Here is a 57,671-nt window from a genome sequence, read left to right on the forward strand (position 1 = left end):
AGTATGTGTCTATATCAGGATTTCTAATTTTTCCGTTAGAAAGCCTAAAAGACTTTAGTATAGGATACAAAACAGGCGATCCTCGATCAGCTTTACGCTGCCCTCTCCACAAATTTACGTCTAAATTAAATTCGGAGTTAAAAAGTTAACCAAGTTCCCTCTTTTTAATGAAGAACTCTTCTTCCTTCTTGTTTTTTTCATGAATTCACTCCATTGAATATTTGAAATTGGTTTATTCTAACGCGTTAAATATGGGCATGTAGCGTGGGCACAAAGTGCTGAGACGGAGAACCAGTCGAAGCTGAATATGCCTTAACTTGGTACGCCCTGCATGAGTGTGAACTAATGAGGTGAAAGTCTCCTGCAGGAAGATCACCATTTAATAGCCCTATTAAATGCTAACCATTAGCGAATGGCAACTAAGACACATGAGGTTTTGTGAAGGGCGGTAGCTAGGAACTACTTGCTATCCGATTTAGCTATACTTCTTCAAACTCTGACTCCCCGCCAGGTGTCAGTTTAAAGTCTATATTCACATTGTCAGCAAAAGGCCATTTAATTGAAATTTGTTGTAAAAAACTTCCTGCGTCACAAAAAGCGATTACAGTTCCTTCAATGTTTTTTTCCCAAGACACGCCGTTCCAGTTTGCGAAATCATAACATCCCGCTGCCGGTCCCATTTTAACCGCTACAAAATATAAACCTTCTAGTGAAGGGTTTCCGTCCTTCCATTCGATTTCTTGCATAAAACCCTCCTAAAATCTTGATTTCCGCTAATAATGTAGCTCGGCGCTTCATTCAGGCCTAACTAGATCGCTGTGAATGGGACAATCTTAAAGTGCTGATCGGGCTATGGCGAGAGCGGTTAATGGATATTAGTTGGTTTATGCGCTGCCTAAACAAATCCATTGCTCGCCAAGCCAACGCAGAAGACCGCTGTACTGGCCGCTTCTGAGACGGCCGTTTCAAGTTTTAGGCGCTATTGGGTGAGAGAGCCTTGGCTGCCTGCATGGCCTATGTCGATCTCAATCCTATCCGGGCCGATATTGCGAAAACCCTGGAGGACTCCGATCACACGTCCATTCAGTAGCGTATTCGCGCTGTGATCTCAGGTGAGCAGCCTAAAGAGCTACTACCGTTTGTGGGCGGCGAGCGCCTTAATATGCCGAAAGGGTTGCCCTTTCAATTGGATCACTATTTGGCGTTAGTAGACTGGAGTGGCCGACATTTAGACTCCAAAAAGCGCGGTGCCATTTCTCAAAATGCGACCCCTATCCTTGAGCGGCTGGGAATCTCAGCAAAACACTGGCTCTATCTTAATCGGAACTTTGAAAGCCGCTTTAAAGGACTGGTGGGATCAGCAGAGGTTGTACGGCAAGCCTGTATTCAGCTCAATAAACGCTGGGTACATGGCATAGGCGATTGCCAACGTTTCCTTTCGGCAAACCCTTCCTAATTCCCACCCAGCCTTTCGAAGCTATTCCTTCCGGTTGGCCAAAATCACGCAATTTTCAAACCTAAGGCATAATTTTTCAGCATTTTACCTCGTCCGAATCAGGCCAGGAGAAATGACCGTTAAGGTGGGCGACCCGTACTATTTCCGGATCATATTTCAATCTGTGGGTGTCCTAATGTATGCTACGGTGCCATTTCTCAAAACGCGCCCCCTATCCTTGAGCGGCTGGGCATCCCAGCAAAACACTGGCTCTATCTTAATCGGAACTTTGAAAGCCGCTTTAAAGGCCTGGTGGGATCAGCAGAGGCCGTACGGCAAGCCTGTAATCAGCTCAATAAACGCTGGGTACACGGTATAGGCGACTGCCAACGTTTCCTATCTGCAATGCCCCATTAATTCCCGCCCAACCTTTCAATACTATTCCTTCTGGTTTTTGGCCAAAATCACAAAACTTTAAAGCTCAAACATAATTTTTCTGTATTTAACCTCTTTCAGCTCCAGGCAGGAGAAATGGCCGTTAAAGTGGAAGGCCCGTACTACTTCCGGTGTCATCTTTCAATCTGTGGGTGTCCTGATGTTGTTGTCAAGGTTAATGCCTCAAACACCGGCTTGGTGAAGTTGGCGATTTTTTTGGAAAAAAGTGACAGCTTTACCAAGCCCGAGCGCCTTAACTTGCTATAAGGTTTTTAGAATTTTGCACAGTTAAAACCTTGAAGCATTTTATATGTATCTGGATTTAATTTTGTGCTTCTGACGCCTTTTTTGCGCACGAATGTAGGGTATTTCATATCTACGCGATTTACTGGGCTACCAAAAACTACTCGTACATCACCACCTGTAGGTGAGGCAATCTTATCAGCAAACTCGGTTGATTCGTCTAACTTAATACCATCCACTACCTTAGTGACTTTATAGTGCAGCACAACATTGAGGTTTTTATTTATGACGTAGACTGAATCACCAATCTCTACTGAAGAAAATTCGTTCCAGCCATGTTGGGACGGGGAAAGATCAAAAATTGCTCCTTCACCCAAATCTTTGTAGATTACTTTGTGTTGCCTGTCGGCAATATTGGAAACTAAAAAACTATTCATTACTGATTCTCAGATACGTATAACGTTGCCACCAAGGGCAGCTCCGAAGGGGTTAAGCGATCTTGCCTGGCCTGGTTATAGCTGGCGCGTCCAGAACCGTCTACTAGCACTTTGCCAACCACAGCTTGGCTGGCTGCTGTCCAATACTTAAGAGGAAATAATACCGCACTTTCCCCAACCAATCCCTATCTCACTGGTATCCCGCGAAATTACAGCTGGCTGCCCATTTCTCCAGTACCTGAGCGAACACTCTAGGAGCGAAACTACCTAAATATCAACTAGCAAAAATGGCTCAATACAGGGTGCTATTTAGTGGCACTAAACCTTCAGTTAGTATGAAAAATCACTAAAACCGACCGTCACAATTACTCTCAGCTAACCGGCAGCCAGTGCGAAGCACGCTTTTGGCTGTCCGACAGAGGCCGCTTGGCCGGGGTGTAGTTGAGCGTTTTGGTACGCTCTGTATGGGCGTGAACTAATGGGGTGAAAGTCCCCTATAGGGATATCAACATTTAATGGATTCCATTAAATGTTAACTACTAGCGAATGACAACTACAACACCACGAGGTCTTGTGGGAGGAAGCCGCTAGTAAAACTGCGAGCTGACAAAAAGAAACATCCTATAAGGCTTAGCCTGGAGGCGAGGTGGCCAAGCATGCCGTAGCTATGTGGCTAATGGGCCGAGCTAATGATGTAGTCGTGTATTGAAAGATCACGTTCTTATCTGGAGAGATCTGCTTAGCTTGCTGCTGTCTGCGTGACCTTGAAATCATATAGGGCCCAACCCGCTAGCCTTGATTCAGGAGGCCTACTTTATAGCCTATGTAGGTCTCAAGCCGATCGGTGCCATTTCTCAAAATGCGCCCCGTATCCTTGAGCGGCTGGGCATCTCAGCAAAACACTGGCTCTATCTTAATCGGAACTTTGAAAGCCGCTTTAAAGGCCTGGTGGGAACGGCAGAGGCTGTACGGCAAGCCTGTATTCAGCTCAATAAACGTTGGGTACATGGCATAAGCGATTGCCACCGTTTCCTATCTGCAACGCCCCACTAATTTCCTCCTAACCTTTCGATACTATTCCTTCCGGTTGGCCAAAATCGCGCAATTTTCAAACCTAAAGCATAATTTTTCAGTATTTCACTTTGCCCTATACCTGATCAGGAGAAATGGCCGTCAAGATGGAAGGCCTGTACTTTTTCCTGTGTCATATTTCAATCTGTGGGTGTCCTAGTGTTGATCCCAATTTTCAAAACTAAAGCATAATTTTTCAGTATTTCACCTTGCCGTATACCTGATCAGAAGAAATGGCCGTCAAGGTGGAAGGCCTGTACTATTTCCAGAGTCATCTTTCAATCTGTGGGTGTCCTAATGTTGCCGTTATGTAGGGGCCGGCAGCTAAAAACTACTGACCTGATTTAGGCTATTCTAGGCTTACTAGTTATTAATGTATCTATATCTCCGTTTTCTTTCACCACTAGATTTGCTTTAGACATAAGCCAGTCTAGTGGAAATTGATTATCAACCCTGCAATGCTGGCACTCAATTAACTGGGAAACAAATAGTCTCGGTCTCTTTTTCTTGGTAAGTCTAATTTTTTCTCCACAAAACATACAGTGAAGAAAATCCTTAAAAAAAGTGCGTAATAAAACTGCTATATGCGATTTTCCGGTGAGACACAGAGCTTCATAGACCCCTACAGTAGAAATAATGAACCTACCTACTACTTTTTTATCCACCTCGCATGTTTTCGACAAACTTTTCATCGCTACCTGGACAAGAAAAATCAGCAAATATGGTAATTTTTCATATAGAAGTTCGAAGTAGTAATCGTCAGATCTGTCCTCGAATGCAAAATTCAACGAATATCTTTTTGTTTTTATAATTCCTTGAGATGTTACTAAGTGAGTTGCCATCTGCCAGACGGGCTCAAATCCACCACTAAAATTTTTATCAAATATGTAAGACCATAAAACATTCGAGTCAAACATATTCGTCAACTCGATCCATTCAATGGAAGTATCAAAAATTTCTATGCGCTTTTCTTTACTCAAATTATTAAGAGTTTTATATACATCTCCCTCAAAACGATTTATAAAATCTGTCTCGTCAGCGACAATCCAGCAAAGAAAAACCAAATGCTCTTTGAGCACCTTACGAAGAAGAGAAAAGCCAACTGAGAACTTACGTCGTTCAAATGCTTCAAGAGACGAATATAGAAATTGATGCATATCACTTAATAGCGCTAAGACCGTATGGCCTACTATATGCTGCCGGTATGCTTCATCTAGCTCATTGTCTTTAAGTAGCTCGATCAAATCAAACTCTTCTATATTAGGGTGATGCTCCGTAATGATTTCCTGAACTATATCTTCGATTACTAGATGAGAACCGCTGAGTTCATAGGTGCTAGCGGCCTCCATGAGACTATCGTGCAAGTAAAAGCAGAACTCATGTAAAGACCAGTATTTCTCAGGAACCAAAGATAGTCTATCGATATCAAGATAATTCAAGGGTCCCATCTGTTTTGACTCCATTGTCAATTAAAAAGCTGCTTCGAATTCAAATTGCTTAACACCGTAATAACTGCCAGGTGAAGCGGAGGTCCGGCGGAATCTACGCAGAGGCTTGAGCGAAGTTAATTGCCTTGGTATGCCCACCATTTGCGTGAACTAATGGGGTGAAAGTCCCCTGTAGGAAGATCACCGTCTAATGGGTTCCATTAAATGCTAACTACTAGCGAATGGCAACTGCAACACCAGGAGTTCTTGTGGGGAGGAAGCCGCTAGCAAGACTACGAGCTGACAAACAGAAATATCCTATAAGGCTTAGCCTGGAGGTGAAGTGGCCAAGGATGGCGAAGCCATTTGCTCTAACGGTAGAGTAAATGATGCAGCTGTGTAGTAAAAGTTCACGCTATATCTGGGGATATCTGTTTAACCTTTTTAGTTATGCTATCAGCGTGGTCGCTTGATTTCATTGCGTCATCGTTGGGTGGAGATTCATTGCGAATAGGGAGGCAACCATTACGGACTCACTCAGTGGATTGTGTGAGGGCCGGTAGCTAGAAACTACCGGCTAACCGATTCAGGCGTCATCGCTCTCAAGCTCAGCAAACTTTGCCGCCATTGTTGGATTCTTTTTTGTCAATTTTTTAACTGTTAGATCGTCTGCCTTTTTATTCGCGAGACGAAGGTTATTCTCAGAGCCAAGCAGTGCATCCTTGGTTTTCTGAAGATGAGTGATGGTCTTGTCAATTTCATCAATAGCTGTTTTAAATTTCCTGGATGCCAGATCGTAGTTCCTTGCGAAGCCTGACTTAAATGCATCAAGCTCATCTTCGAAGTTGGTAATGTCAATATTCTGAGCTCTTACTACAGCCAGCTCAGCTTTATATTTCAGTGAGTTCTGAGCAGCATTTCTCAAAAGAGTGATTATGGGAATGAAAAATTGGGGGCGGATAACATACATCTTAGGGAAACGGTGGGAGACATCGACGATACCGGAATTATAAAGCTCGCTATCTGCTTCTAACAGCGATACCAGAACTGCGTACTCGCAGCCTTTTTCATTGCGGTCTTTGTCGAGTTCTTTAAGGAAATCTTCATTCTTCTTTTTTGTTGCTGTTTCATCACGTTCATTTTTCATTTCAAACATGATGGATACTGATTCAGTGCCAGAATCATCTAAGTCTCGAAAAATGTAATCCCCTTTACTTCCTCCTTTCGCATCGTTGTCTTTTTCAAAATACGCCTTCGGAAAAGCAGTTGCTCTTATTCGGTTAAATTCAGTCTCACAATGTTGTTCAAGGGTTTCACCAATCATTTTAGTGGATAAACGGGCTTTCATATCCTTAAGCCGCTCGATTGCATCGTCCCGATCCTTAATCTGAGTCTCATACTTCTCTTTTAGAGATGTCTCCGACAGCTGTTTCTCAAGCTTCGCTCTTTCAAGTTCACTCTTGAGTTCTTCGCGCTCCTTCTCTGTTGCATGTACGGCCTCTGTAACTGCTTGCTTCTGGATTGCTTGTTGGGCGCTTAAGTTTGATTCAAGTTCCTGTATTTTAAAATCTTTTCTCGCAGAAGCTTCATTGAGTTTGGATATGTGTTCAGCCTTTGCTAGCTCGGAAGAAGACTCATAGTCTTTCTTGGCTTGTTGTAACTCAGAGGCAAGTGAGTCTCGCTCCCTCTCAATATTTTTAAGGGCCTCTGTCACAGCTAGCTTCTGAGAGACTTCGGCAGCTTTAATCCTTGCCTTCAATTCTAGTATCTCAGTATCTTTTACTGCGGAGGCCTTCAGCATTTCATTTGTCACTTTTTCCTTCGCAAGCTCTAAGGCAGCTCTCTTTTCTTTTTCCGCAAGCTCAAGCCTCTCATGCAACTCCTGATCAAATTCATTATCCCGAACTTGTTTCATTATGTCCGCATATCCAGCCTCATCAATTTTGAATGCTTTTTGACAATGAGGGCATTTGATTTCATTCATAACTCTTTATCCTTTAGTTTTGCCACTTGTTCTCAATGACGGATAAGGCCTTGCTAAACGGCAGCAGGAGGCAGTGTAGGCCCTCCGGTGGAGGGTGCGATCATTGCGCCCGAAATAAATTTAAGAAATTTGGTGCGCCCAGCGTGGGCGTGAGCTAATGTCCCCTAAGGGAAGATTACTGTTAAATGGCCCTATTAAATGCTAACTACTAGTGAATGGCAACTGCAATACCGTGAGATTTTGTGAAGATGAGGCTATTCGCAAAACTATGAGCTGACGATCATAAGCATCCTATAAGGCTAAGGCTGGAGACGCGTTAGTCAGGGACATCGAAGCCATCTGATCTTAACGGGTAAAATAGATGATGCAGTTATGTAATGAAATTTTTACGCTCTTATCTGAGTTGGTCTGTTTAACCTGCCACGATGAATCTTCCATTGGGGGCGCTGACTCATAAGGAGATCCAACCCACTAGCCACCATTGTGGGGGTTGAAAAAAAGTGGTGGGGCATAACAGTACCTCGGTCAGTAATGATCAAGGTGATTAAGCGTAGATCAGCGGATGGTATAGTAACCTAATGCCAAGATTAATAGCTTGTATATGGCGAAGGCCAGAACTTAACTCTGCAAATTAAAAGACAGGGCTAGCCTACCGATATGTGTCCAGCCAAATATCACGTAGAGGTAGCGTATGGTCATGGCGCTCAATTCAAATGAATAGTTGCTCGATACTACCGTTGAATAGAGATTTATTACGGATAGGGAACCACCCATTGCGGACCCGCACGATGGGTGGTGGGGGGAGCTAGAAACTACTGGCTAGCCGATTTAAGGGGCCTCTCGAAGATGGTCTAAATATGGACTGCATAAGGTGATAAAAGTAGACTTCCAGTCATTGGGTAAATCAATAAATTCATCACCCCAATTGTTCTGTATATGCAGGTGGGCCATGTATGGTTTTTCGCTACTTGGTGCATCATAGCCCAGTAGATCCTCAATGCATTCCTCAATCATAATTCGACGATCTTGACCTGTTTGGGCCAGAATTGGGGCGTTCATCGCTTCAGCGCGTTCTGTCCCTTCATCGCGATCGTGCATAAATATGTAGTTTATATTTAGCGCATTCAAATATTTTGCAATCGATATAAGAACTGCTTTTCCTCTGGCTCTGAGAAACTCACAGTTTCCTATTACCTTTGCCTTGTCTTCATGAGATAGCCTCTTAATCGTTTCACGCACAACAACTTCTTCTGTATCTCCTTCAACAAACACACATTTCTTGGAAAAGAACATTCTTGATATGTAATCATCAACTTTCAAGAGCATCTTCAAGTTTTGCTTTTCGTCTTCAGCGAGTTCAACGAAAGCTTCTTCTAGATTGAATGAGTTGGCTGTTGAGAAATTGTCTTCAGTAAAGTTAAATTTCGCAAGGCTCATGCTTTTTTCTGAGCCGAGATTGATCATGTAAGGCGAGTGAGTAGTCGCTATGATTTGGCAGTTTGGTCCCGCCAGATCATATAATGAATCCCGCATTTGGTTAGCAGCTGAAGGATGCAAATAGATTTCTGGCTCCTCAAAGCAAAAAATTGTTGCTCTAGGGGTGTCAGTATTTCTGTTTATAAAGTCTTGCACGAATCTTAAAAGCTGGAATGCGGTTGCCCTGATCATTCCATGACCTTGATAGTTAACAGCAGTTTTTACATTGCTTTCCATTTCCACTTTAAATTGAGGCTTTATGGATTTTTCAGGCACGTCAAGTGTCGCACTAACATGTACAGCCGAATCAGGAAAAAGCGTATCAACCATTCCATTAAGGTCACTAATTAGTTGGCCAAAATCAGTTTCCTGGTCATTTGGGTTGAGCTCAGCTGCAAGGTTATTTAGAAAAGCCTGTGCTTGAACGTAATTTTCAGAGTTACTCCTGACCTGATCAAATAGTCCCCCTAATAGGGTAAATAGTGCCCCTCCGGGGCTTGTCAGCTCAGAAATGCAAGATTCTGCTGGTATTACAACAATTATGGGAAGTTTTGATAATACATTACCGGGAATTCCACCGGGGTTTTCAACCCAGGTAGCTTCTTCGTCTGTTTGAATATCCCAGCATTCTGGCAGATCCAATAGTTTTGATTTTGTTGCTGTTACAGTTAACTTTTTTTCAAAGTTAGATTCGCCAAAATGCTCTTTCAAGAATGTTTCCGAGTAATGCTCTCCTACGAGGTCTGATACTATTCTACATTCAGCATACAATGCGCTCCTCCTTCGCGGATATTCCTTCATGAATATCTTTGGTTTGCTTTGGTTAAGGGACCAAACTTTCTTATAAATGATGGAGTTTCCGGTTTCTCCATCTAGCTGATCTTGAGATGATATAACCCTGCCTTTAAATCCTACCCAGCTGTGAGCGGCAGACGGTAAATTGTGATACTCTGCCACAATCTCAACTTCATCTTCATAGGTATAGCTCTCTTCCTCTTCGTTATACTCTTTTGAATAATCTTCTCTATCCAAATTTGAATTCTTATGGAAGTAGTCTATCGCAGAAAAAACGCTTGATTTTCCTGCATTATTTGGGCCGATAAGAAAGGTTGTATCCCTAAAATTTATTTTGCAATTCTTGAGTTTTCTAAAATTATTTATTTGAAGCTCATGCAGTCTCATTTAAATATCCTTATTCTGGTTTCAGGCGCGCAGCCCCTTAACTGCGTATTCAAAAGAAGCTGCATTATATCGCTAGTCAATATACCTAAAGTGCAACAAACCCTCTAGCTGAAAAAACAAATAAATCAGTATGCTGGTCAACACTGGCGGGAGATTTCTCAAGTGGATATATTGTGGCTGGATTACATCCTGATGTTTTGCTGCTTTTGATCATGGATATAATTGGTTAAAAATCAACAAGCTGACACTCTTTTTGCATGGTATATGTTTGGTTGTTTTTGATGTTCGAAATGGAGAGTACAGGAAAAAAATAGAATATATTTAATCAGTAAAATGAAGCTGCTATGGATGATCTATTGTTTCTGGATTTTAAAGTGAAAGGCGGGGGAGAGCACCTGTCTTAACGGCCATTCTCAAACGTGACAGACATTTTGCAAATCTTGAGCAACAAAAAATTTAGGCACAAAAATAATCTTATTAGATTTTATTAGGATTGTTTTAGTGTCAAAGCCACGTAAAATCGATAGATATTTATTGATATTTTGACGGCGGTTAAGAAGCCATCTAAAGGCAACAATCAAAGCAGCTCGGTTCGAAGAGCCTATAGAATAATGAACCCAAGAATCTTCTAAAAACCAACCCCTCAAAGGAGAACGGTAGCGTGAAGTAAGAATAAGTAAAAGGCGCTGACCCAAGGTGCTGGAACACCTGGGGCCAGCTGACCAAATTGATACATACACTATCAAGATGGCTATATGCATAGTACGCTAGAAACCCGCTCGTCTTCAATAAAGTGGAGCACAATCAGCGGCTTGGAGAGATTCCCCAGGCCCTGGGGGCGTTGCGTCTGCCTTTTTTTATTCTATGCCTACCGTTCTCGCGCACCTCCTCGCAGTTACTCAAAACAGTTCTATCCAAACTTTCCCATTGTGGAAGGTCAATCCATGGTTTGAGTATCAGTAGGAAACAAATATGTTGATCTTAAAGCGCCGCACAGGCGAGAACTTACGGATTGGAGCGAATGTCTCAATCACCGTATTGGAAGTTAAGGGCAATCAGGTAAAGGTAGGAATAATTGCTCCAAAATCCCTGCCCGTACACCGCGAGGAGATTTATAGGCGGATCAAAAGGGAAGGAAATATGGGCAGTGGAAATCGTTGAGAATCTGATTGGGATTGTGGCGTGTCGCCATGAACGGGTGGTGTTGCTATGAAAGCGCTAACTGCTGATAGTTAGCGCTTTCAGTCGAGCCTTTCGCTGCGGATAGAGCCACAGGTTAAGCTCGGAAGTGATCTGTATTAGTGATGTTTATGCTTAAATCCAGCAGCAAATTTGTCTGCTAATTTAAAGTAGTGATTCAGATCCTTGCGGGTTTTTTCTGGGCGGTTGTTTTCGGAGTTAATGTGGATGTTTTCCACAACAACGGCGATGTCTTTTGCCAGCTGCTTCCTTTCACCCTTCAGGTTCTCAGCGAAATACTCAACACTTTTTTCGAGTCTGTAGGTGATGACATGAATCTCGTGGAGCTCAGCAGGATTAAGCTTTTTCTTTCCCTTAATTTCTTCTGTTGTCTCAACAAAAATCTTTCTCGCATCCTTCAAGGAAGTAACTTTCGCTACTTTAAAGTGCTGGATGGGCTTTTCTCCGGCAGCAGGGCTAGCTTGAGCAGTGGTAGCAAAAGTAACAGCAAAAAGTAATGCAATTAAAGTTCTCATTTTTCCTCTCTAACGCCCAAACTTTAAGGGTTGGTAAGGCATTGATCGGGCGAGGTGAATGCCTAACATTTTTCAGTGATCATTTTGACCACTTTGATCGCTATCCTAAATGAGGATAACTATCATTAACATTCATGATACAGGAATTTTTAGGTGCTCAAAACACTTCTCGAAAAAATTGCGATCAAGTTGATCAAAATTTGAAAGGATTAAGAAAATGGAATCTGAGAGAGGCGCGTTCGGGAGGGGTAAACGGAGGCCTTTAGCCTGGAAGAGGCGACCCCCGTGTTAAGAAAAGTAATCAGCTAACCCACTATTTGCTGTAACAACGCCGCTGGTTTTTACAGAAAGAGCTGATTTATCCGGAATTATTGAGACCGGCTTCACAAATTAATTGGTACTGACGCTATTGGATCTCTCCCAGAACATTGACCATTGCCGAAGTTAATTGGCTAAGGTCTTCTTTCGAAATCACATAGGGCGGCATGGCGTAGACCAGCTTGCCGAAGGGGCGCAGCCAAACTCCACGTTCGATTAAAGCTTCCTGCACCTTGGCCGTATTTACCGGCTCGCGCATTTCCACCACGCCAATCGCCCCAAGGGCTCGAACATCAGCGACACCCGGTGCGGATTTTAATGGGGCCAGCTGTTCAGCCAGCTGCTGTTCGATTGCGGTTACTCGTTCCTGCCAGGGGCTGTTGAGTAGCAGTTGAATACTGGCGTTAGCGACGGAACAAGCCAGGGGGTTACCCATAAAAGTGGGGCCGTGCATAAACACACCGGCTTCTCCGCTGCAAATACCTTCGGCTACTTTATCGGTACAGAGGGCGGCGGCGAGGGTCATGGTGCCGCCGGTGAGGGCTTTGCCCAGTGTGAGGATATCGGGGGTGATATCGGCGTGCTCACAGGCAAACATTTTACCGCTGCGGCCAAAGCCGGTGGCGATTTCATCGGCGATAAGCAGTACATTGTTCTCGTCGCAGAGCTCGCGCACCCGGCGCAAATAATCGGCAGAATAAAAACGCATGCCGCCGGCGCCCTGGACAATGGGCTCTAAAATAATCGCAGCGAGTTGATCGCGGTTCTCTTCCACTTGCTGGCGCAGTTCGGCGATATCGCTGTCACTACAGCTGCTGCCAAAGGGGGTTTGTGGTGAGGGGGCAAACTGGTGCTGGTTCAGATGCTCGGAGAACAAATGATGCATTCCGGTGACTGGGTCACAGGTGGCCATGGCCCCGAAAGTATCACCGTGGTAACCGTTGCGCAGGGCCAGCAGGCGGTTCTTTTCGGGCTTGCCATGGGAGTGCCAGTATTGGACGGCCATCTTGATAGCCACTTCCACAGACACTGAACCGGAGTCAGCAAGAAATACCCGGTTGAGGCCGGCTGGAGTGATTTTTACCAGTTTCTTGCACAGCTCGATCGCCGGTTCGTGAGTTAAACCCCCGAACATCACATGGGACATTTTGTCCATCTGATCGCGCATGGCCTGGTTTAGCTCGGGCACATTGTAGCCGTGCAGGGCGCTCCACCAGGAGGACATACCGTCGATCAGGCCGCGCCCGTCTTCCAGGTAAATACGTACCCCTTCGGCCCGCGTCACCGGGTATACCGGCGGCGGGTCGATCAGGGAGGAGTAGGGGTGCCAAATATGTTTGCGATCGAAATCCAGGTCCATAAAAACTACATCTTTATTCTTAAGAGCCGACAATCATCCGTTAGGCCAGTTCGCGCAGTACTTTGAGCGGGGGCTGGCTGATCGAGCTGTAACAGGCCAGGGTACCGGCAGTGCCAACCAGTACAGCACCGGTGAGTGGTCCGGTTAGCCAAAGGACTGGGTGCAATATCACCGGCAGTTCAAAGACCCAATAAGACAGCACGGCCAAGGTGGCTTCCGCACCGATAGCCGCGAGCAAACCGGCGGCAAAACCCAGTAGGCCAAATTCCAGTATCAGGCTTCTCAGCAACAAGCGCCTGCGGCCTCCCAGTGTGCGGATAATTGCCGCTTCCTGCAATCGCTCGGCGATACTGGCGCGGACCCCGGCGATTAATACCAGGACCCCGGCAACCAGCATCAGGGCCATAACCGATTCGATAGCGAAGGACACCTGGTTAATGGTGTCGCGGATACGCTGGATGATCTTATCCAGCTCTATCACGCTGACGCTGGGGAAGGCGCGAACCAGGTCGTTGACCAGCAACTTGTCCTCCAGTGGGAGGTAAAAACTGGTGATATAGGTAGCCGGGAAATCATCGATAGTGCCTGGCGCAAATATCATATAGAAGTTGGGGCGCATGCTGTTCCAGTCCAGCGAGCGGAAGCTGGCTACCGGGGCTTCTACTTCCAGTCCGCCGATGGAAAAGCGCAACTGATCTCCCAGTGACAGTTCCAGCTGGGCTGCCAGCTCCACTTCTACGGAAACACCTTCGCTGGCCTTGTCCCACCACTTGCCTTCCAAGATACGGTTGTCCGGCGCCAGGGTATCGGTGTAGCTCAGGTTTAATTCCCGGCGAACACCGCCGGGACGATCTTTTTCTCTTTAATCGAGACGCCGTTAATCGCTACCAAACGGCCGCGCACCATGGGGTAAAACTCGGTGCTGCTTACCTCGCCCTCTGCCAGCATGTTTTCCATGGTTGGAACGTCGTGGGGGGCGATATTCAGGAGGAAGTGGTTGGGGGCTTTTTCCGGCAATTGCATCCGCCATTCGTCCACCAGGGCCGTGCGGGCAAAGACCATGGCCAGCATGGCCAATAATCCGGTGCCAAAAGCGGCAATCAATAGGGTGTTGAATGCAGCGCGGCGTTGCAGGCTGCCCAGGGCAATGCGCCAGGCGCCGCCCAGGGAGGCCAGCTTTCCGCGCACCAAAAGTCGGTTAACCAGGGCGCTGCCGGCTACCAACAGGAGCATGCCGACAAACAAGGCGAGCGTCATGAGCAGACTGCCGGACAGCCACCAGATCAGAAGCAGCATGGCGCTGGGGCCGAGGATCAGGCCGAGCCATTCGCGTCTGTCCGGATTACTCCAGTCGTGCCGCAGGGTTTGCATCGGATCTGTGCGCGCCAAACGGAACAGCGGCGGCAGGGCGAAGCCCAGGGCGCAGGCGATGCCGGTAGCGAGCCCGATCAGCAGTGGGCTCCAGCTGGTAGCCGGGGTTGAACTGGGAAGAACCCCTCCATCAGGTTGACCGCCTGGCTCTGGATAAAGGTGCCCAGTGCCAGCCCGATAGCGGTGGCAATCAGGGTGAGGGCGGCCAGCTGTCCCAGGTAGATACCGAGAATTTTGTTGCGCCCTGCACCGAGGCTTTTCATTACGGCTACGTAGGCGCCGTGGCGCAATCCGTAGCGTCTGGCTGCCAGGCCTACGGCGACACTGGCGAGGAGAACGGCAAGGCTGGCGGCGAGAAACAGGAAGGACTCGGCTCTATCCAGGGCTGAGGCAACACGGGGCTGGCCTTCGCGCAGGTCCAAGATCCGCTGGTGTTCAGTTAGTTGAGGTTTGAGCCAGTCAAAGTAATCCTTTAGGACTTGGTCATCACCGGCAAACAGGTAGCGGTAGCGCACTCGGCTGCCGGGCTGGATCACACCTGCGGCGGGCAGGTCGGCGGTATTGGCTAGCAGTCGCGCGCCCATATCAAACAGGCTGGTGCCCCGGTCGGGTTCCCGCTCCAGTATGGCTGTCACTTTTAATTGGGTGTCGCCGAGGGCGATAGGATCGCCGAGCTGGATTCCCATCAAAGGTAGAAGGCGGGACTCCACCCAGGCTTCTCCCGGGGAGGTCCTTGCGGTGCCACTTCCCCTGGGCCTTCCGGGGACTTGCTGATTTCCAGTTGCCCCACCAATGGATAGCCTTTGTCGACGGCTTTGACCGAGACAAACTGGAACTGGTCGTTGGCGGAAATCATGGATGAAAACTGGACTATCTGGGCCTGTTCCAATCCCTTTTTGTCGGCTTCCTCCAGCCATGCGCTATCCACAGGCTTACTGCTGCGCAGCACCCGCTCTGCGGCCAGGAAGGTGAGGGATTGCTGCTCCATGGCGCGGGTAAGGCGGTCGGTGAAATGGGCGATCGCAGTGACACAGGTAACAGCCAAAACCAGGGCCGAGGCAATCAGCGCCAACTCGCCACCGCGCCAGTCCCTGAACAGCAGTCTGAGTGGCAGCATCAGGCGGACACCTCCGACAGGTTGTCTCCGTCGATAAGGGGAGCGTAAGAATCTACAGCGCCTGCCGACATATGCAGGTGGGAGGCACAGCGCTCTGCCAGTCGCTGTTCGTGAGTCACCAGCACCAGGGTGGTGTCAGATTCTTCGTTGAGTTTAAACAGTAGGTCGATAATTTTGGCGCCGTTGCCGGCGTCGAGGCTGCCGGTGGGTTCGTCGGCAAACAGGATGGCATCTTTGCTGCTAAAGCTGGCAAAGGCCCGGGCAATGGCCACCCGCTGTTGCTCACCGCCGGATAACTGGCGCGGGTAGTGGCGCAGTCGCTGTTCCAGACCCACACGGGAGAGAAACTCTTCCGCCCGCTTGGCGGCGCCTCGCTCACCGCGCAATTCGCTCGGTAGCATCACATTTTCCAGGGCGGTAAGGCCGGGCAGTAGTTGGAAAGTCTGGAATACAAAGCCCACGCAGCGGGCGCGCACCGCTGCGCGCTGCTCTTCGTCCATGGCGGTGATCTCGTCGCCCGCCAGCCAGATTTTGCCCTCGGTAGGTTTGTCCAATCCCGCCAATAGGCCGAGCAGGGTGGACTTGCCGGAACCTGAGGCCCCTGTCACAGCGAGGCTCTCGCCACGGGCGACTTTCAGGGAGATATTGTTTAATAGGGTCAGTGGCCCTTCGCTGGTGGAGACCCTGTGATAGAGGTTTTCTGCCGTGAGAATGGCGGACATACTGTATTCCCTTTGCGGATACGCGAGATTTTTGGAGAGTATGACATGACAACAGCCTTTTTTCGGCAGTTACTGACTCGGTTCGGCTTGGTGCTGATGCTGTCGGTCCCCAATCTGGCACTGAGTGCAAACAAGCCCGGCACTCTGCTCGTATTAGGGGATAGCATAAGTGCGGCCTACGGTATCGATGAGGAGTTGGGCTGGGTCAACTTGTTGCAAGAGCGCTTGCAGGAGAAGGGGCGCCCGGTGAAGGTGGTCAATGCCAGCATCAGTGGGGAGACCTCCGCAGGCGGCCTGACCCGGCTGCCGCGCCTGATGGAAGAGCACAATCCCCAGTGGCTGATTGTCGAGTTGGGGGGTAACGACGGTTTGCGCGGCTATCCACCCCAGAGCTTGCAGCGCAATTTGCAGCAGATGGTCAAGCTGGCAAAAGATTCCGGGGCTGAAGTTCTGCTGCTGGGGATGCGTATCCCGCCGAACTACGGCCGCGCTTATACCGAGGCTTTTGCCGCTGTATTCCCCAAAGTAGCTAAGGCCGAAGAGGTCGCCCTGGTGCCCTTCCTGTTGGAAACCGTGGCCCTGGAGCAGGGCGCTATGCAATCCGACGGTATCCACCCCACCGCTAAGGCGCAGCCGGCCCTGCTGGATCATGTCTGGCCCTGCGTGAAGTCCCTGTTGGGGGAGAAGGCGGCTGGTGAGTCGTGTACTCCGTGATCGAAATGCGTACAATCGCGCCCCCAGGAACAGGAAAGCCTGGCTCTGGTCCCAAAGTTTAAGGTTTTGTGCCGGTACTCTGGGCCCGGTCACTGGTCGCGAATGAGTTAGAGAGACACCATGCCCGAATTGGAAAACCGCCGCGAGCGGCTCGAGTTTAATAAGCTGCAAAAGCGCCTGCGCCGCCATGTGGGCCGCGCCATCGCCGACTTCAATATGATTGAAGAGGGCGACAAGATTATGGTCTGTTTGTCCGGCGGTAAGGATTCCTACGCCATGCTGGACGTGCTGCTGAATTTGCAGAAGACAGCGCCGGTCAACTTTGAACTGGTGGCGGTCAATATGGACCAGAAACAGCCGGGTTTCCCTGAACATATCCTGCCGGAATACCTGCAATCCCTGGGTGTTCCCCACCATATTGTTGAGAAGGATACCTACTCGGTCGTGAAGGAAGTGGTGCCCGAGGGCAAAACCACTTGCGGGCTCTGCTCCCGTCTGCGCCGTGGCACCTTGTATGGCTTTGCTGAAGAAATTGGCGCCACCAAGGTGGCACTGGGCCATCACAAAGACGATATCGTCGAGACCCTGTTCCTGAATATGTTTTACGGTGGTCGCCTCAAGGCGATGCCGCCCAAACTGCGCGCCGACGATGGCCGCAATATCGTGATCCGTCCGCTCGCCTATTGCCGCGAAGAGGACATCGCCCAGTACGCCGAGTACAAGCAGTTTCCGATTATTCCGTGCAACCTGTGCGGCAGCCAGGAGAACCTTCAGCGCCAGGCGATCAAGCAGATGGTGCGGGAGTGGGATAAGAAATTCCCAGGCCGCAGCGAGAATATTTTCGCCGCGATTACCCGGGTGTCCCCGTCACAATTGGCGGACAGGGACCTCTACGATTTTGAGAGTCTGGAACTGGATCGCTCTACGCCGTCGGCTGTCGAGCGTCCTGACCATTCAATCCAGCGCCAGGTGAATTCTTGGGAGCCTGAGGATGCTCAGGAAGTGGAGCCCCAGTATATCGAGGCGCTGAATCTGTAGGATCCGCACCGCTGACCAGTTGCGCGTAACTGCATTCAAAGTCCCGGGGACTGGCACTGGGCCCGTGGTGAAAGTGCTGATGCCAGAGGCGCGCCATATTGGCCACGTCTGAGGTTTCCTCGTCCTGGATCTTGTGGACTTCGGCCGACCTGTAAATCAGCCAGGCAATGGCTGTGGCATAGCGCAGGTTGGTGGTCAGTTCGCTGTGGGGGTGATCGAGAAAATCCCGCTGGCTCGCCAGCCCTCGCACTTTTGAGGCGAGGCTCGGGTGATCGATCAGGTATTGATCCCAGATTTCCCGGTGGGTGTGGGGCTGGATTTGGTAAATACCCAGCCCGTGGCGCCGTCCCTGTTTGAGGTGGAAGCCCAATTGCGACTCCTGGGCAGCGGTTCCCAGAAGGAGATTCTCCATGCCCTGGCTCCAGGCTCTCAAGTGCTTGAGGGTTGGACGGATAACCTGGAGTCGGAGCTCGTCCAGACAAATGCCCATAGTGTTGTCTTTTTTTCTGTAGTTGTATCCAACATATATGTAGTTTGCTGATTGAGTCGGCGCCACCTTATGGGTAGATTTACGCGCAATAAACATAACAATTTTTAGGTGGTGCTCTTTCCATAGCTCAATGCGCTGAAAAATTGAGCAGGAAAACGCAGACTATTCCCGCGCCAAGTACCACCCCACTTTGATCAGAAGGAATCCCTTATGGCCGCCGAGTGGCTGATCGCCCTTACTTTTGTCGCCTATTTGGCGTTGATTGTTGTTATCGGTATTTACGCCTACATGCGTACAAAAAATGCCAGCGACTATTTCCTCGGCGGCCGCTCCCTGCCGCCGGCTGTGGCGGCCCTGTCTGCCGGGGCCTCGGATATGAGTGGCTGGCTGCTACTGGGACTGCCTGGCGCGGCCTATGCGGCGGGGCTCTCTGCCGGTTGGATCGCAATCGGTCTTTTCTCCGGCATCGTTCTGAGCTGGGTGACAATGGGCCGGCGTCTGCGCATCTACACCTATGAGCTGGACGATTCCCTGACGGTGCCAGCTTATCTAGATCGTCGGTTTAAGATGGGGCACCCCTATCTGCGCACAGTCTGCGCGATATTCATTCTGTTATTTTTCCTTTTCTATGTGGCTTCGGGCCTGATTGCCGGCGGCAAACTGTTTGAAACGGTGTTTGGCTGGGATTATCGCTGGGCGGTGATTATCGGTGCGGTTGCCGTTATTTCTTACACCCTGTTTGGCGGGTTTTTGGCTGTGTCCTGGACCGATGTGTTCCAGGGGCTGCTGATGAGTGCAGCGCTGATTGCGGTGCCTCTCGTTGTTATTTCTGACCAGGGTGGTTTTTCTGCCAGCTGGACTCGCCTGCAAACGGAGATGCCACAGCTGACCCACTGGATGACTGATAACACCGGGCAAACATTAAGCCTGGTGGCGATACTCAGTTCCCTGGCCTGGGGATTGGGCTACTTCGGTCAGCCGCATATCTTGGCGCGATTTATGGCGGTGCGCAGCCCTAACGATATTCCGGTTGCGGCGACAGTAGCGGCGGTTTGGTCCCTAGCCGGTTTCTTGGGTGCAATGGCGGTAGGCCTGTTTGCCCACCTGGAAATCCAGCAGAGCCTGCCGGATGGCGAGACTGTGTTTATGGAAATGGTGCAGGTGCTGTTCCACCCGCTAGTTGCCGGTGTTCTTTTGGCGGCGATTCTATCTGCCATTATGAGTACGGCAGATTCCCAGCTGTTGGTGTCCTCGGCTGCACTGGCAGAGGATATTTACCACGTTTGGTTTGGGCGTGAGACCACTCCGGAAGCCATGGTGAAAGTGGGGCGCTGGGCGGTGGTTGCTTTATCACTGGTCGCTGTGTGGATTGCGATGGACCCGGATTCCAAGGTTCTGGATGTGGTGAGTTACGCCTGGGCTGGCCTGGGCGCTGCCTTTGGCCCGGCGTTGCTGATCAGTCTCTACTGGTCCCGTATGACGGGCAGTGGCGCTATTGCCGGTGTTATCGTTGGCGGCCTCACCGTTGTAGTGTGGGAGCAACTCTCCGGTGGCATTTTTGATGTTTATGAGCTGTTGCCGGGTTTTGTTTTCTCTTCAGCTGCTATCGTGTTAGTGAGCGCGCTGACGAAGTGCCCGGAAGCCGTTGCCTCACAGCACCGCAAGTTGCTTGGTTGAGGGGGTAGGGCAGGACTTGAGCCCGAGCGACTCGCTCGGGCCGAGACAGACCAGCCGCGCTAGGGGCGCACCTCTGGCAAAGGTGCGACTGTTGTGAAGTGAAATGGATTTCCATCCGCAGCAATTATTCAAATAGCGGTTGGAGATGCTGAGTGATCAAAGTTCATCTCGGTGATATCACTCGATTGCACGTCGATGTAATCGTCAATGCTGCCAACAGCCGTCTCTTGGGAGGCGGTGGTGTCGATGGGGCCATACACCGCGCAGCGGGGCCCAATCTACTGGAAGCCTGCCGCAGTCTGGGCGGCTGTCCTGTTGGTGAAGTGCGCGCCACTGGCGCTTATTCCATTCCCGTAAAACGTATCTACCACACGGTTGGGCCTGTTTGGCGCGGCGGCAGTTTGGGTGAGCCCGAGCTGCTCTCCAGCTGTTATCGGCACTGCCTGGCATTGGCTCGGCGCGAAAATATGCGCTCGATTGCTTTTCCGGCGATCAGTTGTGGCGTTTACGACTACCCCCGGAGCTGGCCGTAGAGGTGGCTGTAGAGCAGGTGCAGCAATTTCAGGAGAAGGAGGGGGCGCCGCAGCAGGTTGTATTCTGTTGTTTCGATAAATCGATGGCGGATCTCTATCTATCCCAGTTGGATGCCTACGTTAGGCGCTAAAAGCCACGTTTTGTAGGCCTCGTGGTATTTTCGGCCATTGATTGATATCCATGGGTTGGGGATTATTATTGCTCTGACAATAACAATATAAGAATGAGGAGATTGTCATGCGCAGTGCCCAGCAGTGGTTTTCCGAGTATGGTGAGAGTCATCAGAATCCGATCAACAAATCCATTCATTGGATTGCTGTTCCCGTAATTTATGCAACTGTGGCCGGACTTTTGTGGGCAGTTCCGCAGCCGGAATTTATGGCGACAATTCCCTGGCTGAACTGGGCTGTCGTGGTGACAATCCCGATTCTTCTGTTTTATTTCGCGATGTCGTTTCCCATTGCCCTGGGAATGACGGGATTAACGGTTCTGTGTTTGTGGGCTTGGTCGGTATTGGAGCGGCTGGGGGTGCCCATCTGGCAGACGGCACTGGCCCTATTTGTGATCATGTGGGTGTTCCAATTCATTGGCCACCATATCGAAGGCAAGAAACCCTCTTTCTTTAAGGACTTACAATTCCTGTTGATCGGCCCTGCCTGGGTGATCGGGTTTATTTACCGGAAACTGGGCATTCAATACTGATTGCCGGTTTATGCAGATGAGTGGCTGTGGCCACTCATCGATCTATCCCCCTATCGGTTGTAGTGAACCGGTACTTCCAATGTCTCTTTGACTTCTTCCATCACCACATAGCTGGTGCACTCCTGCACTTCCGGCAGTGTCAAAAGTGTTTCGCCGTAGAACTTGCGGTAGGCACTCATATCCGCAACCCGGGCTTTGATCAGGTAATCGAAATTCCCGGATACCAGGTAACACTCCTGCACTTCCGGCAGGGCGGCCACGGCGTTGCGAAATTCCTCGAAGGCATCCTGTGCGGATCGATTCAGTCTGATCTGCACAAAAACGACCAGGGCAGCATCGAGGTACTCCGGGTTGATCAGGGCGGTGTAGCCCTGAATGACGTTGTCACTTTCCAGGCGTTTGACCCGTTCGACGCAGGGGGTCGCGGTCAGACCTACCTGCCGGGCCAGCTCTGCATAGCTGGTTCGTCCATTCTTTTGTAGAACACGCAATATGTTCCGGTCGATAGTGCTTAGCTCTCCCGCACGTTTGCGCATAACTGCTGACTCCGAATTGGTCGACATGGTCAAAAAGTAGACTTGGCGACAGGTTGTATAGTGGATTCCACTAGTTTTATCAAAAATCTACTAAATATCCACTTCTTAACTGTTCTTATACTGGGGAAAACATAGAAATTAGGTACTCCTATTTGATTAAGGCAGTACCGAGCGCACAGAGCGAGGAGAAGGAAAATGTTGATTGGCGTCCCTAAAGAGATTAAGAACCACGAGTATCGTATTGGCCTGACGCCGTCGAGTGTTCGCGAACTGGTTGGCCACGGCCACGAAGTGATCGTACAGAAGGATGGTGGTGCCGCTATTGGTTTCCCCGATGAGATGTACGTTCAAGCCGGCGCCAAGATTATCGATACTCCGGAAGAGATTTTTGCCACTGCCGATATGATCGTCAAGGTAAAAGAGCCCCAGCCCCACGAGTGCGAAATGCTGCGTCCTGGGCAGGTTCTGTACACCTATCTGCACCTGGCTCCAGACCCCAAACAAACTGAGTTGCTGGTGAAATCCGGCGCTACCTGCATCGCTTATGAAACTGTAACCGACCGTTTCGGTGGCCTGCCTCTGCTGGCGCCTATGTCTGAAGTTGCCGGTCGTATGTCTGTACAGTGCGGTGCCCACCACCTGGAAAAAGCCCAGGGTGGTCTCGGCGTACTGCTCGGCGGTGTTCCCGGTGTCGCTCCCGCTAAAGTCCTGATTATCGGTGGCGGTGTTGTTGGTACTAACGCAGCGAAGATGGCCCTGGGTATGGGTGCTGACGTTACTATCCTCGACCGCTCCCTGCCGCGTCTGCGTCAGCTGGACGATATTTTCGGTGGTGCGGTTCGCACTGAGTACTCCACTAACGATGCTATTGAAAAGCACGCACTGGAAGCTGACCTGGTTGTTGGTGCGGTTCTGATTCCTGGCGCGGCAGCCCCCAAACTGCTGACCCGCGACATTATCAGCCGCATGAAAAAAGGCGCAGTTGTAGCTGACGTTGCTATTGACCAGGGCGGTTGTTTCGAGACTTCCAAGGCGACTACTCACCAAGAGCCTACTTACGTAGTTGATGGTGTGGTTCACTACTGTGTAGCCAACATGCCCGGCGGTGTAGCTCGCACCTCTACTATGGCCCTGAACAATGCCACCCTGCCTTACGCGGTAGCCCTGGCAAATAAAGGCGCCAAGCAGGCACTGTTGGACGATTCCAACCTGCTGGAAGGCCTGAATGTTCACGCTGGCATGGTGACCTACCAAGCCGTAGCCGACGTATTGGGTTACGAGTTTGTAGATCCCAAACTGGCTCTGCAAAAACAAGCAGTAGCGGAAGACGCTGTAGCTTAATTGCCCCGGTGGCCGCCTGCGGGCGGCCGCATTGTAAATAAGCGGTAACGCGCTTGTTGTTGGGAAGTTTCCCCCGGAGCGCTCTTTGCGTTCCTCTCTGTGAGACCTGGTGGCATAGCCACTAATTGATAGCCGCGTATTTACGCGGCTTTTTTATGCGCGTTATTTATGATTTAGAAAAGCTGGATGTGTTGTTTAGAGAAAAGACCAGAGAAGGGGAGAAGGAAAAAGAGAAAGGATGCTGAGGGACTTCCTTGTCGCCTCACGGGGGAGAGGGGTTTAGGGCTAGTGTTAAATAACCCAGATTTCTACCCGGCGATTTTTTATCTTTGAGCTGGAGCTGTTGGAGGCTATCGGCAGATAGGCACCAAAGCCCTGAACCGGTGCTGTATTAATCTGGTGATCCCTGAGTGCGGAGCGAACAGTAACTGCGCGTAGTTTTGATAAAACGATTGAACGCCCCTCACTGACTTTTTCATCGCCAAACCCGATCAATAGCAGTCGCTTGTGGCTATTCTCAGGCTTTTGCATAAAGCGGACAAGTCGCTGTATATCCTGTTTTGCCTTGTTATCTAAAGAAGCGCTGCCTTCGGAGAAACGGAAGTTAATGCTTAGGCGCTCTGCATTTTCCGTTAATTTCAGGTACTCGCTGGGGCCTTCCCGGTTGGCTTCAGGTTTTACACCGATCGGCGTCTGCGCGACAAACCCAGTGGCCTTTACCTGCTCCTGCCCCTGCTCACTCTGTACAAAGTGCAGGAACTCTTCAGCGGCGGGCTTTAAACCATAAGCAGCGGTATAGAGAAAAAGGCGGCGGGAGAGGGGGTAGTCTTCAGTTGCAATTGTCAGATGCTCTGGAGCTTGTGGTTCGGTGTTCTGATCGGATACTGACACTGCCTTGGCCCGTCGAATAGATGCCAAGCCCACAAATCCAATACTGTTGGGGTTTGCCGAAACACGGTCCGACAATTGATCATTCGATTCGAAGCGTTTTGCATTGGCAATAAGGGAGTGCTTTTTTCCAAGTACCAAGCTTTTAAACGTATCCCAGGTACCGGACTGATTATCTCTCGCGAGAACTTTGATGCGACCTTTCTGCCCGCCCACTTCAGACCAGTCGGTAATTTTTCCGGAAAATATTGCTGCTATTTGTTGCAGGGTTAATTGGCTGATGGGGTTTTGAGGGTGAACAATAATTGCCAGGCCGTCGATGGCAATAACATGTTCTGCACTTTGGCCGCGCATATCCCCAAAGCGACTCAGGGCTGCGTGCTCAGTATCTTTTATTGGTCGCGAAGCCATGGCGATATTGGCCTGGGAACGTTCAAGGCCTTTAAATCCGGTGCTCGAACCGTGTGCCGCAATATCGACATATATTTTTTTGCCACCGAGATCCCCTTGCACTCGAACCTCATTTTCTGTCCCTAAAGGAATAATCTCCAGATTACTGCCACCACGGGCTTCGAGGTAATCGCTCACCAGGTTGGGCGCCAGCTTTGCGCCGACAGTGTTGGAGCCATGTAAAGTAAAAAGCAGGCCCGATGTGTCGGGAGGGAAGCGGGTTTGGGCTGTGGAAGTTGCAGCAGCCAGGGCCATCCCAAGAAGAAAGAGGGAAAGGGTTTGCTTTAGCCGGCTTAAGAATACGCTCATAGTAATTCGACCGTAAGGTGGTAAAACGAGGGCGCAAAATATGACTTAATTGTGACAAATTGATGAAATATTGATTGCTAAATTGTGCAAATGTCTCATCGCAAGAGATAGGTAACTTTACTGGGGGTTATTTGAACAATTGAAGTATGGGTAGTTAAGCTTTCGTAAATACTTAAAAAGCAATACGTCGGGTAAGTACTCAGAGGCTCCTGTGGATATGCAGCAGAGCCTCGTAAAGTCCGATAATTTAAAACGCGGGAAATAACCGGCTAATTAGCACTGGCAGTGCAGTTTCTACCCGTAAAATACGTGGCCCCAGGTGAACGGATTGAAAACCTGCTTCCTGGAGTTTCTCGACTTCATAGCTGATAAAGCCGCCTTCAGGGCCAATGGCTAAAGTGGTCGGTTGCTTTATGTCCACAGGGCAAGCCGTTCCCCCTACTGGATGAGCCACCAGTTTACGGGAGTCACTGGAGAGGGAAGGGAGTTCGTCTTCGACAAACGGTTTAAAGCGTTTGCGCAACAGAATTTCCGGCATTTGCGTATCGACAGCCTGCTCTAGTCCGAGCAGGCATTGCTCAAAGAGTTTGTCTTCCTGCAACCAGGGAGTTTGCCAGTAAGATTTTTCGACCCGGTAACTATTAATTAAAACCAGTTTTTTGACTCCGAGTGCAGTCAAATGCTGGATAACCCGCTTGAGCATTTTGGGGCGAGGCAGGGCCAAAATAAGTGTGAGAGGTAATGGCTGGGGCGGATCGATTGCGAGTGCCACTTCAAGCTCAACGCACTTCTCGTCGAGCGTAACAATCTCGCCACTACCTATTTGCCCGTCGAGCAGTCCGACACGAAGTTGTTGTCCCGGCGCTGCTCTGTGAACCTTGGTGATATGCTCCAATTGGCGTCCACTAAGGCGGACGCGATTGGGACTAATAAAGTCGTGCTTTTGTAAAACAATCAGGTTCAAAGTCGGGCGCCTTGGTACTTCAATTTATAACGGTGTCGGTGCTATGGGGCTGGGCTAGCTGGTTTGAGCTGAAGCAATCGCGCCTTTGCCAATACCTTCGTAGGCTCTTACGGTAATCGCTTTCCCAGGCTCTTTAGCCGCCAGGGTGTTGGCGATATATTGGGCCAACTGCTCCACCGTGGTATCACAGTCAAGAATTTCACAAACTTTGGCAGGGATGGACAGGGTGAAGTTTCCCTGTTGTGCACTGTAAGCAAAGTTATGGATATCCTCACCGCGATCATCGGCAGTTGTTGAAACCAGATCCTCGCGAGTGCCCAGGTAGATATCTTCCCAGCGCTCAGCCCAGTACTTTTCCAGCTCTGTATCGCGTTGGCCACCCGTCATGACCTGAATACGTGAACGGTGTCCATGGGCGATACGCTGGCAGTTGCCAAGGTGTTTTTTCAGGCCATGGCTGTAGTGGTAGAAAGCATCTTCAATGACTTCACAGTGGAAGCTGAGCTTGAGCTTCTCCACGCTATCGGGGAAGTGGCTGGCCAGCTGCTGGACACACCAGACGGCGACGCTCTCAGGAGTAATTACCTCGGCGTCCACTAAGGCAAAAGCTTGTTCCGGACCTGACACTTTAATAGAGGCCCCGTTTTCCAGTAGCCAGGTCAGGTTAACCTGGTCTCCACTGTGCTCCAGGGTCAGTTGGGGTGAGCGGGTAGGTACCAAGAGGCGGTGGTCGACTTGATCATCCAGCCAATGCCTCAGGGTCTTTTTCACTATGCCAAAGTCGCAAACCATCCCCTGTTCATCCAAGGCGCCATCGAGGGCTGCGTTTGCCAGCCAGGTCTCGCCTACGATGCCTCGTTTTGAGTCGAGGTAGCTGAAGTCAACGTTGGTTAAATTATCGACAAACAAGTGCATGAGTAACTCTTTGCAGGGGGTGAGATAGTAGTCGTTTATTATAACCTGTTAATAGGGCTGGATCTTATTCGTTTATGCCTCTATAATCGCGCCCTCTTCGGATGCACTGGCACCGAAGATCGTTGTGGCGGCCCTCCCGGTCCCCTCGCAATGAGCAGCTGTGAACTCCGCCAGGCCCGGAAGGGAGCAACGGTAGCAGTGGTATCATGTGCCGAGGGTGTTGCTGGTTGGGCTGCCTCCAATCTCTCCCTTCTTTGTTTCAAAAATCATCCCCTGAAAAATCCCCGTTGAGAGTGTTTTGCTCGACCGTGTCCTGGGTTTTTGCTCTTTCCCTCACCAAATTTTTTCCCGCAAAGACGATATAAAAGGGGATTTTGTGTCGATCTGGCTCGATCTTCGGCCTTGCCGTCGCTGATCGTGTGGGGCTTATGCTATAAACGGCGTCAACTATAAGCAGATCTAAAAATGATTCTTGAGGAGAAAATGAAAAAAGTTGCTCTCTCGATAGCGGTTGCCGTTGCACTGTCTGCCTGTGACAGTGGGCAGCAAGCGGTAAAACCGGTTGGTGTAGCCCAGGCGACTGCGGAAAGCCCAGCTGATAATTCCCAGCTGACAGTCAAAGATGCGCAAGCTTTCTTAAAAGATGCCCAGGCTCGCATGGAAAAAATGGGACAAGAGGCAAGCCATGCCGCTTGGCTTGCTTCTACCTATATCAATATTGATTCCCAATACGTAGAAGCTTTGGCTTCAGAGCGATACACCACCCTGGCCGTGGAGCTGGCTTCAGAGGCCGCCAAATTTAACGACTTGGACCTGGACCCGGATACCCGTCGCCAGTTGACCATGTTGAAGCAGGGGTTGGTATTCCCGGCGCCGAAAGATCCGGCACTAACTTCTGAGTTGGCGCAAATTGGCTCAAAAATGCAGGGCATGTACGGTGCCGGTAAATACTGCCGCGAAGATGGCGGTGAAGAAAAGTGCTACACCCTGACCGAGATGGGGCAGGTGATGGCAACCAATCGCGATCCTGAATTACTCAAGGATCTGTGGGTTGGATGGCGTAAAGTTTCTCCTCCTATGAAGCCTCTGTATGAGCGCCAGGTGGAGATCGGTAATGCGGGTACCAAAGAGCTGGGTTATGACAACCTGAGTGTTTTCTGGCGCTCCAAATATGATATGGCCCCGGATGCCTTTGCTGAGGATATGGATACCCAGTGGGGTAAAGTGAAGCCGTTGTACGAAGCTTTGCACTGCCATGTTCGCGCCAAGTTGAATGAGCATTATGGCGATGACGTAGTGCCGGCTCAGGGTAAGATTCCTGCACACTTGCTGGGTAATATGTGGGCCCAGGAGTGGGGTAACGTCTACGACATCGTCAAAGACGACGACATGCAGGCCCCCTATGATCTGACTCAGCTGGTGGTTGATTCCGGCATGAGTGAAAAAGACATGGTTAAAGTCGGGGAGAAGTTCTTCACCTCCCTGGGCTTTAAGCCTCTACCGGAAACTTTCTGGGAGCGCTCCCAGTTCACCCAGCCTCGCGATCGCGATGTGGTTTGTCATGCCAGCGCCTGGAATATGGACGGGCAGGACGACCTTCGCATCAAGATGTGTATCAATAAAACGGGTGAAGACCTGGTTACCATCCACCACGAGTTGGGCCACAACTTCTACCAGCGCATCTATAAAGATCAGCCTTTCCTCTATAAAAATGGCGCTAACGACGGTTTCCACGAAGCTGTTGGCGATACCATCGCGCTTTCCATCACACCGAAGTACCTGAAGGAAATCGGTTTGATGAATGAGGTGCCGGATGAGAGTAAAGATATCGGTTACCTGATGCAGCAGGCGCTGGATAAGATTGCCTTCCTGCCATTTGGTCTGCTCGTTGATAAGTGGCGCTGGCAAGTATTCAACGGTGAGGTGAAGCCGGAAGACTACAACAAGGCCTGGTGGAAGCTGCGTGAAGATTACCAGGGCATTGCCGCTCCGGTAGAGCGCTCCGAAGAGAACTTCGATCCGGGTGCCAAGTACCATATCCCCGGTAATACGCCTTACGCTCGCTACTTCCTGGCGCGTATCCAGCAGTTCCAATTCCACCGCGCGCTGTGTGAAGCCGCTGGTGAAACCGGACCGCTGCACCGCTGCTCCATCTACCAGAATGATGAGGCTGGTAAGAAGCTGCGCGCTATGTTGGCAATGGGTGCAAGCAAGCCCTGGCCGGATGCTATGGAAGCGCTCACTGGTCAGCGCGACCTGGATGCTTCCGCCATTATCGATTACTTCCAGCCGCTGATGGCGTACCTGGAAGAGCAGAACCAAGGGCGTCAGTGCGGTTGGTAATCTGAGCTTTCAATTTTGTCGGTATTAGAAAAAGGGGCTTTGCCCCTTTTTCTGTTTTATGCGCACGTGAAATATGAATCTTGGGAATTAGTTGTGAGGCTCAGTTATTAGTGGACAGGGGGTTGCTCTTCCTCAGAATTTAGAAAGCTGGCAGCAGCATTTAAAAATGCTTCCAGCGGGGGTGGAGAGACCCAGTGCCGACTTGATAACGGTTCATGCTTTTGTGGGCCAAGCCAGAATTAATTGTTGGTGTTGTACCGGTCCTGATAATTTTAAGTAGGTCGAATCCAAGAGGGGCGCCTCTCCCCTCGATGCCCGGAGTAACGACAAAGTCACTTTCCGAGTGACAGATATCGTACATTTTCAGTATGTTGTCGATGTTATCTTGGTATGTTCCTGAGAATATTTTGTGGGTGCCGCCAAAACCCATAGTCTCTGTGATGGCGCTGTCTCCCATATCTCGATTGACATCTGCAGGAGTGATGCCCGGCATTAATAATCCATGGCCAACCCCAGCCAAACCGGTAAACCAGGCCTTGTCCAGCCCTGAAACTTGAATACCAAATTCCGTCCCATTGCGAGCCATGGTTGTGATAATACTGCTGTGAGGAATACCGCTGCCTGCATCGGAAACAAGTTTGCAGGTGGCCATGATTGGGTTCAACGGGAATGTCTCATCCTTGTAAATTTGGTTAGCAATCTTTTCAATATCTTTTCGCTTTTTACTAGCCCGAATAACTCCCGGCATTAAAATTCTGGAGAAAATCAGTGTTGCGGCATTAGTCATGACATGGCAGTCGTCCCCCATAAGGAGGCTGCGGCCAATGATCGGTATAAAATCAATCCCGCCTTCATCTAGAATTGCTTGATTTAATACGGGAGCAATTTCGTCCTCTATCCAGCGAAGGTAATTGATTGCTGATTTATCGTAGACACCAAAGCGGATAGAGCTGCCGCGGTAATCGGCACGATCATCACTGAGATTGGAGTAAGCGCGATTACCAGATAGCTTATCTTCGACAATATACACAGACATTGAATAGGTAATAATACCTGCCATTGGCCCGACGGCACTGTGGTTATGGCAGGGCTCAAGATCAACTTGGCCTTCCTCCATAACCTGTTCAGCTTCCGCTTTATCTTTAGCGAACCCCTCATAAATTAGACCGGCAATTATTGCGCCCTTTAACGGGCCTGATGCCCGCTGCCAGGTTATCGGAGGGCCGGCATGCAAAATTAAATTTTTCCGCATTCCGGGGATGTTGTCGCTAGCTTTACCTATCCCGATCAAGATCGGGACAGCCTGCTTCATGCGCTTAATGGATTCGTCATTCGCTTGCTGATTGAGAGCTTGGAACTCAGGGGTTGCCAGTTTATGGAGGATTTCTTCGGTGCTGGGCCTGAATTCAATGTCTGTTCTCATTCCTACTCCCCTGAATTTAACAACTCAGCATATTGTTCAGTAACGATGTTCATATTGCGTAGCATCAGATCAGTGGTGCCGGTGATTACCTGAATCTGGCGCTTTTCAGATATTTTCATATCTCCCTCAAACCCCCGGCTAGCATAACTCAGGTGATCTTTTGCCTTGCGCAGGTTGTCATTGATCTCTGGTGTATTGAGGGGGCTCTCCAATAGTTGGTTCAGTCGGTTGGAGTACTCGGAGAGATCTTCCTGCAACCCGGTTTCGGCATCATCCAAGGATACTTCCCAAAGTTTAGCAGCGTAGTTCTTGGCGATTCTCTGGGAGAGCATACGCTGGCGGCCGGCGATATTAATGAGTTCGGCGCTGTTGTGATTGGCGACTTGTTGGAGTTGGACTACATAGGTGTGGGCAGCAGAAAGAAGGGAGTTGCTGCGCTGAAATAATTCGCTGGCGCTTTGTTTATTGACGGGTTGTAAGGCGACAGACTCAAACGCTTTCCATTCTCTTTCAACTTTAACAAGTTGATCCCTGATCTTTTCTGCGCCATGAAAATTATTTAGTTTCTCGTGATTCTTTTTAAATTCGTGAATTGATCGGGCAAATACCTTTTCGTGGCGCTCTGCATCCGGTTGAATGCCACGCAAGATGTAAGTCTGGGTGATGCGTTGGGATAGCATTCTTTGTCGACCAGCCGTATTGATGGCGTCTCCCATAGAGAAGGCTGCGACATCCAGGCTTAAAATTAACAAGATAAATACTGCTGACAACTTCATGATTTTACTCTTGTAGTTTGACTTACTTCACAATTTAAGTGGGTTTGATGTTTGCAATGCATGCGTGATCCCTCTCAGTTAATGAGAGGTCGCAGAGGTATTACGGGGTTATTCAGAGATCCTTGAGTAATAGTGGTGTGAGCTTATGGGGCCTGCTTTCTGAATAAGGCGATTTTGAACAATATTGATAAGTTAAACAAATAAGCTCCAGATTCCATTAAATGAGCAAAAATAAATAATTTAAATGCGTTGTTAAGATATATGATTTTGCAAACTCATCTGGTTTTAGGATTTGACGTTCCTTATATCAAATTTAAGGATGGAGATATCTAACCCTTTTTTTCGGTGTTAACGCTTTGGTGGTATTTGGGTAAGGGGGTGGGGAGAGCTTTCTGAGGGGCGGATTGTTGTGAGGTTGGAAGTTTAGATGAGGGCTTGATAATAGCCCAAAATAAAAAAGGCCCTACCAGAGATAGAGCCTTCTTTCATCAGGTCTAAGGTGACTTAGAACTGGTAATTCAGAGCCAAGCTGAACAGGTAAGCTTCGGTCTTGGTGGTGCCACCATCGAAGTAGGTGATCAGGGTATCGCTAATGTTGTTAGCTTCCTGAATAACCTCGTCGTCACCCCAGATATAGGCGAAAGATCCGTCAACAGTGAGCTTTTCGCTTAGTGAGTAGGTACCGCCAACAGTCAGCCACTGGCGATCAGTGTCAGGAATAGACAGGGTACGCCAGGTAATTGGGAGATCTTCGTCTACCAGCTCTGAAAGCTCTTCGGTTTCATGGCGATTCAAACCGTCGCGGGCTGCGCCTTGGTCGTAGGCGTAACCAAAGCGGAAGGTCCATTCATCATTGCGGTAGTATTCACCGCCGATACTGAAGCGAGAACCGCTCTGGAAGTTTTCTTCTTTCAGCAGAAGCGGGTTGTAGTCTTCACCTGCGGAGGGGATAAAGGCTTCGAGGCGCTCGAAGCGGTCCCAGTTGGTCCACATGTAGCCTACTGCCACACCCCAGTTATTGTTGAAGCGGTGGTAGAAGCCCAGCTCCAAGGTGTCAGGCAGGTTCAGGGTCAGGTTACCGGAAGTATCGTCAAATGAATCCAGCGGGCTCGGAGCGATGTCGGAGCTTACTTCACCCTTGATTTTGGGGTCGTACTTAGCGTGGTAAGAAATACCTGCGCGAGTGTTGTCGCTGATGCGCCACAGGCCGCCGATGGTCCAGCTCAGGTCCCAGGCATCGCCTTTAACGTCAAGTACGGTGGCACCGGCAGGATTAAATCCTAAAACGGGTTCTACAACATCACCTATCAGGAAATCGTCGGGGAAGGTAGTGTTCAGTTCTGCGTCGACGTAGAAAATATTTGCTGCCAGGCCAATGCTGAATTGATTGTTAAAGTCATAAGCAACAGATGGCTGGATGTTTACAGTCAGCAGAGAGGTTTTGTTGGCGATCGTAGTTGCAGGGAAGTTATCCGGGAAATCAGTTTCCAGGCCAAAATCGGTGTACATAGCCAGACCCCAGGACCACTCATCATTGATGGGGGCTGCCAGATAGCCATTGGGGATTACTGCGCTGGTGGCGTAGTCATCGGCGCTAGCTGGAGTTTCGAATCCCAGGTAGCCAGTTTCCGCACTGCCGACATAATAAGTAACGTCACCATCTACATCGATCTCGGGGTCAACGTAAGTGGCACCAAGAGAAATGGTGTAGGTATTGAACAGTGCTGAACCGGCTGGGTTACGTGCCAGAATCGCAGCGTTGTCGCCGATAGTGTTTTCGGCAGCAAATGCGCGGCCAAGGCCTGTTGCACTGGTTTCCTGCAAGTAGAAACCTGCAGCCATAGCGCCTTGGGAAACGGAGCTGATAGCTGCGGCCAGAACTGCGTGTCGCAGGTATTTTTTATTCATGAGAACCCATCTCTAAGTCTGCTGATTACTGAAAGCCATAAACAGGTTGGAATAAACTCTGCCATGGCAGGAAGGCCTTTAGACTTATATAAGTACCTTCCACTTCCGTAGCAAATCCCTTACTAAAAAGTCTAGCAATACGTCATTGCCCTAGTGAGGGAGAGGAGTGACTTTATAAAGACAATGGGGACAAAAATCTATCCAAGTCGACGGATTTTTTTTCATTAGTCGAAAATGTGGCCATTTATTGGCTGGCAGCGACTTTTTCGCCGTTGATGGATAAATTTGTCAGGTTGATTTGATACCTTTTGCCATTTTCTTCTCTTTGGATAAGTTTCACCAAAGCGTAGTTCCATTGCGGTGCGATCCAGACAGTTGTCTCTCTTCCAGAGTCTTTATCTCTCACTCGAGCGACTTTAATTGTCTCCACCGGACCCAGAGGTGTTTTTAGGGTTTCAGTGCCAACTTGACTGAATTTGTAATCGCGAATTTTTTTGCCGTCGGCAACTTTGTATTGAAGGTCTGTTTTTCCAGCGGCGACATCGAGTGCCAGTTGGATTTGATAGCTCACCTTGTCAAGAATATTGGGTGGGGCGTCTTTGAGATCCCGCTCCGGATTATGGACGTTAAAGATCATACCTTTTGACGGTTCGAAATTAAGCACCGTGGCGCGATTTCGACCAAGGCCTTTGCGGCGATATTCGTAATGTTGGGGGGTGATATGGCCATCCTGGCTGGTAAAGCGAGAGTACTCTTTAATGCTGGCAAAAAGGGCGCTGCTATCGAAGTCCAGGCGCCAGTTGCCGTCCTGTCCGGACAATTCCCGAGTGGCGGTAATGCTGATCCCATTAAATCGGGCGGCGTAGGTGGCTTTGAAAGGTTCCAGCTCAGCAGCAATTGCCTGGCCGGTAATTAAAAAAAGAAACAGAGAGGTAGCAAAAAGGCGCACTGTGATATCCCACAAAAAACTGAACCCTTTTGAATACTAGCTGGCGAGGCGCGCAAAGTACATTGAAGGACTTTCACCCCGCCAGCTATCAAGGGCTGGTTTTATGCGGAAACCTGAACCCCATGGTGAGGTAGTAATTCACCATCCAGCTGAACTCGATCATCCGCCATTTGCAGGCGCTGTTGAGCAAACCAGGTAACCGCCATGGGGTAAATGATGTGCTCTTGAACCTGCACTCGCTTTGCCAGTAGCTCAGGAGTGTCTCCCTCCTTAATAGGAACAATGGCCTGGACGATAGGTGGCCCGCCATCGAGTTCCTCGGTGACAAAATGCACGGTTACGCCGTGTTCTTTATCCTCGGCTTCCAGTGCCCGCTTATGGGTATGCAGGCCCTGGTACTTCGGCAGTAAGGAGGGGTGAATGTTGATTAGGCGGCCGTTGTAGTGGCGCACAAAGTCGGGTGTCAAAATACGCATAAACCCAGCCAGTACAACCAAATCTGGTTTGCACTTGTCGATCTCTTCGATCAAGGCGTGATCGAAGGTTTCTCTGCTGGAGAAATCCCGGTGATCCACCACAGAGGTGGGAACGCCTGCCTGTTCTGCGCGAGTCAGACCATAGGCATCTGCCTTATTGCTGACAACTGCAGTCACGGAAAAAGGCGCGCCCTCTTGTGCGGCGGCATCCAGCAGAGCCTGCAGGTTGCTGCCACTACCGGAGATTAATACGGCAACTCTACAAGACATTACAGCCCCGCCAGCTCTACTGCTTCCGCCCCTTCTTTGGCATCTTCGATAGTGCCAACGACAAAGGCGTCTTCGCCCATTTGCTTGAGAGCGGATAGTGCCGACTCGGATTGCTCTGCAGGCACGCAAATAACCATGCCAACACCGCAGTTAAACGTGCGGTACATTTCGCGGCTATCGATATTGCCTGCATCACGCAGCCAATTAAATACAGGAGGCATTTCCCAGCTGGTGACATCAATACGCGCGCTGCAGCCTTCGGGCAGTACGCGGGGCAGGTTTTCCAGTAAGCCGCCGCCAGTGATATGGCTTAGCGCATTCACCTGGAAGGTCTTCATTAATTGCAGCAGGTTTTTAACGTAAATACGGGTCGGGGCCATCAACGCTTTGGCCAGGGTTTCACCGCCGATGTCCTGCTGGAGATCGGCACCGCTGACTTCTAGAACCTTGCGGATCAGGGAGTAGCCATTGGAGTGGGGGCCACTGGAGGCCAGGCCGATCAATACGTCGCCAGCTTTAACTTTGCTGCCGTCGATGATTTCAGATTTTTCTACGACACCGGTGCAGAAGCCTGCCAGGTCATAATCGTCGCCTTCGTACATGCCGGGCATTTCGGCGGTCTCGCCGCCGACCAGTGCGCAGCCTGACAGCTCACAGCCTTTGCCAATGCCGGTAACTACTTCTGCAGCAATATCGACATTGAGTTTGCCGGTTGCGTAATAGTCGAGGAAGAAGAGGGGTTCAGCTCCTGCTACGATCAAGTCATTCACACACATGGCGACAAGATCGATACCGATGCTGTCGTGAATGCCCAAGTCCATTGCCAGGCGTAACTTGGTACCTACACCGTCGGTGCCGGAAACCAAAACCGGCTCTTTATAGCCGCTTGGAAGTTCACACAGGGCGCCGAATCCGCCCAGTCCGCCCATTACCTCGGGGCGGGATGTGCGTTTGGCGACATTTTTGATGCGCTCTACCAGTGCATTACCTGCGTCGATATCGACACCGGCATCTTTATAAGAGAGGGATGTTTGCGTAGATTGCGGCTTGGAATCGCTCATGATTCTTCCTGCGGTGGGTATTCGAAGGGCGCGTATTCTATCTGGGTCTTGCCTCGGGAGCCACGCCCAGACGGCATCTCGAAGGGGGATTTCGGCATTTTCTCACCATTTGAACTGTGAAATCACTCCGATAGTGAGAACTCGGGGCTGAGAGAAACGTCTGACGCTGATACAATAGCCGCAATTTTTAGTCCGCCCTAAAATCTGGCGTCTTGCACATCGATAATAATTTCTGCAAGCTCAGGGGCGGAAAATAAGAGGTTTGGAGAGAAGTCCTATGCACAAGCTGCTCCGGCAGGGATTGGTGTTGCAGTTGCTGGCTCTGATCATCAGTGTTCTAGCCCTACCGGTCCAAGCTCGAGTCATCTCGGATTTGTACGAAGTTGTCGAGGCTGTGTCGAGTCGCGGAGCCACGGATCGTGCAGCAGCCGGAAGTCGCGGCCTGGAACGGGTGTTCGTACGTGTTACGGGAGATGCCGCTGTCGGTAGTAACCCAAATGTGCAGCCGATATTAAAAAATGCACAGCAGTTTGTTCAGGGGTATCGCTATACCCGCGAGGACAATCAGCTCTACTTGCACCTTTCCTTTGATCCTCAAGCGATCTCCCGGCAAGTTAATCAAATGAACTTGCCCATGTGGCCTAACAATCGCCCCGGCACTTTGGTGTGGCTTGCAGTAGATACCTTGCAAGAGGGCCGCAGTGCTTTGAGTGAAGAGGCGACCCCGGAGCTCTTCTCTGTACTCGAGGCAATGGCTATCGAGCGCGGTGTCCCCCTGGATTTCCCTGTAATGGATCTCAATGACCAGCGCAATATGCCCCTGGGAGCTCTCTGGGCCCAGGATGAGCAAGCAGCTGAGAAGGCGGGTTTTCGCTATAGCCCCGATGCCACTTTGATGGGCCGGGTGCTTCAAGCTTCAGGCCATCGCTGGCAGGCAGATTGGTTGCTAATCCACGGTGGTCGTAGCTATGCCTTCGATACTGCCGGAGGTTCGCTGGAAGAGGTCGCTCTGCGCGGTGTTAACCAACTGGCCAATATTCTTGCACAGCGCTATGCGGTGTCCCCGAATGGCCAGGACAATCAGTTGGGTGCGGTGATTGTTGAGTTGTCTGGTATCGACAGTTTTGCTGATTATGCCAAGGCATCTGGTTATCTACAGGGGTTGGCACAGGTCAGCAGTGCTAACCTGCTCTCTGTTGAAGGGGACCGAATGCGCCTGGCACTGGTCACTTCGGCAGGGTTGAGCAATTTGCGTGATACCCTGGCTCTAAACCATAAATTGCGAGCACAAGCGGACGGAGACGCCATTAACCTGAATGGATACCGTTCACCCTTGGGCAGCGCTGAGAATCCGTTGCGCTATCACTGGGATTGAGATGAGTATTCCGCAACAATTGCCGCTGGGGGTATCCCTGCGGGATGACGCCACTTTTGATAACTTCTACCTGTCGGATTCAGATCCAAATCGACAGGTAGTTGCCCTGCTGCAGTCTTTTGCCAGTGGCGAGAATCCCGAGTCTGTAATTTACATTTGGGGTGAGGCGGGTAGTGGTATTAGCCACTTGCTTCAGTCTGCTTGTCAGTGCGCAGAGGCCAATGGTCGCTCTTTCCATTATCTCCCTCTCGCAGACCTAATGAACATGGACCCGGCTGTTATTCTCGACGGACTCGAACGACTGGACCTTGTCTGTATAGATGACGTTCATTTGTTGGAGGGGCAGCCCGAGTGGCAGACTGCTATTTTCCACCTCTATAACCGAGTTAAGGATGGCGGCAGGCAGTTATTAATGGGGGCTCGCAAGTCACCCCGCGGTATGGATATTGCCCTGGCTGATTTGCAGTCACGCCTACACTGGTCCCTGGTGTTCCAGCTCAAAACCCTGAATGACAGCGATAAAGTTGCCGCCCTGCGCCGTCGCAGCCGTCTGCGCGGTTTTGACCTGCCGGAAGATGTGGCCCAGTACATATTGCACCGCGCCCCGAGGGATACTCGAGCACTCTTTCTGTGTCTGGAGGAGCTGGACCGGGCTTCACTTATGGCTAAGCGTAAAATTACCATTCCTTTTGTTAAGCAGGTTTTGGATATCTGACCCCAGAATTGGGTCCTGGCCGACCTGCTTTAGCTCCCTGAGCTCATTTGGGCTCCTCTATCTTGTGTTTTAGCGGCACTAGACGCTTTTTCCGCCTACTATGGTTGGTGTTTACTCACTTCACCTCCCCCTATCTACTCCTGCTCCATCTCCTTCACCTGTGTATTTCCGTGTGAAATCTGCTCTGCTCACGATACCAATTTGAGGCAGCGAGTGGGTTTATGGTGAGTCTTGCCCCTGTTTGCTCCCAAATGTCTCTGGTTGAGGGCAGCGTTATGCCAAACATTCATAAAATCCTGTATGTCAGCCATGCTGCTGAGGATGAAAGCAGTGGGCTCATGCAGGCTTTTGCAGTGGCGCGCAATCATCAGGCGGAGATAAAGGTTTTACTGGTCTGTCCGAAGGTGCCGGAAGGGTTTGAGGAGTTTAGTCGGCTCTGTGTGAGGACAATGCTTGATAGGGTCAGGAGTGAAATTGAGTCGGCCCGCTTACATATGGAGTTATCGGCGGAAAGGACCAATTTGGAGATTGAGTCAGATTGTGGTGCCCGACCTGCCGAGCGGGTGATCCGCCGGGTATTGGCTGAGGGCTATGACCTGGTGATCAAGAATGTTGAGGGTCGTAGCCAGCTTAAGGGCTTCAAGGCAATGGATATGGATCTGCTGCGAAAGTGTCCCTGCCCGGTATGGCTGTGCCGCCCAATCAAGGAGCATCGCAACAAGATACAAGTGGCTGTAGCTCTCGACCCTGAATGCGAGGATGGCAGCACTTATGACTTGGCGATCCGGTTGCTGCGCTGGTCGCGAGTACTCGCTGACAGTTGCAGTGGGGTGTTGAATGTTATTTCCTGTTGGGACTTCGATATCGATGAATACTTGCGGCGTCATTTTCCCTTGAGCGCCTCTGAGGAAGAGTTGGATGAGGCCACTGAATCAGCGCGAGCCCAACACCGCTCAAAGCTCGATGTATTGATACGCGCATCCGGAATTGAGGGGGAAATACGTATTCACCATGTGGTTGCCCATCCAGATAACTTTATTCCATTGCTGATTGAAGAAGAAGGTCTCGACCTGCTGGTTATGGGCACTGTTGGACGGGCGGGTATTCCCGGTTTCATTATGGGGAATACTGCGGAGAATATATTGCAGAAGGTCAGTTGCTCCCTGCTGGCTCTGAAGCCCAGCGACTTTGTATCGCCGATAAAATAGTTGTGAATTATGGGTCTAATTCAGCTTGGCCCCTGCGCTGATCGCTCTATCGGAATTCTCTGCTGCGGGAGTTGAGGTGATCCTGATACCGGGACAAAATTACAGCTAAGAATTCGGGAGAAATATAATGATTAAGACTATTGCCAAATGGTTTGGCGGCTTATTTTTTGTGGGGGTTTTGGCAGTTTCTGCTTTTGCTATTAATGCAGTTTATTTCAAGCCTTGGTCTATAGATGTATTTTTTGAACGTGTCTTTATAAAAATCGGCAGTAGCAGTCCGGAAATCCTTTCACAAATTAGAATTTTGGAACAATTTGGAATTGATGGACACAATGCGCATCTCGATGATTTGTCTGAAGAAGAGCAGTTGCGTGTTATTGAAATGATGAAGAGCGAGCTGGCGGTATTGCGCAGCTACGATCGCGAAAGTTTGGAAGGGCAGCAGGCCATTTCCTATGATGTGTTAGAGCATCTTCTCAGTATAAAGGCGGAAGTTGAACGCTGGAGGCACCATGATTACCCGCTTAACCAAATGTCGGGTGAGCAGAATAGGTTGCCGGAGTTTCTCGCTGAAGTACATCAGATCAACAATGTAAAAGAAGCTGATTATTACTTGTCTCGTCTGGGAGAGGTCGGACGTAAGTTTGATCAATTGCTGGATGGTCTGAAGATAAGGGAAGAGAAAGATATCCTGCCTCCGCGCTTTGTTGTCGATAGTGTTTTAGAGGAAATGCAGGGTTTTATCGCCGCGCCGGTAAAAGAAAATATACTTTATACCTCATTACTGGAGCGACTTAACAAAATTGAAAAGCTGGATAAACAGGAGCGGGAAGGTATTCTCAGCCAAGCTGAGTTGCTGATTGGTACAGAAGTTTACGCCGCGTATCAAGGGCTAATCGATTATTTCAGTACTCTCCGGTTAAAAGTTGGAGAGAACAATGGTGTTTGGGCATTGCCGGATGGGGATGCCTACTATGCCTATCAGGTACGCAACTTTACCAGTACAGATATTGCACCGGAGGAACTCCATCGTATTGGATTGGAAGAGGTTGCAAGAATTGAAACGGAAATGAATGAAATTTTTTCATCCGTTGGTAGAACCAGTGGCACTATTAGCGAACGTTTCTCTGCGCTGAATAATGATCCCCAGTTTCTTTATGAGGATTCAGATTTAGGTCGGGAGAAAATTATTGCCGATTACCAGGTAATGATTGATGAAATTGATGCAGGCCTGGGTGACTATTTTGATTTAAAACCCAAAATGGGTGTTGAGGTGCGCCGAGTCCCAGAGTTTAAAGAGCAAGGTTCGGCGGGAGCCTACTACAACCCTCCAGCAATGGACGGGTCTCGCCCCGGGGTATTTTATGCAAACTTGCGGGATGTTCATGAAACCAAAAAGTTTGGAATGCGTACCTTGGCTTACCATGAAGCGGTACCTGGGCATCACTTCCAGTTGGCAATTGCACAAGAGCTAAAAGGTGTGCCGACTTTCCGTAAAATGGGGTTGTTTAATGCTTACTCGGAAGGGTGGGCACTGTACTCCGAGAAGCTTGCTAAAGAAGCCGGTTTCCAGGAAAACCCCTATGATGATTTGGGTCGGTTGCAGGCGGAAATGTTCCGGGCTGTGCGGTTGGTTGTGGATACTGGAATGCACTATAAGCGCTGGAGTCGCGAGCAAGCGATTGAGTATATGCTGGAAAAGACCGGTATGACTGAGTCCGAAGTCACCACCGAGATCGAGCGATATATGGTTTGGCCCGGTCAGGCACTGGCCTACAAAACCGGTATGCTGAAGATTCTTGAGTTGCGTGAACGCGCTAAAGAAGCGCTTGGTAGCCAGTTTGATATCCGCCAGTTCCACAATGTAGTTCTCACCAATGGCGCTTTGCCATTGGCAGTGTTGGAGCAGCAGGTAGATCAGTGGATAGCAACCAACAAGAGTTAGGATTCACTTTTGCAGAGTATTCGGCTATAGGATCGTCAAAAGAGTAACTTAAAAGTTTGAGCATCTTTACCGCTAGAAAGGGTGAAGGTGCTCGGATTATGTGGTTTTAGTAACTAAAAAGGGAGAAGGGAAGAATACACCGCGCTTAGGACCCTATGAGGCATGGATGCCGATTAAGAGCTTACAGGGATGTATTCACAGCGTGTCTCGAGTGCGGTGTATTCTTTCCTTCCACCCCAGTAGTAAGAGTAGTACTTGTAAGGGGTTGGTAAGTGCCGAAGTCAAAAGCTATTACGATAGATGATGGGTTTTCTAGAGTTAAATTTCTAAAAGGAAGAACTCCCGAAACAACGGATGAGGAAGCTAAAGATGCATTTGCCTTATTGTCCGAGTATAGGGATGGTGGAATATACGTAGCCCACTATTCAGGGAATAGCGAGTGGGAAAGACACACCAATGGAGATGAGTTTGTTCAAGTTATAGGTGGGGAAACAGCTCTAATTCTTCTCGTTAACGGTGATGAGAAGCGGAACGAATTATCAGCCGGGCAAATATTGGTAATACCAAAAGGTATCTGGCACCGATTTGAAACACCTAGCGAAGTAAAAGTTATGACTATCACCCCGCAGCCAACTGAGCACAGTATCACTAAGCCATGCGATACTTAAGAAATAGGATCATTCTACATGCTGCAGCGGTTTGCAGTATAAGAGTGAACGCTGTTAGCTTAAATTAAAAAAGGCCACCGATAGTGGCCTTTTTTAATTCTGTTGTATTCTGTTAGTTATGCTTTTGGAGTTCTGGTGTTTGCTATCCACTCGTCAATAATTTCCTCCAGGGCGTCCAGTGGTACCGGACCATTGGCCAGAACTGCATTGTGGAATTGACGAATATCAAACTTCTCTCCCAGTTCTTTTTTGGCTTTCTCACGAAGCTGTAAAATTTTGAGCATGCCAATTTTGTAGGCTGTTGCCTGGCCGGGTAATACGATATAGCGCTCGACTGCTTTAATCACATCCCCCTCAGGATTAGGGGTGTTTTCCATCAGGTATTGTATGGCTTGTTCTCGGGTCCACTTCTTGGTGTGAATTCCGGTATCGACTACAAGGCGTCCTGCTCGCCACAACTCCATGGCGAGGCGCCCAAAATCTGAGTAGGGGTCTTGGTAGAGCCCCATCTCTTTTGGCACCATTTCAGAGTAAAGGCCCCAACCCTCGGTATAAGCGGTATAGTGACCATATTTGCGGAATTTAGGGATATCCTGTAATTCCTGGGTGATAGAGAGCTGCATATGGTGGCCGGGGATGCCCTCGTGGTATGCCAGTGCTTCCATCTGATAGCTGGGCATATCGTCCATGTTGTAGAGGTTGGCATAGTAGATGCCTGGGCGTGATCCATCGGCAGCAGGTTGCAGGTAAAAAGCTTTACCGGCAGATTTCTCCCGGAATGGTTCGACCGCTCTCACATCGAGGTCCGCTCTAGGTTTGGTGATAAATAACTCGTCCAGCCTACCCTTCATGGTATTGATAATGGTAGTAGCCTTCTCAAGATATGCAGCTTTCCCCTGTTCAGTGGTCGGGTAATAAAATTGCTGGTCGGTGCGCATAAATTCGAAGAAGTTTTTCAATTTACCTTCGAATTTTACTTTACGCATAATTTCACGCATCTCATCATGGATGCGAGTCACTTCTTCAAGGCCAATCCTATGAATTTCTTCGGCTGTCATATCGGTAGAAGTGTAAAAGCCGAGACGAAAATTATAAAAGTCACTGCCATCTGCCAGTTTCCAGGCGCCATCATCAGTAGTTGCGCGTATCTCAAGCTCTTGCAGGTAGTCGATTAGGGTTTTATAGGCGGGGCCAGTGTTGTCTTTTAGTGCTGTTTTAGCTTTATCTATTAAGGACTTTTTCTGCTCTTTACTGATATCGAGACTTTCTACTTTTCCCTTAAAGTCAGCAAATAGAGGGCTGTCCTTTTCTCTGTCAAAAGGAGCACCAGTAATTAGGTTTTGTGCATCTCCAATAACATAGGGGAAAACGAATTTTGGGATAGTGGTGCCAGCTTTGGCGTTTTCTTCCAGTTGGTCTTGCAGCTGTGCGAAATACTGGGGAATTCTATTTAATCGGGAGATATAAGCTTCGGCATCCCTAATGTTGTCGATACGGTGCTGGCTGATAAGTGTTGAAGCGGCGCCGGTATGAGTGGCGAACATTTGGTTGACTGGGTAATTATGATTTCGCCACTTATAGGCTTCGATCTCTTGTTGCAAAGTGCGTTTTGCCAGTCGAAGATTAAGTTGGGTAGGTCGATCCAGTATAGCGGGATCAACTTTATTCAGCTCGGCTAATTGACGCTTATTAATTTCATGGGTTTCTTGCGCAAATTCAGGGGTTAGATCATTCCATTTGCCGTACTCCTCTTTCAGGCCCAAGAAGGTTTTGAATTCAGGGCTGCGGTCTAGATGCTCTTGGAAGAAATTATCGAACAGCAAATTGACCTTCTTGCTGGCCTCTCTCATTTCTTTGCTGACCTTAGGGGGAGGTGGCTGATTAAGTGCACTTTCCTCTAAGGGGGCAATCTTTTGTGCATCCGCATTGTTGGTACTGTCGTTGCAGCCTGTGAGAATGAGTGAGCTTACTGCCGCTGCAATCAGAGTTATTTTTAACTTCATGAGTACAATCCTTGCGTTCAAAGAGTAGCTCTTACTTTTTTATCATTATTTTTGCAGTTAATGGACCTTTTTATGTAAAAGCATCCCATTATTTGATTTTGTGGATATAAATTCAGCAGAAACTAAGAGCGGTGCACTTTTTTAGTATGGGGAATACTGGGTATGTTTTATTTTGGTGCTTTTATACGACAGTGGCAGGTAAGGTGAGCTGAAAATAGGGGGAGCTAAAATAAGACTTTAGTACCAATCATGTTGGTAGCTGGCGTTTGCTTAATAAGAAGTCCGGAATGTCATTCCGGACTTCTCTGTAAAACAATAAATATCGCATTGTAAAAGCTATGCAGAATTTTTGCTTCTGCGATGCTCTACTGACGAAAAGAAAAAGACAGACAAGTAGTTATCAGGTACTTATCTGTCGCTTCTATTAATTATTGTTGGGTTTTTACTTTTGCAACCCACTCATTAACCAGTTCTTCCAGTACATCCAAGGGGACTGGGCCACTGGCCAGGATAGTGTCATGGAAGCCGCGAACATCAAACTGATCACCCAGTTCTGTTTTGGCTTTTTCACGCAGCTCGACAATTTTCAGCATACCGATTTTGTATGCGGTCGCTTGGCCAGGCATGACGATATAGCGTTCGATCGCTTTAACCACATCACCTTTCGGGTTCGGGGTGTTCTCTACGAGGTAGTCGATCGCCTGCTCGCGAGTCCATTTCTTGGAGTGAAGACCGGTGTCTACCACCAATCGGCCAGCGCGCCATAGTTCCATAGCCAGGCGTCCAAAGTCAGAGTAGGGATCTTCATAGAAGCCCAATTCCTTGGGTACCAGCTCGGAGTAGAGGCCCCAGCCTTCGGTATAAGCAGTGTAACCACCGTATTTACGGAACTTGGGAATATCCTGTAATTCCTGAGCGATAGAAAGCTGCATATGGTGGCCGGGGATACCTTCGTGGTAAGCCAATGCTTCCATCTGATAAGACGGCATATCTTCCATATTGTACAAGTTGGCATAGTAGATGCCGGGGCGCGAACCATCGGGAGCGGGGCGCTGGTAGAAGGCCTTACCTGCAGATTTTTCGCGGAAGGCCTCTACGGCTCTTACATCGAGATCGGCTTTGGGCTTGGTGATAAACAGCTCATCCAGGCGGCCCTTCATGGTGTCGATAATTGCGGTGGCCTTTTCCAGGTACTCCGCCTTACCTTCCTCAGTGGTCGGGTAGTAGAACTGCTTGTCGGTGCGCATGAATTCGAAGAATTCCTGCAAGTTACCTTCGAACTTCACCTTGCGCATAATCTCGCGCATTTCGTCGTGAATACGGGCAACTTCCTTGAGACCGGTTTGGTGGATCTCATCGGCAGTCATATCCGTAGTGGTGTAAACGCCGAGGCGGAATTTATAGAATTCTTCGCCGTCTGCCAGTTTCCAGGCGCCGTCGTCGGTAGTGGCTTTTTTCTCAAGCTCTTGCAGGTAGCTGATCAACTTTTCGTAAGCGGGGCCGGCGCTTTCAGTCAGGGCCCGGCTGGCATTCTCGATCAGTGATTTCTTTTGATCTTCGCTGATTTCCAGCTTTTCCACTTTGCCCTTAAAGTCGGCAAACAGGGGGCTGTCTTTCTCGCCGTTGAAAGGTGCACCGGTGATCAGATTGCGAGAGTCACTGATTACGTAGGGGAATACAAATTTAGGTACGATTGTGCCGACAGCAGTATTGGCTTTCAGTTGTTCTTCCAATTGGGAGAAATACTTGGGCATGCCATTCAAGCGGGCGATATAGGCTTCTGCATCGCCGACATTATCAATACGGTGCTGGCTGATCAGCAGTGTGGCGGCACTGGTATGGGTGGCATACATCTGGTTGACCGGGTAGCCGTGATTGCGCCACTTGTAGCCATCGATATCCTGTTGCCAGTTGCGTTTTGCCAGGCGCAGGCTCAAGCGGGTAGCGTCGTCCAAGTTGGAAGGATCAATTTTATTCAGTTCCGCCAGCTGGCGCTTGTCGATCTCCAGGGTTTCCTTGGCAAACTCTGGGGAGAGGTCATCCCACTTATCGTAATCTTCCTTTTTGCCCAGGAAAGTTTTGTATTCTGGGCTGCGGGCAAGGTGCTCCTGGAAGAAGTCCTCGAACATCTGGTTTACGCGCTTGACTGCGGCTGGGTCCACTTTTCCTGCGACTTCTTGAGTCGCCGTGCTTTCCGTGGCGGTTGCACTCTGCTCGGCTGTGTTCGGGGCGCCGCGGTCACAGCCGCTGATAACCAGCGCGCTTATGGCGGCTGCGATCAGGGTTGGTTTCAACTTCATGAGCATATTCCCAGTGTTCGGTTCTTCGTTGCTAATTTGTGCCACTCCAGTGGCATTCTTTAGGTTGCCTGCCTAAATCCCCCACGCTTTATGCGGGATGTGTAGTGCAGATCAGCAGGTATTGTGCTGACTGGAGCAGCATTTGGCCAGTAGTGGGGAGAATTTGATTGGGAGGAGGGTATTAAAGAAATAAAAAAGCGGGCACATGGCCCGCTTTTTCTGGTGACTTCGGGATTAAGCGAAGTTCTGGTTTACAAACTCCCAGTTCACCAGGGCCCAGAAAGCTTCCATGTACTTCGGACGCAAGTTGCGGTAGTCGATGTAGTAAGCGTGTTCCCAAACATCGCAGGTCAGCAGGGGAGTAACGCCTTCTTCAGTCAGCGGGGTTGCTGCGTTGGAAGTGTTTACAATAGCGACTGAGCCGTCAGCATTTTTTACCAGCCAGGTCCAGCCGGAGCCGAAGTTGTTCACAGCACTGGTGGTAAATGCTTCTTTGAACTGGTCGAAGCTACCGAAGGCTGCGTTGATAGCCTCGGCAATCGCGCCAGTGGCTTCGCCGCCACCGTTAGGGCTCAGGCAGTTCCAGTAGAAAGTGTGGTTCCAAACCTGGGCTGCGTTGTTGAACACACCACCGGAAGAGGACTTGATCACGTCTTCCAGGGACTTGTCAGCGTCTGCAGTGCCTTCCAGCAGGCCATTCAGCTTGTCTACGTAGGTTTTATGATGTTTGCCGTAGTGGTACTCCAAAGTCTCTTCGGAGATATGCGGTGCCAGGGCGTTCTTAGCGTAGGGGAGTTCAGGCAATTCGAAAGCCATGGTGTTTTCCTTCCTTTGTCTGAGGGTTATTGGTGAGGGCATTCTACACGTGCCGCATCTCAGAATTAAGCCGGCGCGGTGGATTAGGGGAGTTTGGGACGATTTCCTCAAACACAAGGGGGAGAGCTTTTCTGTCAACTCTAATCGACTGTCGTCTATTATTACTGGCGACCGCTTACTTTTTCGTCAATTTTTGGTATAACTGCCGCAGAATTCGACGAATCTGAATGGATTCTATTGTCATATATTTCTGAAAATACGGTACCGGAAAGAGCAGCATAGAACTGGCGGGTACCGGACTCATCAGCACAGTTATCGGGTGTATCGAACCATGCAACGCAAAGAGCCCACACTGGGCGGCAGCGCCGCTCTTGAACCATCACTGGATCTCACTACCAGCGAAGAAAGGAGTGATTCACCAGAGCCCCAGGTGATCGTGGAGGAGCGCCGAGGTGGTTTCTCTTTCTTGGGTCTATGTGCCCTGATTATGGCGATGGGTGGCCTGGGTGCCTCGGGTTTCCTGTACCAGCAATGGCAGGACAGCCGGACCCTGTTGAGTGATGCAGAAACTCGTATTGCCGATGCGGAAAACCGTATTGCTGAACTGGAGAAGCGCTTTAGCCTCTCCGATGAGGAATCTACGGCATCGGTTGAAGTACTGAATGCAAAAGCCAAGGAAAACTCCTCAGAGATCCGTAAATTGTGGGGTGTTGCCTATGACACCAACCGCAAGAGTATCTCGGCAAATAAAACAGCAGTCGCAGCTAACAAAAAGCAAGTCGCCGCTCTTAGCACCAAGCTCAGCGGCCTCGAGTCCAGCGTGAAGAAAATTGCTGCTGTAGAGGCTTCGCTGGCAGAGTTACGCAAGGGCAATACAGATTCCCAGCGTGAGATGACTGATAAGCTTGCACGCCTGGAGCGCCAGCTGGCTTCAGTGCGCAGTGACCTGACTATGCGTGTCGGTGCGAATGAAGAGGCTGTCGAGTCTATCGATGCTTACCGCCGTTCTGTGAATAAGGATCTGGTGCAGCTCCGCGATGCGATTCGCTCCCTGCAGTCCAGCGGTGATTCGACAGCTTCATCCATGTAGTTTTCCGGTTGAGTTAAAAAAGGCGGACCTGGTGTCCGCCTTTTTTATTTTGTTTTCCCTTTCGGTGAATGGGATTTATGGGAATATCTGGGTCAATAACCCTACATTTCGTGTAGAATCGCCGGCCTCGAGACGTTAATCGGAGTTGGCAATGACCACTATCCGCCAGGATGATCTGATCGGCAGCGTGGCCGATGCGCTGCAATTTATTTCTTACTACCACCCACAGGACTTCATTCAGGCCCTGAATAAGGCTTATGAGAAAGAGGTCAACCCGGCGGCCAAGGACGCCATGGCCCAGATCCTGATCAACTCACGCATGTGTGCCGAGGGCCACCGCCCAATCTGTCAGGATACCGGCATTGTCACCGTGAAGTTGAAAGTGGGCATGAATGTGCGTTGGGAAGCGGACATGAGCGTTACCGATATGGTTAACGAGGGTGTTCGCCGGGCCTATCAAAATGCCAGCAACGTACTGCGTGCCTCTATTCTGGAAGATCCAGATGGTGCCCGTAAGAATACCGGAGACAATACTCCGGCGGTGATTCACTATGAAATCGTTCCCGGTGATACCGTAGAAGTTTATGTGGCAGCTAAAGGCGGCGGCAGCGAAGCCAAAACCAAGTTTGCCATGCTGAATCCATCTGACTCGGTGGTTGACTGGGTGCTGAAGATGGTTCCGCAGATGGGCGCCGGCTGGTGTCCGCCCGGCATGCTGGGTATTGGTATTGGCGGTACCGCTGAGAAAGCGATGCTGTTGGCCAAAGAATCCCTGCTCGACCCCATCGACATTCAGGAGCTGCAAGAGCGCGGAGCCTCTAACCGCGCTGAAGAGCTGCGTCTGGAACTCTATGATTCCGTCAACAAACTGGGCATCGGCGCCCAGGGCCTGGGCGGACTGACCACTGTGTTGGATGTGAAGATCAAGGATTATCCTACCCACGCTGCCAACAAGGCTGTGGCGATCATCCCCAACTGCGCGGCTACCCGTCACACGCACTTTACCCTGGATGGCTCCGGGCCTGCGCGCCAGACTCCGCCTAAGCTGGAAGATTGGCCGGAAATTACCCGCGAAGCGGGCAGCAATACCCGTCGGGTAAACCTGGATACCATTACCGCAGAAGATATCCAAAACTGGCAGCCCGGTGAGACCCTGCTGCTGAACGGTAAGATGCTGACTGGTCGCGATGCGGCGCACAAGAAAATGGTAGATATCCTCGCCAAAGGCGAGAAGTTGCCTGTGGATCTCACCGGCCGCTTTATCTACTACGTAGGCCCGGTAGATCCGGTGCGCGATGAGGTTGTTGGTCCCGCTGGCCCAACCACTGCTACCCGTATGGATAAATTCACTCGCACTATGCTGGAAGAAACCGGCTTGGCGGGGATGATCGGTAAGGCGGAGCGCGGCCCCATGGCAATTGAGGCGATCCGCGATAATAAAGCGGTATACCTGATGGCAGTCGGTGGCGCTGCTTATCTGGTTGCCCAGGCGATTAAAGGCTCCGAAGTTATCGCCTTCCCCGAGCTGGGAATGGAAGCGATTTACGAGTTTGAAGTAGAAGATATGCCGGTAACTGTGGCTGTCGACAGTCAGGGTGAGTCAGTACACACTACTGGTCCGCTGATCTGGAAAGCCAAGATTGCCGAAGGTGAGGTGTAACGCTTCCGCCATTTAAAGAAAAGGCCCCAACAGGGGCCTTTTTTATTGGAATTTATTGCCTTGCTTGGCTAAGTCCGCCAGCATCAGTTCGCGAATAATTGGTATAGGTGCACTGCCATAGCTCAGGAACATCTCGTGGAATCCCTTGAGACTAAAGTTGTTGCCCATTTTCTTTTTGATTTCCTCGCGCAGGGCCAAAATATCTGTAAAGCCAGCAAAATAGCTGGTGAGCTGCACTTGGCTTAAGGTCGCCCTGCGCCATTTACCCTCTGCTTCAGCCTGTTGTTGAAAGGCATCCCTAACCATTAACTTCATCGCCTCTGCTTGGTTGATACCCTTTACCTGTACTTCATAATCCAAAATGGTATTAGTGATAGTGCGCAAGTTCCACTTGTAGTACATCAGCCACAGCTCGGGGGAAAAATTACCGTAACCCGCATCCAGCATCATACGCTCCGCATAGACGGCCCAGCCTTCGATCATTGCGGTATTGCCGAGAATAGTTTTCAGGATACTGGGGGACTGGTTGGCGTAAACCAGTTGAGTGTAGTGCCCGGGGATCGCTTCGTGGATATTGAGTATCTGCAGGATATAGTCGTTGTATTCTCGCAGTAAGCTCTCCGCCCGTTGATCGGAGTAGGTCTCTATGGGCATCACGTTGTAATAGGTATTTGCATTTTTATGGTAGGGGCCAGGCGCATTAATGGAAGCTACAGCAAAGCCTTGCATGTAGGCTGGAGTTGTTCGAACTACCAGTGGCTTTTCCTTGTCCAGGCTTAACAGGTTTTTTTCGGTCACGAACTCTGCCAGCTCCGGGATCTGTTGCTCTACTTTTTTCTTGAAAGTTTCTTTGGTGGCATGATATTGGGAAAGCTTGTTCAGCAGCTTTTCAATTTTTACCAGTGGCTCGTTGGGTGGGGAATCAGAAGGAAAGTATTTTGGCCAGAGTTGATCGGCAAGCTTGGTCATTTTATCGTGGGTTACCTGCTTCTCTATGATGGCGCGCTGGTATAGTTCAGCAGCGCTCATTCCAATATTGATATCAAACTGGAATTTTTCTTCGTAGAGTTTTTCACCGATACGAAAATCACGGAAATTTCCGGATTTAGTCAATTTCTTTTGCAGGTTTTGCAGGAAGTCAATATAGCCTTGTATTGCCAAGCGAGAATCGTGCATTCGCCGTAGGAAAATCTCCTTTGCATCTGCAGGCATCTGACTTTCTTTAACCGTTTTTTCCAGCTCTTCACCAAAGACTTCCAGCGAGCCTGTACTCTGTTGAATTGCTAATTCAAGCTGTGGTGCCGCTGGTTTATAAATAGCGGCCTTAGCCGCCTGGTAGTACTCGGGCACTTGCCGCATACGACTACTAACAGTATGTAGGCGCTTTAGAAGTGGCGCATAGTCGGTGTTTAGGATCAGGGCAAAAGAATGGGAGACATTGTAAATGGAAGGGTCCCATTGGTATGACTTAAAGCGGGTATATTGCCATTGCAGTCGCTGTAGAAAATTCTCAATAAGAGCGAGATTACTGCGTGAATTGATATTGAGCTGGCTTTTATCCAAGGCTGCAAATTTGCGTTCATAGATTTGAGCAAAATCCAATACGAATTCACGATAACTCTTATCGGGTACCTGAAGCTCTTTGGCAGCTTCATAGTAGCCTTCACTGAGTGCCCAGGATGGGAATAGACTCCATAGGCCGTGTATAAATTGATGACAAAGCTGCTCAAATGCCAGGTTTGTCTCGGAGCGCATTTCCTCCAGGATAACCTCCTCTGGAGGAGGAAGGCGCTCTCTATCCACTTTCTGGCGCTCACAAGCCCCTAGAACTACCAGAAGTAGTAATAGACTGAGGTGTGCTTTCATGACAATCCTCACGTTTATCTGCCGATGTCGACCCATGGCTGCGGTGCCCATAGATCGTCCAATATTTTTAGCATGCGGTTCCATTTTGTGATGGTAAAACCGGATAAAATGCGTTTTTGAGCCCTGTACTTGTTTCGTTAAGGGGGCGGGTAGAGTGAGGCCGGCCCAATTGAGCCGATAATAAACAAGGTTTTGAGGACCGATTCATGACCGAACTAGCTCAACAACAATGTGAAGCCTGTCGTGCCGATGCGCCGCTGGTGAGTGATGACGAACTGCCAGGACTGCTGCGGCAGATCCCTGACTGGACGCCGATGACCCGTGACGGAATTATGCAGCTGGAACGCGTGTTTAAGTTTCGTAACTTTAAGCAGGCTCTGGCGTTTACCAACCGTGTCGGCGCGATTGCTGAAGAGGTGGGGCATCACCCCGCACTGCTGACTGAATGGGGTAAGGTTACGGTTACCTGGTGGAGTCACGAGGCTAAGGGCCTGCACAAAAATGACTTTATCATGGCTGCTCGCACCGATGAGCAGGTGGATGCCGCTTAACTAGTATTTCTTGTGGCGCCTGTATCCGGCTTCGGGAGGCGATGGACCATTTGAAATAGCACTCACCGGTTCTTGGTAATCTTAGGGCTGGTGAGCATCCCAATTTAGCCCCTTTTCCCCCAAGGCTAGGGGTGTCGTCTAAAGGGAGATAAGTCTTGTCAGAGTATACTTCAACGGTGACCTGGAAACGCGACGAGCAGATTTTCACCGATAATCAATACAGTCGAGCCCACACCTGGCAATTTGATGGTGGGGCATCTATCCCAGCCTCCTCTTCCCCCCATGTTGTACCCATTCCCTATTCAGTAGTTGAAAACGTTGATCCAGAAGAAGCTTTTGTAGCGGCTCTGTCCAGCTGCCATATGTTGTTTTTTCTATCGATTGCAGCCAAGCGAGGGTTTGTGGTTGATGAATATTGCGATGAAGCTATAGGAATTATGGGGACTGATAAGGATGGTCGAATTGCTATGACTAAAGTTACCCTGCGTCCTTCAGTGCGCTTCTCCGGTGAAAAACAACCCAGTCGCGAGCAGTTAGAAAAAATACATCATCTTTCCCACAAACAGTGTTTTATTGCGAACTCCGTGAAAGCTGAAGTGGTGACAGAGATCCAGGAAGTTCCAGTTTAAGTACTTTCCTATAACGGTTGGGTTGTCGCTGGGTACTAGGTAGGCTTAGCGGTACTATTAATTTGTTTATTTTATTCGGCAAGGTATGTACACAATTTTTGAGAAAGTAGCTTCTACCGAGGATTTCCTCAAACTGCGAGAGATAACAGGCTTAACCCCCAGAAGCCGTGAAGCAGCGGAAAAAGGCCTTCCAAATAGCTTGTACGGTATCCATATAAAAAGACAATCTGAAACTGTCGCTATGGGCCGGGTAGTGGGGGATGGCGCACTTAATTTTGAGATAGTGGATGTTGCTGTCGATCCAAAATTCCAAGGTGTTGGCCTGGGGCGTCAGATCATGGAGCACATTATGGCTTACCTGGATCGAGAAGCCCTTCCTTCAGCATATATTACGTTGATGGCAGATGTTCCCGAACTTTATAGAAAATTTGGATTTGAATTGAGCGGTCCAGACACTGAAGGGATGTATCTTATCAAATAATGGCACAGAGCTATTATTGTGGATTCGAAGTTGGCTTTACATCAATGAACGAATGATTGATTCAGTGTTGGCTATATCGTTTATGGTATTGAAATCATTTAGGTGTTGAATAGGTTACTTGTGTTTCATCATACAGTTGATTCCTTTAATTGCGTTACTTTGGAACTCGAGAATTTTTCTGGTACGGAAGATCAGTTCTTGGTTGAACTGGTAGCCATTATAGAAGTATCCAGAGTTAACAGCCGAAAGTTGATATGGATAGATCTTCGAGATGCACTTACCCGGTTTATCCCGATATGCCTAAATCATGGTTTTACATTTCATAGCTGTCGGGATTCTGCTACAAGGCTGGTTCTTAAGCTTCAGGAAGATGCATATGTTCCCTTCTACCCAACTCATACGGTGGGAGTTGGAGGATTCGTACTGCTTGATGGGCAACTACTCTGTGTCCAGGGCCACAGTGCAGCATCAAGCCCGAAGCTGCCTGGAGGAACCGTTGATCTGGGTGAAAAGATAGCCGATGCGGTGATTCGTGAGGTTTATGAGGAGACCGGTGTGTCCTGCGAGTTTTCCTCAGTACTCGGATTTGCCACCCGATTTCCTACGAATTTAGGCTATACGGATATCTACTTCGTATGTGAATTAAGTGCCTTAAATCGGGATATTTCAATAACAGATACGGAAGAAATTAAGCATGCTTCCTGGGTAGATATTGGCCACTACCTAAATGGAAGGCATATCTCAGCATTTAATAGACATATCGCTGAAATGTCCATGCAAAGGCTTGGTTTAACCCAGGTCAGCCAGGATTCTTACAAGGATCCCTTCGCAAAGCAGGAAATATTTTGGACTAATGCCTAAAAGATCCAAATGATTAGTTGAGTATATATCGCAGTTTAACTACTTACTTTTTGGGCAGAGGGGAAGACTAAGCTGCATTCTAAACACATCGTGAATTCTTCATTCTCATTGAGTCCAGAACGCGGCGTATGATTTTCTTCCTTCTCTGATTATTAAATTGTTAGTGGATTAAATGGTTAGCTGGCGGAAAGATGGAGTGTTCCTATGAAAAGAAAATTTATAGCTATTTTAATTGCCGTAGTTTGGAGTTTAACTGCTCAATCCAAAGAGTTAACTATTGGTGAGCGCAAGGTTATTGTCTCGCAAACTCTCGAAGAGAAAAGGGAGTATTGGATTTCTCTTCCCACATCCTTTAAAGAAGGAGGATATAAAGATTATCCGGTTCTTTATTTACTTGATGCAGATTTCAATAGCTTCTTTCATGCCTTCACAGGTATGGTTCGGCAGCTTAGTTCTGATGCCACTCCAGTAATTCCTGAAATGATTGTTGTAGGTATCGTAAGTCAAGAACGTGTAAGAGATAGTTCACCTACTAGATCGCTAACTGAATATGGTGGGCGTAAAAATCAGGCGCTATCCAATACAGGGGGCGCTGATCAATTTCTTGAGTTTTTAAGAGAAGAGCTTATCCCAGAGATAAACGCGGAATATCCGACATCTGGGTATCAAATTCTTGCAGGTTACTCATTTACAGGTCTACCTGTTATTCATAGCTTATATTCATCGCCTGAAGATTTTAATGCGTATATCGCTATTGATCCAAGTATGTGGTGGGATGAGCAGATTATGTTAAAGCGATATTCTGAGTTTCTACAGGGTAAATCAACTGAAAAGCTCAGGCTGTTTATCGCTACTTCAGAGAGGGTAGAAGGTGCATATCCTGATGAAAACTATGTTGCGGAATTTATTGGGTTGCTAAATGAGAAACCAAAGAAAGGGTTGTACGTAGATTCAGTAATATATGGGCCAGAAGAAAATCATCATACCATGCCCGTTATTAGCTTTTATAGAGGGCTTCGGTCAATTTTTGATGGTTATATGATCGATGATCAAGCTAGATTTCGCCCCGCAGTGAATGTTAAAAATCACTTCGAGCAGTTTTCAAGAAAGCTCGGAGGGACGTTTATGTTGAGGGAGGATGTTATTAGTTTCTTTGGCTACGATCGCCTCTATAATGATCAATTTGGCATAGATGTCGATAGAGCAGTAGAGTTTTTTGAATTGAATACACAGTTCTATCCAGGTTCATATAAGGCCTGGGAAAGCTTGGCTGAAGCTTATGTGGTTAAGGGGAAGAAAGAACTTGCTGTAAATTGCTATAGAAAATCATTGTTAATTAATCCTGATAATGAAACAGCAAGAAATAGAATGGCTCAACTTGAGGTTGATTAGATTTATTTTAAGTGGTTATGCTTAACCTGGTGGTCTGAAGTGCTGCCGTTTTCCTAAAATCAGATCGCCAAGTTATTTGATACTATATTTGTCTGATTTTTATTGCGTTTGATCTCAGTAGCCTCTGAATAGAACTGCATGGCGCAGCATGGGTGGGAGTTGTTGCGGAGCTATGTAGAAATAGTGATACAAAAAATGGATTTTTATTAAAAAATAATAAAATCATATTTATAGATGGGGAGTTGGTTTTAACAAAGTAGGAATAGATATACGAGGCTCTATGGCCGAAGTAAATGAGGGGTGTTAAGTGTTAAAATGTAGGGTTATTTTTTATTTTGACGGCCCCGATAGCTCTTGTCTTGAAGAACTATCGGAGGTGGAAATAGGGTTGATATATTCAAAGGTGCTTTAGGCTTGGTGCGGACTTGCCCAGAGTAAAAACTCCCGATTGCCATCACCGCCCTTTATTGGGCTGTCGATATATTCTTTTACTTCAAGCCCCAAATCTTCACATAATCCAGTGATACGCTTGCGTACCTCGGGGTAGTATTTGGCGTCTCGAACCAGCCCTCCTTTGCCGATTCCCTCCGGGCCGACTTCAAATTGTGGTTTAACCAAGCTCAAGAGTTTCCCCGAAGGTTTTAGCAAGGCAGGTAGTTGCGGCAAAATTAGCGCTTGGGAAATAAACGAGACATCCATAACGATGGCGTCAAAACCTGTGTCTCCATAGGGGGCAATTTGAGAGGCTTCCAAATGGCGCGCATTCACCCCTTCAAAGAGGTGCATTCGGGGATTATTTAATAACTTCTGCGCCAACTGGTCTCGCCCTACATCCACACCGACTACCGATGCTGCTCCGCGCTGTAGCAGGCAGTCACTAAATCCGCCGGTAGAGCAGCCAACATCCAATGCGTGCCAGCCCGAGGGGTCGAGTCCTGTCTGGTCGAGGATTGCGGCCAGTTTCAGCCCCGCTCGGGAAACGTACTGGTCTTCCGGTAGGGGAGTGACTTCCAGGGCGCAATCTTCCGGGATACTTTGCCCGGCCTTGCGTGCGGGCTGAAGGGCGCCGCCATCGGATACCATGACTCTTCCGGCATCAATCAGTTTCTTTGCATGGGTGCGGGAGTTCGCCAGTTTTCTCTGTACAAGCAGTTGATCCAATCGGGTCATGTTTCGCGGTGCAATCCTGTTTACATAATTGAGAATACAGGGCCCATGCTAACCTCTGGCTCCAGCAGGTAGAAGTGCGGCTCCGCAAATTGTGGGACTAATCTTTAGTAAGGAGGATGTTAGCTGATGGCAAAAAGCGTTCTGGATAAGTTCAAAATTCGCAAGGGAAAGGTCTTTGAGGCGCCACTTGAGGGTGCCTTTGGGCGCTTGGTTACTCCCTTTGAAGAATTTATCCATCGCCAAAGTAGCAGTGGTATTTTGTTGATGCTATCTGCTCTGGCGGCGTTGGTTATTGCCAACTCTCCTTTGCAGGAGGCTTACAAGCACCTGTTGCATATGCCCATCAGCCTCAGCGCGGGAAACTGGGAATTCTCTCTCTCCTTACACCACTGGATCAACGATGGCTTGATGGCGATCTTTTTCTTTCTGGTGGGATTGGAATTAAAGCGCGAATTTATGGTGGGAGAGCTGTCCGACCTTCGCCAGGCTGTACTTCCGGTGATGGCGGCAATTGGCGGAATGGTGGTGCCGGCACTTATTTACGCTTCTTTTAATGCGGATAGTGGTGCAGAACGCGGCTGGGGCATTCCCATGGCCACGGATATAGCATTTGCTGTCGGCTGTATTGCTCTTTTGGGGAATCGGGTGCCTCGTGCGGTGGTTACTTTCCTGGTTGCGCTAGCCATTGTGGATGATTTGGGCGCAATTTTAGTGATTGCAATCTGGTATACCGAACAGGTGAATATCACTGCGTTGATTGCGGCGGGTTGCCTGGTAGTGATTATGTGGCTGCTAAAAGCGGCAGGGGTTCGCAGTTCTCCGGCCTATGTATTTGTCGGTGTGCTGCTCTGGTATGAGTTCTACCTGGCGGGGGTACATGCGAC

Annotated in this window: 53 protein-coding genes, 1 other RNA gene and 1 pseudogene (2 of these 55 running past the window's edge); 25 read left to right on the top strand and 30 right to left on the bottom strand. The window is 49.2% G+C overall.

The window, feature by feature from the left end; translation table 11 throughout:
* Together P0078_RS24680 and P0078_RS19965 are read right to left on the bottom strand one after the other, a co-directional pair.
* Positions 1-133 (bottom strand): annotated as a pseudogene (locus P0078_RS24680) (Tse2 family ADP-ribosyltransferase toxin) (its annotated part extends 263 nt beyond the left edge of the window); the annotation flags it as partial.
* A 346-nt stretch (positions 134-479) separates the two neighbouring features.
* Positions 480-746, bottom strand: coding sequence for a hypothetical protein (locus P0078_RS19965; RefSeq protein ID WP_282931648.1), 267 nt, complete (start codon positions 744-746; stop codon positions 480-482).
* Positions 747-1,102: 356 nt separating this feature from the next.
* On the opposite strand from P0078_RS19965, the gene P0078_RS19970 reads away from it, so the two are divergent.
* On the top strand, positions 1,103-1,456 hold the full coding sequence (locus tag P0078_RS19970) for a hypothetical protein (RefSeq protein WP_282931649.1): 354 nt from the start codon (positions 1,103-1,105) through the stop codon (positions 1,454-1,456).
* Between the two features lie 686 nt (positions 1,457-2,142).
* Here the strand turns inward: P0078_RS19970 and P0078_RS19975 are convergent.
* Positions 2,143-2,550 (bottom strand): PDC sensor domain-containing protein, encoded by a 408-nt coding sequence (locus tag P0078_RS19975; RefSeq protein WP_282931650.1) that lies wholly within the window; start codon positions 2,548-2,550, stop codon positions 2,143-2,145.
* A 795-nt stretch (positions 2,551-3,345) separates the two neighbouring features.
* On the opposite strand from P0078_RS19975, the gene P0078_RS19980 reads away from it, so the two are divergent.
* A complete protein-coding gene (locus tag P0078_RS19980; protein ID WP_282931651.1) occupies positions 3,346-3,603 on the top strand; it encodes a hypothetical protein in 258 nt (85 codons plus the stop codon).
* A gap of 362 nt (positions 3,604-3,965) precedes the next feature.
* Here the strand turns inward: P0078_RS19980 and P0078_RS19985 are convergent, their stop codons facing one another.
* From P0078_RS19985 to P0078_RS20000, 4 genes are all read right to left on the bottom strand, one after another.
* Positions 3,966-5,069 carry a hypothetical protein gene (locus P0078_RS19985; protein ID WP_282931652.1) on the bottom strand — a complete coding sequence of 368 codons (1,104 nt, stop codon included), beginning with the start codon at positions 5,067-5,069 and terminating at the stop codon, positions 3,966-3,968.
* Between the two features lie 565 nt (positions 5,070-5,634).
* Positions 5,635-7,032 carry a DUF2130 domain-containing protein gene (locus P0078_RS19990; RefSeq protein ID WP_282931653.1) on the bottom strand — a complete coding sequence of 466 codons (1,398 nt, stop codon included), beginning with the start codon at positions 7,030-7,032 and terminating at the stop codon, positions 5,635-5,637.
* A gap of 828 nt (positions 7,033-7,860) precedes the next feature.
* A complete protein-coding gene (locus P0078_RS19995; protein ID WP_282931654.1) occupies positions 7,861-9,690 on the bottom strand; it encodes an ATP-dependent nuclease in 1,830 nt (609 codons plus the stop codon).
* Positions 9,691-10,103: 413 nt separating this feature from the next.
* Positions 10,104-10,385 carry a hypothetical protein gene (locus P0078_RS20000; RefSeq protein ID WP_282931655.1) on the bottom strand — a complete coding sequence of 94 codons (282 nt, stop codon included), beginning with the start codon at positions 10,383-10,385 and terminating at the stop codon, positions 10,104-10,106.
* A 277-nt stretch (positions 10,386-10,662) separates the two neighbouring features.
* Between P0078_RS20000 and csrA the strand changes: the two genes are divergently transcribed.
* Entirely contained in the window at positions 10,663-10,851 is a 189-nt protein-coding gene (gene csrA, locus P0078_RS20005; RefSeq protein WP_282931656.1) for a carbon storage regulator CsrA, read from the top strand.
* A 137-nt stretch (positions 10,852-10,988) separates the two neighbouring features.
* On the opposite strand, the gene P0078_RS20010 is transcribed toward csrA, so the two are convergent.
* From P0078_RS20010 to P0078_RS20040, 7 genes are all read right to left on the bottom strand, one after another.
* Positions 10,989-11,405 carry a DUF6746 family protein gene (locus P0078_RS20010; RefSeq protein WP_282931657.1) on the bottom strand — a complete coding sequence of 139 codons (417 nt, stop codon included), beginning with the start codon at positions 11,403-11,405 and terminating at the stop codon, positions 10,989-10,991.
* 406 nt (positions 11,406-11,811) lie between these two features.
* Entirely contained in the window at positions 11,812-13,083 is a 1,272-nt protein-coding gene (gene bioA, locus P0078_RS20015) for an adenosylmethionine--8-amino-7-oxononanoate transaminase (RefSeq protein WP_282931658.1), read from the bottom strand.
* Positions 13,084-13,123: 40 nt separating this feature from the next.
* A complete protein-coding gene (locus tag P0078_RS20020; RefSeq protein WP_282931659.1) occupies positions 13,124-13,864 on the bottom strand; it encodes an ABC transporter permease in 741 nt (246 codons plus the stop codon).
* 41 nt (positions 13,865-13,905) lie between these two features.
* Positions 13,906-14,472 (bottom strand): ABC transporter permease family protein, encoded by a 567-nt coding sequence (locus tag P0078_RS20025; RefSeq protein ID WP_282931660.1) that lies wholly within the window; start codon positions 14,470-14,472, stop codon positions 13,906-13,908.
* Between the two features lie 59 nt (positions 14,473-14,531).
* Complete coding sequence (locus P0078_RS20030; RefSeq protein ID WP_282931661.1) at positions 14,532-15,164, bottom strand: FtsX-like permease family protein; 633 nt, start codon at positions 15,162-15,164, stop codon at positions 14,532-14,534.
* Positions 15,140-15,571 carry a hypothetical protein gene (locus P0078_RS20035; RefSeq protein ID WP_282931662.1) on the bottom strand — a complete coding sequence of 144 codons (432 nt, stop codon included), beginning with the start codon at positions 15,569-15,571 and terminating at the stop codon, positions 15,140-15,142. Before P0078_RS20035 ends, P0078_RS20030 begins: the two co-directional genes overlap by 25 nt.
* Positions 15,571-16,293 carry an ABC transporter ATP-binding protein gene (locus P0078_RS20040; protein ID WP_282931663.1) on the bottom strand — a complete coding sequence of 241 codons (723 nt, stop codon included), beginning with the start codon at positions 16,291-16,293 and terminating at the stop codon, positions 15,571-15,573. Before P0078_RS20040 ends, P0078_RS20035 begins: the two co-directional genes overlap by 1 nt.
* 45 nt (positions 16,294-16,338) lie before the next feature.
* Between P0078_RS20040 and P0078_RS20045 the strand changes: the two genes are divergently transcribed.
* Both P0078_RS20045 and ttcA read left to right on the top strand, forming a co-directional pair.
* The gene (locus P0078_RS20045) at positions 16,339-17,007 is read left to right on the top strand and encodes an arylesterase (RefSeq protein ID WP_282931664.1); all 669 of its coding nucleotides are present in this window, start codon (positions 16,339-16,341) and stop codon (positions 17,005-17,007) included.
* A 120-nt stretch (positions 17,008-17,127) separates the two neighbouring features.
* On the top strand, positions 17,128-18,045 hold the full coding sequence (ttcA, locus tag P0078_RS20050; RefSeq protein WP_282931665.1) for a tRNA 2-thiocytidine(32) synthetase TtcA: 918 nt from the start codon (positions 17,128-17,130) through the stop codon (positions 18,043-18,045).
* Here ttcA and P0078_RS20055 read toward each other — a convergent pair.
* A complete protein-coding gene (locus P0078_RS20055) occupies positions 17,930-18,631 on the bottom strand; it encodes a hypothetical protein (RefSeq protein ID WP_282931666.1) in 702 nt (233 codons plus the stop codon). The genes ttcA and P0078_RS20055 overlap by 116 nt on opposite strands.
* Positions 18,632-18,745: 114 nt before the next feature.
* Here P0078_RS20055 and putP point away from each other — a divergent pair, with 114 nt between their 5' ends.
* The 4 genes from putP (at position 18,746) to P0078_RS20075 (ending at position 21,448) form a co-directional block, all read left to right on the top strand.
* Positions 18,746-20,212, top strand: a complete 1,467-nt coding sequence (gene putP / locus P0078_RS20060) for a sodium/proline symporter PutP (RefSeq protein ID WP_282931667.1) — start codon at positions 18,746-18,748, stop codon at positions 20,210-20,212.
* A 152-nt stretch (positions 20,213-20,364) separates the two neighbouring features.
* Positions 20,365-20,745: a macro domain-containing protein gene (locus P0078_RS20065; RefSeq protein ID WP_282931668.1), complete on the top strand. Its 381-nt coding sequence runs from the start codon at positions 20,365-20,367 to the stop codon at positions 20,743-20,745.
* A gap of 2 nt (positions 20,746-20,747) precedes the next feature.
* Entirely contained in the window at positions 20,748-20,876 is a 129-nt protein-coding gene (locus tag P0078_RS20070; RefSeq protein ID WP_282931669.1) for a hypothetical protein, read from the top strand.
* A 107-nt stretch (positions 20,877-20,983) separates the two neighbouring features.
* Positions 20,984-21,448, top strand: coding sequence for an Mpo1 family 2-hydroxy fatty acid dioxygenase (locus P0078_RS20075; protein ID WP_108732210.1), 465 nt, complete (start codon positions 20,984-20,986; stop codon positions 21,446-21,448).
* Between the two features lie 50 nt (positions 21,449-21,498).
* Here P0078_RS20075 and P0078_RS20080 read toward each other — a convergent pair whose 3' ends face one another.
* Positions 21,499-21,984 carry an Lrp/AsnC ligand binding domain-containing protein gene (locus tag P0078_RS20080; protein ID WP_282931670.1) on the bottom strand — a complete coding sequence of 162 codons (486 nt, stop codon included), beginning with the start codon at positions 21,982-21,984 and terminating at the stop codon, positions 21,499-21,501.
* Positions 21,985-22,179: 195 nt separating this feature from the next.
* Here P0078_RS20080 and ald point away from each other — a divergent pair, with 195 nt between their 5' ends.
* Complete coding sequence (gene ald, locus P0078_RS20085) at positions 22,180-23,325, top strand: alanine dehydrogenase (RefSeq protein ID WP_282931671.1); 1,146 nt, start codon at positions 22,180-22,182, stop codon at positions 23,323-23,325.
* 291 nt (positions 23,326-23,616) lie between these two features.
* Here ald and P0078_RS20090 read toward each other — a convergent pair whose 3' ends face one another.
* The 3 genes from P0078_RS20090 to P0078_RS20100 form a co-directional block, all read right to left on the bottom strand.
* Positions 23,617-24,972 carry a substrate-binding domain-containing protein gene (locus P0078_RS20090; protein ID WP_282931672.1) on the bottom strand — a complete coding sequence of 452 codons (1,356 nt, stop codon included), beginning with the start codon at positions 24,970-24,972 and terminating at the stop codon, positions 23,617-23,619.
* A 247-nt stretch (positions 24,973-25,219) separates the two neighbouring features.
* The gene (locus P0078_RS20095; protein ID WP_282931673.1) at positions 25,220-25,936 is read right to left on the bottom strand and encodes a 16S rRNA (uracil(1498)-N(3))-methyltransferase; all 717 of its coding nucleotides are present in this window, start codon (positions 25,934-25,936) and stop codon (positions 25,220-25,222) included.
* A gap of 54 nt (positions 25,937-25,990) precedes the next feature.
* The gene (locus P0078_RS20100; RefSeq protein WP_282931674.1) at positions 25,991-26,851 is read right to left on the bottom strand and encodes a 6-carboxytetrahydropterin synthase; all 861 of its coding nucleotides are present in this window, start codon (positions 26,849-26,851) and stop codon (positions 25,991-25,993) included.
* A 134-nt stretch (positions 26,852-26,985) separates the two neighbouring features.
* Here P0078_RS20100 and ffs point away from each other — a divergent pair.
* Together ffs and P0078_RS20110 are read left to right on the top strand one after the other, a co-directional pair.
* An RNA gene (ffs, locus tag P0078_RS20105) (signal recognition particle sRNA small type) lies at positions 26,986-27,083 on the top strand.
* 251 nt (positions 27,084-27,334) lie between these two features.
* The gene (locus tag P0078_RS20110) at positions 27,335-29,194 is read left to right on the top strand and encodes a M2 family metallopeptidase (protein WP_282931675.1); all 1,860 of its coding nucleotides are present in this window, start codon (positions 27,335-27,337) and stop codon (positions 29,192-29,194) included.
* 160 nt (positions 29,195-29,354) lie between these two features.
* Here P0078_RS20110 and P0078_RS20115 read toward each other — a convergent pair whose 3' ends face one another.
* From P0078_RS20115 to purM, 6 genes are all read right to left on the bottom strand, one after another.
* Complete coding sequence (locus P0078_RS20115; protein WP_282931676.1) at positions 29,355-30,617, bottom strand: YlbE family protein; 1,263 nt, start codon at positions 30,615-30,617, stop codon at positions 29,355-29,357.
* A 2-nt stretch (positions 30,618-30,619) separates the two neighbouring features.
* Positions 30,620-31,393, bottom strand: a complete 774-nt coding sequence (locus P0078_RS20120) for a type IV pili methyl-accepting chemotaxis transducer N-terminal domain-containing protein (protein ID WP_282931677.1) — start codon at positions 31,391-31,393, stop codon at positions 30,620-30,622.
* A gap of 504 nt (positions 31,394-31,897) precedes the next feature.
* On the bottom strand, positions 31,898-33,301 hold the full coding sequence (locus P0078_RS20125) for an OmpP1/FadL family transporter (RefSeq protein WP_282931678.1): 1,404 nt from the start codon (positions 33,299-33,301) through the stop codon (positions 31,898-31,900).
* Between the two features lie 244 nt (positions 33,302-33,545).
* Positions 33,546-34,250, bottom strand: a complete 705-nt coding sequence (locus P0078_RS20130; RefSeq protein WP_282931679.1) for a DUF3108 domain-containing protein — start codon at positions 34,248-34,250, stop codon at positions 33,546-33,548.
* Between the two features lie 101 nt (positions 34,251-34,351).
* Positions 34,352-34,996, bottom strand: coding sequence for a phosphoribosylglycinamide formyltransferase (purN, locus tag P0078_RS20135; protein WP_282931680.1), 645 nt, complete (start codon positions 34,994-34,996; stop codon positions 34,352-34,354).
* Complete coding sequence (gene purM, locus P0078_RS20140) at positions 34,996-36,057, bottom strand: phosphoribosylformylglycinamidine cyclo-ligase (RefSeq protein ID WP_282931681.1); 1,062 nt, start codon at positions 36,055-36,057, stop codon at positions 34,996-34,998. Before purM ends, purN begins: the two co-directional genes overlap by 1 nt.
* A 277-nt stretch (positions 36,058-36,334) precedes the next feature.
* Here purM and P0078_RS20145 point away from each other — a divergent pair, with 277 nt between their 5' ends.
* From P0078_RS20145 to P0078_RS20165, 5 genes are all read left to right on the top strand, one after another.
* Positions 36,335-37,432: a DUF2066 domain-containing protein gene (locus P0078_RS20145; protein ID WP_282931682.1), complete on the top strand. Its 1,098-nt coding sequence runs from the start codon at positions 36,335-36,337 to the stop codon at positions 37,430-37,432.
* A 1-nt stretch (position 37,433) separates the two neighbouring features.
* Positions 37,434-38,147, top strand: a complete 714-nt coding sequence (hda, locus tag P0078_RS20150) for a DnaA regulatory inactivator Hda (RefSeq protein WP_282931683.1) — start codon at positions 37,434-37,436, stop codon at positions 38,145-38,147.
* A gap of 275 nt (positions 38,148-38,422) precedes the next feature.
* On the top strand, positions 38,423-39,355 hold the full coding sequence (locus P0078_RS20155; protein WP_282931684.1) for a universal stress protein: 933 nt from the start codon (positions 38,423-38,425) through the stop codon (positions 39,353-39,355).
* A gap of 127 nt (positions 39,356-39,482) precedes the next feature.
* Positions 39,483-41,300 (top strand): DUF885 domain-containing protein, encoded by a 1,818-nt coding sequence (locus P0078_RS20160; RefSeq protein WP_282931685.1) that lies wholly within the window; start codon positions 39,483-39,485, stop codon positions 41,298-41,300.
* A 272-nt stretch (positions 41,301-41,572) separates the two neighbouring features.
* Positions 41,573-41,968, top strand: a complete 396-nt coding sequence (locus tag P0078_RS20165) for a cupin domain-containing protein (protein ID WP_282931686.1) — start codon at positions 41,573-41,575, stop codon at positions 41,966-41,968.
* Between the two features lie 116 nt (positions 41,969-42,084).
* On the opposite strand, the gene P0078_RS20170 is transcribed toward P0078_RS20165, so the two are convergent.
* From P0078_RS20170 to sodB, 3 genes are all read right to left on the bottom strand, one after another.
* Positions 42,085-43,971 carry a DUF885 domain-containing protein gene (locus tag P0078_RS20170; protein ID WP_282931687.1) on the bottom strand — a complete coding sequence of 629 codons (1,887 nt, stop codon included), beginning with the start codon at positions 43,969-43,971 and terminating at the stop codon, positions 42,085-42,087.
* 428 nt (positions 43,972-44,399) lie between these two features.
* Positions 44,400-46,271 carry a DUF885 domain-containing protein gene (locus tag P0078_RS20175; protein WP_282931688.1) on the bottom strand — a complete coding sequence of 624 codons (1,872 nt, stop codon included), beginning with the start codon at positions 46,269-46,271 and terminating at the stop codon, positions 44,400-44,402.
* Between the two features lie 234 nt (positions 46,272-46,505).
* Positions 46,506-47,087, bottom strand: coding sequence for a superoxide dismutase [Fe] (sodB, locus tag P0078_RS20180; protein WP_108732228.1), 582 nt, complete (start codon positions 47,085-47,087; stop codon positions 46,506-46,508).
* 331 nt (positions 47,088-47,418) lie between these two features.
* Here sodB and P0078_RS20185 point away from each other — a divergent pair, with 331 nt between their 5' ends.
* Together P0078_RS20185 and P0078_RS20190 are read left to right on the top strand one after the other, a co-directional pair.
* Positions 47,419-48,177, top strand: a complete 759-nt coding sequence (locus P0078_RS20185; protein WP_282931689.1) for a coiled-coil domain-containing protein — start codon at positions 47,419-47,421, stop codon at positions 48,175-48,177.
* A gap of 151 nt (positions 48,178-48,328) precedes the next feature.
* Positions 48,329-49,837, top strand: coding sequence for a fumarate hydratase (locus P0078_RS20190; protein ID WP_282931690.1), 1,509 nt, complete (start codon positions 48,329-48,331; stop codon positions 49,835-49,837).
* A gap of 42 nt (positions 49,838-49,879) precedes the next feature.
* Here P0078_RS20190 and P0078_RS20195 read toward each other — a convergent pair whose 3' ends face one another.
* Entirely contained in the window at positions 49,880-51,703 is a 1,824-nt protein-coding gene (locus P0078_RS20195; protein ID WP_282931691.1) for a DUF885 domain-containing protein, read from the bottom strand.
* A 206-nt stretch (positions 51,704-51,909) separates the two neighbouring features.
* Here P0078_RS20195 and P0078_RS20200 point away from each other — a divergent pair, with 206 nt between their 5' ends.
* The 5 genes from P0078_RS20200 (at position 51,910) to P0078_RS20220 (ending at position 55,617) form a co-directional block, all read left to right on the top strand.
* Positions 51,910-52,254, top strand: a complete 345-nt coding sequence (locus P0078_RS20200) for a 4a-hydroxytetrahydrobiopterin dehydratase (RefSeq protein WP_108732232.1) — start codon at positions 51,910-51,912, stop codon at positions 52,252-52,254.
* A 155-nt stretch (positions 52,255-52,409) separates the two neighbouring features.
* Positions 52,410-52,883, top strand: coding sequence for an OsmC family protein (locus P0078_RS20205; protein WP_282931692.1), 474 nt, complete (start codon positions 52,410-52,412; stop codon positions 52,881-52,883).
* Positions 52,884-52,968: 85 nt separating this feature from the next.
* Complete coding sequence (locus tag P0078_RS20210; protein ID WP_282931693.1) at positions 52,969-53,364, top strand: GNAT family N-acetyltransferase; 396 nt, start codon at positions 52,969-52,971, stop codon at positions 53,362-53,364.
* Between the two features lie 120 nt (positions 53,365-53,484).
* Positions 53,485-54,225: an NUDIX domain-containing protein gene (locus tag P0078_RS20215; RefSeq protein ID WP_282931694.1), complete on the top strand. Its 741-nt coding sequence runs from the start codon at positions 53,485-53,487 to the stop codon at positions 54,223-54,225.
* Positions 54,226-54,429: 204 nt separating this feature from the next.
* Positions 54,430-55,617, top strand: a complete 1,188-nt coding sequence (locus P0078_RS20220) for an alpha/beta hydrolase-fold protein (RefSeq protein WP_282931695.1) — start codon at positions 54,430-54,432, stop codon at positions 55,615-55,617.
* Positions 55,618-56,025: 408 nt separating this feature from the next.
* Here P0078_RS20220 and P0078_RS20225 read toward each other — a convergent pair whose 3' ends face one another.
* Positions 56,026-56,787, bottom strand: coding sequence for a TlyA family RNA methyltransferase (locus P0078_RS20225; RefSeq protein ID WP_282931696.1), 762 nt, complete (start codon positions 56,785-56,787; stop codon positions 56,026-56,028).
* A 126-nt stretch (positions 56,788-56,913) separates the two neighbouring features.
* On the opposite strand from P0078_RS20225, the gene nhaA reads away from it, so the two are divergent.
* Positions 56,914-57,671 carry the 5' portion of a Na+/H+ antiporter NhaA gene (nhaA, locus tag P0078_RS20230; RefSeq protein WP_282931697.1) on the top strand. 718 nt of this gene lie beyond the right edge of the window, so the window shows 758 of its 1,476 coding nt (coding positions 1-758); it begins with the start codon at positions 56,914-56,916; the stop codon falls past the right edge of the window.

This window comes from Microbulbifer sp. VAAF005, from assembly GCF_030012985.1.
GTDB lineage: Bacteria > Pseudomonadota > Gammaproteobacteria > Pseudomonadales > Cellvibrionaceae > Microbulbifer.

Excerpts from the sequence above, each read along its gene's own strand:
- P0078_RS20010 (WP_282931657.1), bottom strand. The coding sequence starts at position 11,405 with ATGAGAACTTTAATTGCATTACTTTTTGCTGTTACTTTTGCTACCACT.
- P0078_RS20040 (WP_282931663.1), bottom strand. The coding sequence starts at position 16,293 with ATGTCCGCCATTCTCACGGCAGAAAACCTCTATCACAGGGTCTCCACC.
- P0078_RS20035 (WP_282931662.1), bottom strand. The coding sequence starts at position 15,571 with ATGCTGCCACTCAGACTGCTGTTCAGGGACTGGCGCGGTGGCGAGTTG.
- P0078_RS20175 (WP_282931688.1), bottom strand. The coding sequence starts at position 46,271 with ATGAAGTTGAAACCAACCCTGATCGCAGCCGCCATAAGCGCGCTGGTT.
- P0078_RS20045 (WP_282931664.1), top strand. The coding sequence starts at position 16,339 with ATGACAACAGCCTTTTTTCGGCAGTTACTGACTCGGTTCGGCTTGGTG.
- P0078_RS20090 (WP_282931672.1), bottom strand. The coding sequence starts at position 24,972 with ATGAGCGTATTCTTAAGCCGGCTAAAGCAAACCCTTTCCCTCTTTCTT.
- P0078_RS19965 (WP_282931648.1), bottom strand. The coding sequence starts at position 746 with ATGCAAGAAATCGAATGGAAGGACGGAAACCCTTCACTAGAAGGTTTA.
- purN (WP_282931680.1), bottom strand. The coding sequence starts at position 34,996 with ATGTCTTGTAGAGTTGCCGTATTAATCTCCGGTAGTGGCAGCAACCTG.
- hda (WP_282931683.1), top strand. The coding sequence starts at position 37,434 with ATGAGTATTCCGCAACAATTGCCGCTGGGGGTATCCCTGCGGGATGAC.
- P0078_RS20125 (WP_282931678.1), bottom strand. The coding sequence starts at position 33,301 with ATGAATAAAAAATACCTGCGACACGCAGTTCTGGCCGCAGCTATCAGC.
- P0078_RS20115 (WP_282931676.1), bottom strand. The coding sequence starts at position 30,617 with ATGAGAACAGACATTGAATTCAGGCCCAGCACCGAAGAAATCCTCCAT.
- P0078_RS20120 (WP_282931677.1), bottom strand. The coding sequence starts at position 31,393 with ATGAAGTTGTCAGCAGTATTTATCTTGTTAATTTTAAGCCTGGATGTC.
- P0078_RS20055 (WP_282931666.1), bottom strand. The coding sequence starts at position 18,631 with ATGTTTATTGCGCGTAAATCTACCCATAAGGTGGCGCCGACTCAATCA.
- putP (WP_282931667.1), top strand. The coding sequence starts at position 18,746 with ATGGCCGCCGAGTGGCTGATCGCCCTTACTTTTGTCGCCTATTTGGCG.
- P0078_RS20145 (WP_282931682.1), top strand. The coding sequence starts at position 36,335 with ATGCACAAGCTGCTCCGGCAGGGATTGGTGTTGCAGTTGCTGGCTCTG.
- P0078_RS20195 (WP_282931691.1), bottom strand. The coding sequence starts at position 51,703 with ATGAAAGCACACCTCAGTCTATTACTACTTCTGGTAGTTCTAGGGGCT.
- P0078_RS20220 (WP_282931695.1), top strand. The coding sequence starts at position 54,430 with ATGAAAAGAAAATTTATAGCTATTTTAATTGCCGTAGTTTGGAGTTTA.
- P0078_RS20200 (WP_108732232.1), top strand. The coding sequence starts at position 51,910 with ATGACCGAACTAGCTCAACAACAATGTGAAGCCTGTCGTGCCGATGCG.
- ttcA (WP_282931665.1), top strand. The coding sequence starts at position 17,128 with ATGCCCGAATTGGAAAACCGCCGCGAGCGGCTCGAGTTTAATAAGCTG.
- ald (WP_282931671.1), top strand. The coding sequence starts at position 22,180 with ATGTTGATTGGCGTCCCTAAAGAGATTAAGAACCACGAGTATCGTATT.
- P0078_RS19995 (WP_282931654.1), bottom strand. The coding sequence starts at position 9,690 with ATGAGACTGCATGAGCTTCAAATAAATAATTTTAGAAAACTCAAGAAT.
- P0078_RS20170 (WP_282931687.1), bottom strand. The coding sequence starts at position 43,971 with ATGAAGTTAAAAATAACTCTGATTGCAGCGGCAGTAAGCTCACTCATT.
- P0078_RS20110 (WP_282931675.1), top strand. The coding sequence starts at position 27,335 with ATGAAAAAAGTTGCTCTCTCGATAGCGGTTGCCGTTGCACTGTCTGCC.
- P0078_RS20075 (WP_108732210.1), top strand. The coding sequence starts at position 20,984 with ATGCGCAGTGCCCAGCAGTGGTTTTCCGAGTATGGTGAGAGTCATCAG.
- P0078_RS20080 (WP_282931670.1), bottom strand. The coding sequence starts at position 21,984 with ATGCGCAAACGTGCGGGAGAGCTAAGCACTATCGACCGGAACATATTG.
- P0078_RS20160 (WP_282931685.1), top strand. The coding sequence starts at position 39,483 with ATGATTAAGACTATTGCCAAATGGTTTGGCGGCTTATTTTTTGTGGGG.
- P0078_RS20225 (WP_282931696.1), bottom strand. The coding sequence starts at position 56,787 with ATGACCCGATTGGATCAACTGCTTGTACAGAGAAAACTGGCGAACTCC.
- P0078_RS20210 (WP_282931693.1), top strand. The coding sequence starts at position 52,969 with ATGTACACAATTTTTGAGAAAGTAGCTTCTACCGAGGATTTCCTCAAA.
- P0078_RS19975 (WP_282931650.1), bottom strand. The coding sequence starts at position 2,550 with ATGAATAGTTTTTTAGTTTCCAATATTGCCGACAGGCAACACAAAGTA.
- csrA (WP_282931656.1), top strand. The coding sequence starts at position 10,663 with ATGTTGATCTTAAAGCGCCGCACAGGCGAGAACTTACGGATTGGAGCG.
- P0078_RS20185 (WP_282931689.1), top strand. The coding sequence starts at position 47,419 with ATGCAACGCAAAGAGCCCACACTGGGCGGCAGCGCCGCTCTTGAACCA.
- P0078_RS19990 (WP_282931653.1), bottom strand. The coding sequence starts at position 7,032 with ATGAATGAAATCAAATGCCCTCATTGTCAAAAAGCATTCAAAATTGAT.
- P0078_RS20190 (WP_282931690.1), top strand. The coding sequence starts at position 48,329 with ATGACCACTATCCGCCAGGATGATCTGATCGGCAGCGTGGCCGATGCG.
- P0078_RS20100 (WP_282931674.1), bottom strand. The coding sequence starts at position 26,851 with ATGCACTTGTTTGTCGATAATTTAACCAACGTTGACTTCAGCTACCTC.
- bioA (WP_282931658.1), bottom strand. The coding sequence starts at position 13,083 with ATGGACCTGGATTTCGATCGCAAACATATTTGGCACCCCTACTCCTCC.
- P0078_RS20155 (WP_282931684.1), top strand. The coding sequence starts at position 38,423 with ATGCCAAACATTCATAAAATCCTGTATGTCAGCCATGCTGCTGAGGAT.
- purM (WP_282931681.1), bottom strand. The coding sequence starts at position 36,057 with ATGAGCGATTCCAAGCCGCAATCTACGCAAACATCCCTCTCTTATAAA.
- P0078_RS19985 (WP_282931652.1), bottom strand. The coding sequence starts at position 5,069 with ATGGGACCCTTGAATTATCTTGATATCGATAGACTATCTTTGGTTCCT.
- sodB (WP_108732228.1), bottom strand. The coding sequence starts at position 47,087 with ATGGCTTTCGAATTGCCTGAACTCCCCTACGCTAAGAACGCCCTGGCA.